We start from the raw sequence: 55,146 nt of genomic DNA on the forward strand, positions 1-55,146 counted from the left end.
TCGACCGTTGGAAGTCCTGCCTCCTGTTCCTTGATCATCCCGATGATCTGCGCCTCGGTGAAACGGCTCTTCCTCATGCGTCTGCTCCTTCTCGTGGGCAGACTCTACATCAGAATGAGGGACCTTTCGGGGGGCAGGTCAGTGTCATTACCTGTCGAAAAGAGCGCGCCCCCCGATTCGGTTCGGAGGCCAGCTTCAGTTTCAGAGAGGGATTTACGCTTCGGCACCAGATTTCCCAGTTCGTCCTTTGGACCTGATTCCCTTTGCTCGCAGTGTCATGATCTAGAACATGTCGCTGCTATCATCTGGCCGCCGACGTAATTTGCCGCGGCGGGCGCCAGAGGAGACTTGAGCCGTCCAGTGAGCGCAATTCCAGATTCTGCTCAAATACAGAGCTTGAAGCGTTTATATGGGTCGGAGGAAGCCACTTAGCGGGTCAACGGCGCGACTTAGTGGGTCTGGTTAGTCGGGGGAGAAATGGTGCTGCCGGCGAGGATTGAACTCGCGACCTCAGCCTTACCAAGGATGCGCTCTACCACTGAGCTACGGCAGCACTCTATTTCGTCTCCGTCGCGCCGTGCGCTTCGGAGGTCGCGCCTATGGCCGCCCCATTGCCTCCTGTCAAGGCGGGTTGCGGCAGATAATGCATTTTGCTTATGCGCTTCGTCATGAGCGAGACCCAGGACGAAAAGAAAGCAAGGCTGGCGCAGGCGCTGCGCGACAATTTGCGGCGGCGCAAGGCCCAGAGCCGCGATGTGGCGCGGGAAGGGGCTGAGCCCACCCCCGCGCCGGAATCGTCCAAGGACTGATTCGGATTAGAGCGGCGCGCAGGCCGACTGGAGCCAGGCCAGCGCCTCGCCTTCGAGCTGCGGGCCGACCACGGCCAGCACCTGCGCATGATAGGCGTCGACCCAGGCGCGCTCACCGGCATCCAGCAGGTCGGTGGCGATGGCGTTGCGGTCGATCGGCGCGAAGGTCAGGGTCTCGAAACCCAGCATCGGCTTTTCTCCGCCGGAGATCGCCCGTTCCTCGACCAGCACCAGATTCTCGATCCGGATGCCATATTCGCCGGTCTTGTAATAGCCCGGCTCGTTCGAGAGGATCATGCCCGCCACCAGCGGCTCGTCGCCGCCGCCGAAGGTCGCGATCCGCTGCGGCCCTTCATGCACCGACAGGAAGCTGCCGACGCCATGGCCGGTGCCATGGGCATAATCCAGACCCTGCGCCCAGAGATATTGGCGCGCCAGCACGTCGAGCTGGCCGCCGCGCGTGCCAAGCGGGAAGACGGCGCGGGCCAGCGCGATATGGCCCTTCAGCACCAGGGTGAAGCGCTGCTTCATCTCTTCGCTAGGGCTGCCGATGGCGATGGTGCGGGTGACGTCGGTGGTGCCGTCGCGATACTGGCCGCCCGAATCGACCAGGTAGAAGCTGCCGGCCTCGATCGGCCGGTTGGTCTTTTCCTCGACGCGATAATGCACTACCGCGCCATTGGGGCCGGCGCCGCTGATCGTGTCGAAGGACAGATCCTCCAGCAGGCCGGTATCCTTGCGGAACGCCTCCAGCCGGTCCGAGGCGGAAAGTTCGGTGAGACCGCCCTTGGGCGCTTCCACCGCGATCCAGTGGAGGAAACGGCTCAAGGCGGCGCCATCGCGCTCCTGCGCTGCCTTGTGGCCGGCAATTTCGGTGTCGTTCTTGATCGCCTTGGGCAGCACGGCGGGGTCGCGCAGGCTGAGTATCTGGGCGCCGCCGGCGTCGAGCGCCTCGAAGATGGCGGCAACGGCTCGCTCGGGGTCGGCGACGACGGTCTTGCCCTGGAGGTCGGCGAGCGCATCGGCAAAGGCGGCGCGGTCATGGATGCGCACCGCATTGCCCAGATGCTTGGCAACCGCCTCGTCCATCTTTTCCGGCGCGACATAGAGGTCGGCGGTGGCATCGGCATGGACGATGGCATAGGCCAGCGCGACCGGGGTGCGCTCGACATCCTTGCCGCGGATGTTGAAAGCCCAGGCGATCGAATCGAGCGCGGAGAGGACGGCGGCATCCGCCTTCTTCGACACCAGCCAGTCGGCGATGTCGGCGCGCTTCTCGGCCGCATTCTTGCCAGCATAGCGATCCTCATGGACCACCAGCTTGGCGTCGCTGGGCGCCGGGCGATCGGGCCAGACGGCGTCGACCGGATTGGTGTCGACTGCCACCAGCTCCGCGCCCTTCTGGGCCAGCGCTTCGGTGGCCTGCTTCACCCAGGCGCGGGTGTGCAGCCAGGAATCATAGCCGATGCGCGCGCCTTCGATCGCATGGTCCTTCAACCAGGCGGCGATCGAAGTCTGCGGCACGCTTTCATATTGCCAATGGGCGCCGTCCACCTGCTCGCGCACCTGCAGCGTGTAGCGACCGTCGACGAAGATCGCGGCCTCCTCCGGCAGGACCACGGCGCTGCCGGCCGAACCCTGGAAACCGGTCAGCCAGGCGAGCCGCTGGGCATAGGCGCCGACATATTCGCTCATATGCTCGTCGGTCAGGGGGACCACGAAACCATCGAGCTTCTGGCGTACCAGCTGGGCACGCAGGGCCTTCAGGCGATCTTCATAACTGGACATCGAACTTCCCTTGGATCATTCCGGCCTCTTGCGTTGGCCATAATGCCGACAACATAGAGGGGCCGGCGCGCTTATTCCAGCGCAGCCCCCGTCTGGACCATGGATAGTTAATGACCGATCAAATGCAGCCGCCCCTGTCCCCGCCGATCGCCGAACGCCGCCCGCACAGTTTCGCGCATCATGGCATCACGGTGGACGATCCTTACGCATGGCTGCGCGACCCCGGCTATCCCGACGTCAAGGACAAGGATGTGCTGGCCTATCTGGAGGCGGAGAACGCCTGGTTCGAGGGCGCGATGGCGCCGCACAAGCCGCTGCTCGACACGCTGTTCCACGAGATGAAGGGGCGCATCAAGGAAGATGACCAGTCGGTCCCGCAAAAGGATGGCGACTATATCTACTGGCGCGCTTTCGAGACCGGGGCGCAATATCGCAAATGGTATCGCAAGCCCGCAGCTGGCGGTGACGACCAGCTGATCCTGGACGAACCGGCGCTGGCGCAGGGCCATGACTATTTTCGTCTCGGCGCCATGTCGGTCAGCCCGGATGGCCGCTATCTGGCCTATGCCATCGACACCAATGGCTCCGAACGGTTCGAGGCGCGGATCAAGGATCTGTTTTCGGGTAAAATCCTGCCCGAAGTCATTCCCGACACATTGTCGTCGCTGGTGTGGACCAGCGATTCAAAGGGGCTGCTCTACGGCCTCGCCAATGAAAATTGGCGGACCGACAATGCGCGGCTGCACTGGCTGGGCCAGAGCGTCGAGAGCGATGTCGAGCTGTTCCATGAGGATGATGAGGGCTTCCGCGTCTCGATCGGCCTCACCTCATCGGAAAAATGGATCGTCATCGCGACCGGCGACCATGTCACCAGCGAAGCCTGGCTGATCCCGGCCGACAATCCGACCGCGACGCCGCTGCTCGTCTCCGCGCGCAAGGCCGGCCGCGAATATGATGTCGATGAGCATGAGGGCACGCTCTACATCAAGACCAACGACACCCATCCCAATTTCCGGCTGGTGAAGGCATCGCTCGACGCGCCCGACCAGTGGGATGAAGTGATCGGCGCCGACGCCCATTTCTACCTGACCGATTTCACCCTGTTCAAGACCTTCTACGTCACCGAAGGGCGGCAGGACGGGCTCGACCAGATCGAACTGCGCGATTATGCGACCCATGCGGCAAAGCGCATTCCGTTCCCGGAAGCCAGCTATTCGGCGAGTCTCGACGACAATCCCGAATATGAGGTGACGAAGCTGCGCATCGGCTATGAATCGATGGTCACGCCCGACACCATCCATGATTATCATCTGGCAACGGGTGAGTTGGAGATACTCAAGGTCCAGGAAATTCCCTCGGGCTATGACGCCAGCCGCTACGCCACCGAGCGGCTGATGATCCCGGCGCGCGACGGCACGCAGATTCCGGTGTCGATCGTCTATCCCGCGGATTTCCCCCGCGATGGCAGCGCGCCGCTGCACCTTTATGGCTATGGCGCCTATGGGCTGGCGATGGAGCCGGGTTTCTCGACCAGCCGCCTGTCGCTGCTGGATCGCGGCTTTGCCTTTGCCATCGCCCATATTCGCGGCGGCGACGATATGGGCCAGCAATGGTATCTGGACGGCAAGCTCGACAAGCGCACCAACACCTTCACCGATTTCGTCGATGTTGCGAAGGGGCTGATCGATCTTGGCTATTCGGCCAAGGGCAGGATCAGCATTTCGGGCGGATCGGCCGGCGGCGAGCTGATGGGCGCGGTCATCAACAGCGATCCCGACCTGTGGGGCGCGGTGGTGGCACATGTGCCGTTCGTCGACGTGCTCAACACCATGCTGGACGAAACGCTGCCATTGACGCCGGGCGAATGGCCCGAATGGGGCAATCCGATCGAGGATGAGGCCGCATTCCGCACCATACAGTCCTATGATCCCTACACCCATGTTAGCGCCCAGGATTATCCGCCGCTGATGGTGACCGCCGGGCTGAACGACCCGCGCGTCACCTATTGGGAGCCGGCCAAATGGGTGGCGAAGCTGCGCGCGACCAAGACCGATAGCAATATCCTGCTGCTCAAGACCAATATGGGCGCGGGCCATGGTGGCAAGTCGGGCCGGTTCGAGAGCCTGCACGAGACCGCGGAGGAATTTGCGTTCATCCTGTGGCAGCTGGGAGTGGAAGGCTGATGGCGTCGAGCTTCACCAAGCAATTCACCGCGCGGCCCGAGGATATCGATGTGCTGGGCCATGTGAACAATGCGGTGTGGGTGCAGTGGATGGAGCAATTGTCGGTCGAACATTGGATGACCGATGCCGACCCGGCCCATGTCGATGCCTATATCTGGGTCGTGACCCGGCATGAGGTCGATTATCGCGGCAACGTGACCGAGGGCGATGTCGTGTCGGGCCGCACCTGGATTCCGGAAGGACCGCGCGGCGCGCGGTTCGACCGGCTGATCGAGTTCACCGGGCCGGACGGCAAGGTGAAGGTGTCGGCCAAATCCACCTGGGCGATGATCGACAAGGAAAGCGGCCGATTGATGCGGGTGCCGGCCGAAGTCGCCGCCAACTTCATCGAGGGCTGAGCCGGCCCAGCTTCAGCGGGCGCTGACGGCCTGGGAGAGGGCGCGGGCTGCCTGCACATAGGCCGGTCCGCCGCACACGGTCCAGGCCTGGGGCAGGCTGATGCGCGCTATGTCGCGCAGCACTGGATGATGCAGCATTTCGGTGCCCTGGTCGGTGATGCGGTCGGTGGCGCTCTCGACGATCAGATAGTCGGGCCGGGCGGCGACCATCTCCTCCAGGCTGACCTGCGCGATCGCTGGCTTGCCAAGGTCGGCGGCCAGGTTGCGCAGCCCCGCCCTCGTCATCAGGTCGTCGACCAGCGTGCCGGTGCCGGTCATGTAGCCGCGCCGCTGATAATAGGCCGCGACTTTGGGCTTCGGCGCGCGGGGCAGGGCGGCGAGTTCCCGGTCCATCCGCGCGATCATCGCTTCGCCGCGGTCGGCATGGCCGATCGCCTGCGCCACGGTGCGGATCGACGCGACGATATCGGCATAGCTGTCCGCGCTTTGCAGATCGACGGCGGGATAATGCTGGGCCTTGAGGATGGCGATCGCCGGATTGCGCCGCGCCGGCATGCCGATCACCAGATCGGGATTGGTCGCCAAAATCTGTTCGGCCGATCCGTCGAGGATGGGCAGGCCCTTCGTTACGGCAGCCACCGCCGACATCTGCCGATCGGCGGCATTATGGGTCAGGCCGGCAATCTGGTCGCGATCGGCCAGCGCGACCAGCAACTGGTCGGCGCACAGGTTGAGCGACACGATCCGTTGCGGACGTTTGCTGGCACTGGCAGGCTGGCGCGCGGTGGCTGCCCATAATGTGGCGCCACCGACCAGGGCGATCATCAGGGCGATCATCCCCTTGCCGGGGCCGATGGGCGCAAATATCCGCATGGCCACCTCCCTTAGCCGGCGCGCTCCGCCAGGCAAGGAAGATTGACGCTCCAGTCGGGCTCGCCTATCGCCCGGACTGCGACAGGTTCCCCGGCAACGGGGATGAAAAGGGAATGGGGTTCAAGACCCCGGCTGCCCCTGCAACTGTGAGCGGCGAGCCTTTGTGCCACATGCCATTGGGACCGCAAGGTTCTGAGAAGGCGGCATGAATCAGCGATGACCCGTGAGCCAGGAGACCTGCCCGTCGCGGTCGTCCTTCGCGCGGACAGGGTGTGCCGAGCGGACGGGGGTGAACCCGCGTGGCGACAGGTGGACCGCAAATTGCGGGGATCATGTCGCGCCCGGCCGGGCACCGATATCGTCCCTGGGATGCGGTCCCTCGTCCGGGGGCTTATGTGTTCAAATATCTGACTTTCTGTTCTGTCCTTCTTTCCACCACCGCTTTCGCCGAAGAGGCGCAGCAGGCACCACCGCCCGATGCCGCTGCCGATGCCGGCGCATCCTCTATCCTCGTCACCGCGACCCGCCTCGCTACGCCGGTCGATCAGGTGCCGGCCTCCGTTACCGTGCTCGACAAGGCCGCGATCGATCGGGCGCAGGATCTGGGCGTCACCGAATTGCTGTTGCGCACGCCCGGTGTCAGCATCTCGCGCAATGGCGGCTATGGCACGGCGACGTCGCTGCGCATCCGCGGCGCGGAATCCGACCAGACCGTGGTCGTGATCGACGGCGTGAAGCTCAACGATCCCTCCTCGGCCGGCGGCGGCTATAATTTCGCAAACCTGCTGGTCGGCGATGCCTCGCGGATCGAAGTGCTGCGCGGCCCCCAGTCGACCCTGTGGGGCAGCCAGGCGATCGGCGGCGTCGTCAATGTCGTCACCGCCATGCCCGAAAAGGCGCTGGAGGGGAGCTTCGATATCGAGGCGGGGTCGCGCGACACGGTCAGCGCCCGCGCGGCGCTGGGCGGGAAGACCGGCCCGGTCAGCTGGCGGATCGGCGGCCAGAGTTTTACCACCGACGGCATCTCGGCGATCAGCCCGGCCTTTGGTGGCAAGGAGAAGGACGGCTATACCAACCGCAGCGTCACCGGCCGGGTCGAGGTCGCGCTGGCGGACGGGATCAGCGCCGATCTGCGCGGCTATTATTCCGATGGCCGGGTCGATTTCGACGCCACCAGCGCGGACAGCCCCGCCTATGGCACCAATCGTGAATTTGTCGGCTATGCCGGCCTTAACGTCGCACTGCTCGACGGTCGCTTCCGCAACCGCTTCGGCTATGGCTATACCGACACCGATCGCGAAAATTATGATCCGCGTAACCAGCGCCAGCAGACGTTCGACGCGGCGGGGCGCAACCAGCGGCTGGAATATCAGGGCAGCTTCGCGATCGCCGATGGCTGGACCGCGCTGTTCGGGGTGGAGAATGAGAATAGCCGCTTCCGCAGCGTGTCGCCTTCGGCGTCGCTTTCGGTGCCGATTCCCGACCCGGCCCGCGGCAAGGCGGAGATCACCAGCGTCTATGGCCAGCTCAATGCCCAGCCGATTACGGGCCTGACCCTGACCGGCGGGCTGCGCTATGACGATCATAACCGCTATGGCGGCCGGACCCTTTTTTCCGCCGGGGGCGTCTGGGCGCTGCCGACCGGGACGGTGCTGCGCGCCAGCTATGGTGAGGGGTTCAAGGCGCCGACCCTCTATCAGCTCTTTTCCGAATATGGGAATCAGGCGCTCGATCCCGAACGCGCCCATGGCTGGGAAGCGGGCGCGGAGCAGCGTTTCTTTGGCGAGAAACTGCGACTGGGCGCGACCTGGTTCGACCGGACGACGACCGACCAGATCATTTATAATAGCTGTTCCACAAGCTCGACCGATCCGCTCTGCTTTACGCCCGGCACCACCACCCGCCGCTATGGCTATTATCTCAATGTCGCGCGCGCCAAGGCGCATGGCATAGAGGCGCAGGTGGCGATCGAGTCGGTCAAGGGGCTGACCATCGACGGCAATTATAGCTGGACCGTGGCGGAGGATCGTTCGGACGGCACTGCGAACGAAGGCAATTGGCTGCCGCGCCGGCCGCGCAACAGCGCCAATGGTTCGATCAGCTATGCCTGGCCGTTCGGCCTTACCACCGGCGCGGCGGTGCGCTGGTCCGGCCACAGCTATGACAATGCGGCCAACACGACGCGGCTGGACGATTATACGCTGGTCGACCTGCGCGCCGAATATGCGCTCACCCCGGCGTTGCGCCTGTTCGCCCGCGTCGAAAATCTCTTCGACGAGAATTATATGACGGCCTATCGCTATGGCACGCTTGGGCGCAGCATCTATGCCGGCTTCCGGGGGCGCTTCTGATGCTGCGCCCCGTCGAACCCGGCCCCGCCATCGTCGCCTGCAGCACCTGCCGCCATTCGGCCGAAGCGCGGGAGGACGGGGAGGGCGTGCGCGGCGGGGCACGGCTGGCGGAGGCGCTGCGCAGCGTGCAGGCCTCCGACCCGCGCTATGCCGCCGTCGCGGTGCAGGACATGCCCTGCCTGTTCGCCTGCCAGGATCATTGCACCGTCCATCTGCGCGCGCCGGGCAAGGTCGGCTATGTCATGGGGCGGTTCACACCGGATGCCGATGCGGCGCGCGCGATCCTCGATTACGCTATCGCCTATGCCGCCAGCGAGCATGGCCGCGTCGCCTTTCGCGAATGGCCCGAAGGCGTGAAGGGCCATTTCATCACCCGTACCCCGCCGGAAGGATTTGTCGTCGAATGAGCTTCGCCTCGGTCACCGATTTCGAAAATGCCCTGGCCAACCTGCCGCCGGCCGAGGAACTGGCGAGCGCGGCGGCACGCGCGCGGCAGGCCGAACTGACCAAGCCATTGGGGGCGCTCGGCCGGCTGGAGGATGTCGCGATCTTCATGGCAAGCTGGCAGGGGCGCGCGGTGCCGCGCCTGAAGCGGGCGCGTGCCGCGATCTTTGCCGGCAATCACGGCTTCACCGTCCATGGCGTCAGCGCCTATCCCGCCGCCGTGACCGCGCAGATGGTCGCCAATTTCGCCGCCGGCGGCGCGGCGATCAATGCGCTCGCCGGTGTCGCCGGGCTGGAACTGGCGGTGCGATCGATCGATCTGGACCGGCCAACGGCGGACTTCACCATTGCCCCCGCCATGACCGAGGAGGAGTGCCTGACCGCGCTGTCGATCGGCGCGGCGGCGGCCGAAGAGGATCTGGACCTGCTGGTCGTGGGCGAGATGGGGATCGGCAATTCGACCGCCGCCGCAGCCCTGAGCGCCCGCAGCTTTGGCGGTGCGGTCCGCGACTGGGTTGGTCCCGGCACGGGCGTCGATGGCGAGGGGATCGCGCGCAAGATCGCGACGATCGATCGCGCGCTCGCCTTCCATGCCGATGCGCCGGACAGCGCCTTCGAAACGCTGCGCCGGCTGGGCGGACGCGAACTGGCGGCGATTGCCGGCGCGGTGCTGCGCGCCCGCCAGCTGGGCGTGCCGGTGCTGCTCGACGGCTTCATCAGTTGCGCCGCGATCGCGCCGCTGGTGGCGCAGGTGCCGGTCTTTGCCGACCATTGCCTGGCCGGCCATTGCTCGGCCGAGCCGGGCCATGGCCTGCTGCTGGAGCGGATGGGCCTTGAACCGCTGCTGCGCCTCGACATGCGATTGGGCGAAGGCAGCGGCGCGGCGGTGGCGGCCAATATCGTCCGTGCGGCCGTAGCCGCGCATAGCGGCATGGCGACCTTTGCCGAGGCGGCGGTGTCGACCGCGACATGATGGGCATGCCGCTCCACCTGCTGCGGCATGGCGCGCCCGAGACGCCCGGCCTGTTGCTGGGGCGGACCGACAGCGTGCCGACGCGCGCGGGCATCGATGCCTGCCTGGCGCAGGCGGAGGGGCTGGAGATCGAGATGATCGTGACGTCCGACCTGCAGCGCGCCCGGCAGGCGGCAACCGCGATCGGCGAGCGCGCCGGCTTGCCGGTTTGGGTCGATCCGCGCTGGCGGGAACTGGATTTCGGCATCTGGGATGGCCTGGCCCCGGCCGATGTCGATCCCGAGGCGCTCGCCCGTTTCTGGCAGGATCCCGATGGCTTCGCGCCGCCGGGCAGCGAGGGATGGACGGCATTGCTGGGGCGGATCGCCGATGCGGTCGAGGATCTGCCGCGCGTGCCCACATTGGTGCTGACCCATGGCGGGGCGATGCGCGCGGCGCTGGCCCATCTGTGCGGGTTCAGCGTGCAGCAGAGCTGGAGCTTCGGCCTGCCCTATGCCGCCTTGCTGTCGCTGGAACGCTGGACCGGGGAGCCGCCACTCGCCCGCATCACGGGCCTGCGCCCATGAAGGGGCTGGTCCTTGCTATCCAGTTTCTGACCCGCCTGCCGATGCCGAAGGTGACAGCGAACGAGACAGACTTCGCACGGTCCATTCGATGGTTTCCGGCGGTCGGCGCGATTGTCGGTCTATCTGTCATGTTCGCTGTCAATCTTGGCGTTCACATCGATCCCTGGATCGGGGCGCTGGCCGGGCTGCTCTGCTGGGTCGGCGTGACCGGGGCGCTGCATCTCGACGGCTTGGGTGACATCGCCGACGCCTGCGGCGCGGTGCATAAGGGGCGCGACCGGCTGCTGGCGGTGCTGGCCGACCCGCATGTCGGCAGTTTCGGTGTGGTGGCGATCGGGCTGCAACTGATCGCCAAGCTGCTGCTGCTCCACGCGTTGGTCGAACGGGGCATGATGCTGCCGCTGCTGCTCATTCCCTTTGCCGCGCGGATCGGGCCGCTGCTGTGGGCACGCATGCTGCCGCCGCTGCATGCCGGGCTGGGCGCGCGCTTTGCCGATGCCGTCAAAACGATCCACATCGCCCTGTGGATAAGTCTGTTGATAATCGCCGCCTGGTGGCTGCCGGCCCTGCTCGCGGCGCCGCTGCTGATGCTGGTCTGGGGCCTGTGGCTGAAGCGCAGGCTGGGCGGCATTTCCGGCGATGGCCATGGCGCGGGCATTGAACTGGTTGAAAGCGGGCTGCTTTTCGTCGTCCTGATCGCGGGCGGCACGACATGACGACGCGCTGGACCTGGCATGGCGGCGGCGTGGCGGCGGCGAGCGCGCATTTCGGTGGCGCGCCCGAAAGCTGGCTCGACTTATCCACAGGCATCAATCCCCATGCCTGGCCCGGCGCGGCCGAGCAGGCGATCGACTGGCGCGCCTTGCCCGACGAGCAGGGACTGCGCGCGCTCGAACAGGGGGCGGCCGATCATTTCGGCGTCGCGGCCGATCATGTCTGCGCGCTGCCGGGGACGGAGGTTGGCCTGCGCCTCGTTGGCGCATTGCTCGACGGTTCGGTCCGCCATGCCAGCCCGGCCTATCGCACCCATGGCGCGATGGTGCAGGGCGCCGCGCCGGTCGATCTCGGCCATCTGGACGAAGCTGACGGGCAGACGCTGATCCTCGCCAATCCCAATAATCCCGACGGGCGCATCCATGGCGTGGCCGATCTGCTGGCCCTGCTCGACCGGCGCGGGCCGGACGGCTGGCTGGTGGTGGATGAGGCCTTTGCCGATGGCCATCCGGGCATCAGCCTGGCGCCCTTTGTGGCCGACGATCGCCGCCTCATGCTGTTGCGCTCTTTCGGCAAGTTTTTCGGGCTTGCCGGCCTGCGCCTCGGCTTTCTGGTGGCGCCGCGCGCGATCATCGCGCGGGTGCAGGATAGGCTGGGTGCCTGGCCGGTGTCGGCCGCCGCCATTGCCATCGGCATGGCGGCCTATCGCGATAGAGCTTGGATAGAAGCGATGCGCGACCAGCTCCAGCGGGAGGCGCAGGCGCTCGACACGCTGCTGTTGCGCTGCGGCTATCAGCCGATCGGCCAAAGCCCGCTCTTTCGCCTGATCGAAACGCCCCATGCCACGGCCCTGTTCGAGCGGCTGGCAGGGCAGGCGATTTTGACCCGGCCCTTCGATAGTCAGCCGCATTGGCTGCGCATCGGCCTGCCGGCAGACGCGATGGGTCTGGCCCGACTGAAACGGGCGCTGCGCCATGGCTGATCCGGTTGCGTTGCTGGCGCTCGCGCTGGATGCGGTGGTCGGCTGGCCGGCGGCGCTCTATCGCCGGGTCGGCCATCCGGTCGGCGGATTTGCGCGGCTCATCGATCATTGTGCTGCGCGCTGGAATGATCCGGCGCGTAGCGCTCTCGCCCGGAAAATGGGCGGAATGGCGACGGTGCTGGTCCTGCTGTCGGTGGCGGGCGGTGGCGGATGGCTGGTCCAGCATCAGCTCCGCCTCTGGTTGCCGCAACCGTGGAGCTGGCTGCTGATCGGTGTGCTGGCCTATCCGGCGCTGGCGCTGAGTAGCCTCTATAGCCATGTCCGCGCGGTCCATCGCGCGCTGGCGGCCGAAGACCTGCCGGCAGCGCGGGAGGTGGTCGGCATGATTGTCGGCCGCGACACGCAATCGCTCGATGAAAGCGGCGTGACCCGCGCCGCGATCGAGAGCCTGGCGGAAAGCTTCTGCGACGGTGTCGTCGCGCCCTTCTTCTGGTTGCTGCTGTTGGGGCTGCCGGGTGTCTGGGCCTATAAGGCGGTGAACACGGCCGACAGCATGATCGGCCATCGCGAAGCCCCCTGGGGGCCGTTCGGCTGGGCGGCGGCGCGCACCGATGACCTGATGAACCTGATCCCGGCGCGGCTGGCCGGCTGCCTGCTCTGTCTGGCCGGGGGGGGCGGCTGGCGGGTGATGTGGCGCGACGCGCGCAATCATGCCTCGCCCAATGCCGGCTGGCCCGAAGCAGCGATAGCGGGCGCGCTCGACCTGCGGCTGGCCGGGCCGATCCGCTATGATGGCGTGCGCCATGACAAGCCCTGGATCGGCAGCGGGCGAAGCGAGGCCGATCCGCTCGACCTACGCTGGGCGCTGGCCATCTATGTTCAGGCCTGCCTGCTGCTCTGGCTGGTGGCCGGGTTGCAGGCGCTGTTTGCTGGAGACATGATATGACAAGCAGCCTGCTAGTGCTGGGCGGCGCGCGATCGGGCAAGAGCCGCCATGCCCAGGCAGCGGCGGAAGCGCTGCCCGGCGCGCACGTCTTCATCGCCACGGCCGAGATTTGGGACGCGGAAATGGCCGACCGGATCGCCCGACACCGGGGCGATCGCGGGCCGGAATGGGAAACGGTGGAGGCGCCGATCGAGCTGCCGGGCGCGATCGCGGCGGCGCGGGGCAAGACCGTGCTGGTCGATTGCCTGACCTTGTGGGCCAGCAACCTGCTGCTGGCGGATCGGGATGGCGAGGCCGCGGCCGACGCGCTCTGTGCCGCGATCCTGGCCCATGACGGGGCGATCATCCTGGTCGCCAATGAAGTGGGGCTGGGCATCGTGCCCGACAATGCGCTGGCGCGGCGCTTTCGCGATCTGGCCGGGACATTGAACCAGCGGATCGCGGCGGTGGCGGATCGGGTCGTTTTCGTCGCGGCGGGCCTGCCGCTCGCGCTCAAGGGGTGAAGGGGCGGCGGACCGCCCCTTCCCTTATCAGTCGCGCAGCAGTTCGTTGATGCCGGTCTTCGACCGGGTCTGGGCGTCGACGCGCTTGACGATCACGGCGCAGTATAGGCTGGGGCCGGGGGTGCCGTCGGGCAGCGGCTTGCCGGGCAGCGAGCCGGGGACGACGACCGAATAGGGCGGCACTTCGCCCATGAACACTTCGCCGGTGGCGCGGTCGATGATCTTGGTCGACTGGCCGATGAATACGCCCATCGACAGCACCGAGCCCTTGCCAATGCGCACGCCCTCGACCACTTCCGAACGGGCGCCGATGAAGCAGTCATCCTCGATGATGACCGGGTCGGCCTGCAGCGGTTCCAGCACGCCGCCAATGCCGACGCCGCCCGACAGATGGACATTCTTGCCGATCTGGGCGCAGCTGCCGACCGTCACCCAGGTGTCGACCATCGTGCCTTCATCGACGAAGGCGCCGATGTTGACGAAGCTGGGCATCAGGATGACATTCTTAGCGATATGGCTGCCAGCGCGGGCGAAGCTGCCCGGCACGGCGCGGAAACCGGCGGCGCGGAAGGCGGCCTCGTCCCAGCCGGCGAACTTGCTCGGCACCTTGTCCCACCAGTGGCCGGCGCCCGGACCATTGTCGATCATGACATTGTCGTTGAGGCGGAAAGAGAGCAGCACGGCCTTCTTCGCCCACTGGTTGACCTGCCAGCCAGCCTCGGTCGGCTCGGCGACGCGCAGTTCGCCCTTGTCGAGCAGGGCCAGTGCCTTGTCTACCGCCTGGCGGACGTCGCCCTGGGTCGACAGGTTGATATTGGCCCGGTCCTCCCAGGCGGCGTCGATGATCGCGATCAGGTCTTGGCTCATGGTCTTTCCCCAAAAATATCCGCCAGGAACGGCGTCAGATGGTCGGTTTCAAAATCGATGAAATCGGGATGATGGTCGTGATTGCCCGCTTCCGACCCGTTATTGACCCAGATGGTGGTCATGCCGATCGCTTTGGCGGGCTTCAGATTGCGGGCCATGTCCTCGAAAAAGGCAGCGCGGGTCGGGTCGATGGCGTGGACGCTGCACAGCTCCGCATAGCCCGACGGATCGGGCTTGGGCACATAGCGGCAGGCATGGATGTCGTGGATCAGCTCGAACGCGCCGGTCAGGCCCAGTCGATCGAGCACGCGGCCCGCATAGGTCGCGTCGCCATTGGTGAAGATCAGCCGGCGGCCGGGCAGGGCGGCGATATGGGCGTTGAGGACGGCATCGACCGCCAGCCGCTCCATTGAGATGTCATGGACATAGTCGAGAAATTCGCGCGGCTCGATGCCATGATGGTGCATCAGCCCCGACAGGGTCGTGCCATGTTCCATGAAATAGCGTTTCTGGACGATCCGCGCCTCGGCCGGGTCGCAGCCCAACAGGCCCTGGATATATTCGCCCATCTTCACGTCGATCAGCGCGAACAGGTCCGCCTTCGCCGGATAGAGCGTATTGTCCAGATCGAAGATCCAGGTGTCGACATGGGCCAGGTCCGCGCGCATGGCCGCGCCCTAATCCCCGGCGGGGATTAGGGCAAGGGCGCAAAGGTCCCATGGATCGGCCGCATCAGCCGCAGCCGGGCGCTTCGCTGTCGTGATAGAAGTCCTGCACTGCGGCCCAGGCATCCTCGGCCGTCTCGACCCAGGTCAGCAGGTTGAGGTCATTGTGCGAAATCACGCCCTCATCGGCCAGCGCCTCGAAATCGACGACCTTGTTCCAGAAATCCTTGCCGAACAGCAGGATCGGGATCGGCTTCATCTTGCCGGTCTGGATCAGGGTCAGCAGCTCGAACATCTCGTCGAACGTGCCGAAGCCGCCGGGGAAGACCGCGAGCGCGCGGGCGCGCAGCAGGAAATGCATCTTGCGCAGCGCGAAATAGTGGAACTGGAAGCTCAGCTCCGGCGTGACGAACAGATTGGGCGCCTGTTCATGCGGCAGCACGATGTTCATGCCGATCGTCGTCTGGCCGACATCGACCGCGCCGCGATTGGCCGCTTCCATGATCGAGGGACCGCCGCCCGAGCAGACGACGAAGTGGCGGCAACCCGCGGCGTTCACCGGATATTGCGCCGCGATCCGCGCCAGCTTGCGCGCTTCCTCATAATAGCGGGCCTTCTTGCCCAGATTTTCGGCAATCTTCTTCTGTTCGGGCGTGGTGGCCGCGTCGATGCGCGCCTGGACCTGATCGGGTTCGGGAATGCGGGCGGAGCCGTAGAAGACGAAGGTGGATTCGATCCGCGCCTCGTCCATCAGCAACTGGGGTTTCAGCAGTTCGAGCTGGAAGCGCACCGGCCGCAGATCCTCGCGCAGCAGGAACTCATTGTCCTGGAAGGCGAGCTTGTAGGCGGCGCTGCTGGTCTGGGGGGTTTCGATCGCCTTCCTGGCGTCGTCCGCTTCCTGGCGTGCGGGGCGGAATTTGCGTTCTTCAATTTCTTTCTTGGTCATTCCCAACAAGCTAGGCGCGGCAGGTGACAATGCCAAGACCGTTCAATGGCAAAATTGGCCAAGTTGGCTATTTCCGCTCAGCGGCAAAAGCCGCCGCGGCCGCCCATGTCGAAATGGAAATGGTCATGATGGGCGGCGTTATAGTCGGGCGACAGCACCGTGTTGAACCGCTTGCAGGCGCTGGCATGGACCACTTCCAGAAACTGGCGGGTGCGCTTGTCGCCATGCCAGTCCTTCTCGACGCTGATCCGCCGCCCGTCGCTCAGGACGAAGGCGGATACATCGATCGCATTGCTGTGGGCATGTTCGCTGAGCTTGCCGCTGCCCGCGATCGGCCGGCAATTATAGGTGCCGAATGTCTCGATCTTTTCGATCTCCGCGCCCAGGATCAGCCGGGCGGCGGGCTGCACGGCATAGCGCGACCAGGCCGCGAAATTGGCGGCAAGGTTGCAGGTCATGGCGCCCAGGCCCGAGGTCGGCACACCGATGTCGAGCAGTTTGACGCTGCCGATCGCGCTGCATCCGCCACCGAAATTCTGATCGGGCAGGGGGGTGAAGGCGACCGACTGGGATTGCAGCTTGGCGAAGCATTGCCGGGTTTCGAGCGGCGGCGGCGCGGGCGGGGTGGTTGGGCGCGCGCTCTTCACCGGTTTGGATGCACGCGCGACTCGACCCTTGGGCACCAGGTCGCCGCTGCAGGCGGCCAGCATGCTCGCCATCGTCGCGGCCAGGGCCGCGCTGCGCCATACCGAATTTTTCGTCGCCCGCTCTACCATCAATCCCGCATTTACCACGGCTTTCCGGGCCTATGGGTTAACGGCGCTGTCATTTCGTCGCATTTTGCTGCGGCTTGACTCTTTTTCCGAAATCTTTAGGGCGGCCGACGGGCCACGCGGTCCCAACGCCGCGCGTGCTCTCTGTAAGGAGACGCATTACATGACTGATCTGACTGCCGTTGACGCCACCATTGCGCCTGCCGCAAAGCCCGCAACCCGTCCGGCTCGCCCCTTTTTCTCTTCCGGTCCCTGCGCCAAGCCTCCGGGCTGGGATGCCGCCAAGCTGGCCACCGAGTCGCTCGGCCGTTCGCACCGCGCCAAGATCGGCAAGACCCGCCTCGCCTACAGCATCGACCTGATGCGCGAGCTGCTGAACCTGCCCGACACCCACCGCATCGGCATCGTGCCGGGTAGCGACACCGGCGCCTTTGAAATGGCGATGTGGACGATGCTGGGTGCCCGCCCGGTGACGACGCTGGCCTGGGAAAGCTTCGGCGAAGGCTGGGTGACGGACGCCGCCAAGCAGCTGAAGCTCGATCCGACCGTGATCCGCGCCGACTATGGCCAGTTGCCCGACCTTTCCACCGTCGACTTCTCGAACGATGTGCTCTTCACCTGGAACGGCACCACATCGGGCGTGCGCGTGCCGAACGCCGACTGGATCCCGGCCGATCGTGAAGGCCTGACCTTCGCCGACGCCACCAGCGCGGTCTTCGCCTATGAGATCGACTGGACCAAGATCGACGTCGCCACCTTCTCCTGGCAGAAGGTGCTGGGCGGCGAGGGCGGCCATGGCGTGCTGATCCTCGGCCCCCGTGCCGTCGAGCGTCTGGAAAACCACACCCCCGCCTGGCCGCTGCCCAAGGTGTTCCGCCTGATGGCCAAGGGCAAGCTGGCTGAAGGCGTGTTCAAGGGCGAAACCATCAACACCCCGTCGATGCTGGCCGTGGAAGACGCGATCTTCGCGCTGGAATGGGGCAAGTCGCTGGGCGGCCTCAATGGCCTGATCGCACGCAGCAACGCCAATGCGGCGGCGCTGGGCAAGATCGTCGCCGAACGCGACTGGCTCGGCCATCTCGCCGTCGACGAAGCCTCGCGCTCGACCACCAGCGTCTGCCTGACCGTCGAGGGCGCCGACGAAGCCTTCATCAAGGCCTTCGCCGGCCTGCTCGAAAAGGAAGGCGCCGCCTATGACGTGGCGGGCTATCGCGACGCCCCGGCAGGCCTGCGCATCTGGTGCGGCGCGACCGTCGAGACCGCCGATATCGAGGCGCTCGGCCCGTGGCTCGACTGGGCCTACGCTCAGACCAAGGCTGCCTAACTTCATTTAAATTCCGATCGCCCTGAGCGAAGTCGAAGGGCTCGGCCGACCGATAGGGAGGCCACTTCGCTTCGCTCAGTGGAGGGCTTCGACTTCGCTCAGCCCGAACGGTTACAGATATTCCAGAAGGATATTCCCATGCCCAAGGTTCTCATTTCCGACAAGATGGACCCCCGCGCCGCCGCGATCTTCCGCGAGCGTGGTGTCGAGGTTGACGTCATCACCGGCCAGACGCCGGAAGAACTGGCCGCGATGATCGGCGCCTATGACGGCCTCGCCATCCGCAGCTCGACCAAGGTCACCAAGGCGATTCTCGACGCCGCGACCAACCTCAAGGTCATCGGCCGCGCCGGTATCGGCGTCGACAATGTCGATATCCCGGCCGCATCGGCCCAGGGCGTGATCGTGATGAACACGCCGTTCGGCAACTCGATCACCACCGCCGAACATGCCATCGCGCTGATGTTCGCGCTGGCCCGCCAGATCCCCGAAGCCAATGCCCAGACGCAGCAGGGCCTGTGGCCCAAGAACGGCTTCATGGGCGTGGAAGTCACCGGCAAGACGCTGGGCCTGATCGGCGCCGGCAATATCGGCTCGATCGTTGCCAGCCGCGCGCTCGGCCTCAAGATGAAGGTCGTTGCCTTCGATCCGTTCCTGACGCCCGAGCGCGCCGTGGAAATGGGCGTGGAAAAGGCCGATCTCGACACGCTGCTGGCGAAGGCCGACTTCATCACGCTGCACACGCCGCTGACCGACCAGACCCGCAACATCCTGTCGAAGGAAAATCTGGCCAAGACCAAGAAGGGCGTACGTATCGTCAACTGTGCCCGTGGCGGCCTGATCGACGAAGCGGCGCTGAAGGAGGCGCTGGATTCGGGCCATGTCGCCGGCGCCGCGCTCGACGTGTTCCAGACCGAGCCCGCCAAGGAATCGCCGCTGTTCGGCACGCCGAACTTCATCTGCACCCCGCATCTGGGCGCATCGACCGACGAAGCACAGGTCAATGTCGCGCTGCAGGTGGCCGAACAGCTCAGCGACTATCTGCTCGACGGCGGCATCACCAATGCACTGAACGTCCCCAGCCTGTCGGCCGAGGAAGCGCCCAAGCTCAAGCCCTATATGGCGCTGGCGGAAAAGCTGGGCAGCCTGATCGGCCAGCTGGAAGGCGATGCCATCACCGGCGTTGCGGTCGAGGTCGAGGGCCATGCCGCCGAGCTGAACCAGAAGCCGATCACCGCCGCGGTGCTGGCCGGCCTGATGCGCGTCTATTCGGACACGGTGAACATGGTCAACGCGCCCTTCCTGGCGAAGGAGCGTGGCCTGGACGTGCGTGAAGTGCGCCATGACCGCGAGGGCGACTATCAGACGCTGGTGCGCGTCACCGTTTCGACCGAAGCAGGCGACAAGTCGGTGGCCGGCACGCTGTTCGGCCATGCCCAGCCGCGTCTGGTCGAGCTGTTCGGCATCAAGGTCGAAGCCGATCTCGACGGCCACATGCTCTACATCGTCAACCAGGATGCGCCGGGCTTCATCGGTCGCCTGGGCTCGAAGCTGGGCGAGTCGGACGTCAATATCGGCACCTTCCATCTGGGTCGTCGCAATCAGGGCGGCGAAGCCGTGCTGCTGCTGTCGGTCGACGGCACCGTCACCGAACCGCTGCGCTGGGCGATCTGCAACCTCGCCGGCGTGAAGCAGGTGAAGCTGCTGCGCTTCGCCTAAGCTGACCTAAATATCTGCCGTTCGGTTCGAGCAGCCCTTCGACTGCCTGCAAGGCAGGCGCTCAGGACAGGCTTCAAGCTTGTCGAGAAGCGTTGTCGAGAACAGTTCTCGACAAGCTCGAACCGAACGGGGGTAGGGGATGGCCTAACCCCAAAATTCCGCTAAAGGGCCTGTCCCATGACCATGATCCCGCCAAGCCTGCTCCCGGAGGGGCTATCCGATCGCCTGCCGCCGCAGGCCGAAGCTTCCGCGCGCCTGGCGCGCCGCGTGCTCGATACGGTCGCGACCCATGGTTATGAACGGGTCATGCCGCCGCTGGCGGAGTTCGAGGACACACTGACCCAGCGGCTCAAGTCGATGCGCGCGCAGGATCTGGTCCGTGCCGTCGACCCGGTGTCGCAGCGCACTTTGGCCTTCCGCCCCGACATGACCGCGCAGGTCGGTCGCATCGCCGCCACCCGCCTGCGCAGCGCGCCGCGTCCGTTGCGCCTGTCCTATGCCGGGCCGGTGATCCGCCAGAAGGCGAGCCAGCTGCGCCCCGAGCGCGAGAAGATGCAGCTGGGCGCCGAACTGATCGGCAGCGACAGCGCCGCCGCCGCGGTCGAGATCGTCAACATCGCGATCGAGGCGCTGACTGCCGCCGGCGTCACCGGCATCACCATCGATTTCACCTTGCCCGACCTGATCGACGCGCTGGCTGCTGGTCCGTTGCCGCTGGGGGCGGAGGAACTGGAAGCCGTGCGCGCCGAACTGGACGCCAAGGATGCCGGCGCGCTGGTGGCGATCAGCCCGGCCGCCGCCGCCTATCTGCCGCTGATCGAGGCGACTGGCCCGTTCCACGCCGCGATGGAACGGCTGGAGGCGTTCAGCGCCAGCCTGGGTGGCGCCATAGACAGCCGCATCGCGGGCCTGCGCGCGATCGCCAAGCCGATCGGCTGGGACATCACCCTGACCCTCGACCCGACCGAACGGCACGGTTTCGAATTCCAGAACTGGTTCGGCTTCTCCATCTTTGCCGAGGGCTTCATCGGCGAGATCGGCCGTGGCGGCAGCTATGCCATTGCCCGTGCCGGCGAAACGGACGAGCCCGCCATGGGCTTTTCGCTCTATCCCGATCCGCTGATCGACGCGGGCTTTGGCGACGAACGGCCCCGGCGCCTGTTCCTGCCGGTCGGCCATGATGCCGTGCGCGCGGCCGCGCTGCGGGCCGAGGGCTGGCACACGGTTGCGGCCCTGGCTGACGGCGAAGATGGCGCGGCCCAGCGCTGTTCCCACTGGCTGGATGGCAGCGAGCCCCGCGCCTACTGACCGAACAGCCGGCGCAGCCAGGCGTCCACGATGCCGGTGCCGGCATAGTCGGCATCGCCCATCTCGCGGTTGATCTGCATATGGCCGCGCAGCCCGCGTCCGGGTAGGGCATGAATCTCTACTGGTGCGCCCGCCTTGCGCAGCGCGGCGGCGAGCGCATTGGACTGGGCGGTGCCGTCGACCCGATCGACATGCAGCAGCAGGAAATCGGGGGCATTGGGCTTTGCCGCCTGCAAGGTGGGCGATAGCGCCTTCTGCCGCGCCGGATCGGTGCCGAACGCCTGTTCATAGGTTTTCGCCATGAATCGGCCGCCCTGCGCCATCTGCGTTGGCACGTCATAAGCCGCGCCATCCAGTGCGATGATGCCGCGCACGGCATCGGGCTTCAGCGCGGCCTTGGCGAAATAGCGCATATCGGTGCCGACCAGCGCGACGAGGTGCGCGCCGGCGCTATGGCCCATCAGAATGATACGGCCGGGGTCGATGCCCAGCGTCACCGCCTGGCTGCGCAGATGGGCGGCCGCGTCTGCGACGTCCTGTGCCTGCTGCTCAACCGTGGCATCGGGAACCAGCCGGTAATTGATCGAGGCGAAGGCATAGCCCAGGCCGGTATAATGGGGCGCCTTGGCCGCGCCGGTGGCATTGTCCTTGCTGCCGCGCTTCCAGCCGCCGCCATGGACGAAGATGACAAGGGGTGCCTTCGTGCCCTTGCCCGGCCAGAAATCGAGCGCCTGCAGCGGATCGCGGCCATAGGTCATGGTGTGCGGCACGGCGGCGGCGGGCTGGGCCTGCGCGGCCAGCGGCATGCCCGCGAGCAGGGAGAGAATCAGGATGGGAGTCAGCCGTCTGCGCATCTGGTCGTCCTTTGCTGCCCCTGTGCCGGCATGATCGCGAGGGCGCATCCTGTCGTAAAGTCGGCACCTGGTATCAAAGTGTAATGGCGCTCCAACCTTGACGCATCGGCCATGCCCGGCTAACGCGCGCCCCGCACAGGGCGTACCCTGCCCAACCTATTCCACCGGCATGCCGAGTCCCGTCGAAGGGCATGGCCGGTCCGCGCGGCGGGCGGAGGAGTGTATCCATGGCAAATGTTACCGTGATCGGCGCCCAATGGGGTGACGAAGGCAAGGGCAAGATCGTCGACTGGCTGTCGGAGCGCGCCGATGTCGTCGCCCGTTTCCAGGGCGGACATAATGCCGGCCACACGCTGGTCGTCGGCGAAAAGGTCTACAAGCTCTCGCTGCTGCCGTCGGGCATCGTGCGTGGCACGCTGTCGGTGATCGGCAATGGCGTGGTGCTGGATCCCTGGCATTTCCGTGACGAGGTCGCCAAGCTCAAGGGGCAGGGCGTCGAGATCACCCCGGCAAACTTGCAGATCGCCGAGACCTGCCCGCTGATCCTGCCTTTCCACCGCGACCTCGACGGCCTGCGTGAGGACGCGTCGGGCGCCGGCAAGATCGGCACCACCCGTCGCGGCATCGGCCCGGCCTATGAGGACAAGGTCGGCCGCCGCGCCATCCGCGTCTGCGACCTGGCCCATCTCGACGATCTCGACCTGCAGATTGATCGCCTGACCGCGCATCATGACGCGCTGCGCGCTGGTTTCGGTGAAGCGCCGATCGACCGCGCCCAGCTGATGGCCGACCTGACCGAAATCGCGGCGTTCATCCTGCCTTTCGTCAAGCCGGTCTGGCTGACGCTCAACAAGGCCAAGTCGGAAGGCAAGCGCATCCTGTTCGAGGGCGCGCAGGGCACTTTGCTCGACATCGACCATGGCACCTATCCCTTCGTCACCTCGTCCAACACGGTGGCGGGCACGGCGGCGAGCGGTACCGGCCTTGGCCCCAATGGCGCCGGCTTCGTGCTGGGCATCGTCAAGGCCTATACCACCCGCGTCGGGTCCGGCCCGTTCCCGACCGAGCAGGAAAATGACGTCGGCCAGCGCCTGGGCGAGCGTGGCCATGAATTCGGCACCGTCACCGGTCGCAAGCGCCGCTGCGGCTGGTTCGACGCAGTGCTGGTGCGCCAGTCGGTCGCGGTTTCGGGCGTGACCGGCATTGCGCTGACCAAGCTGGACGTGCTCGATGGCTTTGAAGAGCTGAAGATCTGCGTCGGCTACAAGATCGGCGACCAGAGCTTCGACTATCTGCCCGCCCATGCGCAGGACCAGGCCAAGGCCGAGCCGATCTATGAAAGCATCGCCGGCTGGAGCGAAACCACCGCCGGCGCGCGCAGCTGGGCGGAGCTTCCGGCACAGGCGATCAAATATATCCGCCGTATCGAGGAACTGATCGGCTGCCCGGTCACGCTCGTGTCGACCAGCCCGGAACGCGACGACACCATCCTCGTCCGCGATCCCTTCGCGGATTAAGGGGCATGGCCGGCGAACGTTTCGAGCGGCACAAGCAGCCCTGGACCCAGGATGAGGTCCAGAAGCTACATACGCTCGCCAAGAAGGGCATGGCGCTCAAGGCAATCGCCAAGGCGCTGACCCGCAGTGAGGAATCGGTGAAGACCCGCGCCAAGCAGGACGGGTTGTCGATCGCCAAGCTGCGCTGAGAGATGAGAAGGCCGGGCGGAAACGTCCGGCCTTTCCTCATTCCGGGGCGTGGCGCTGGACCGGCTGGATGGCCCCGTCCTTGGCATAGGTCAGCGGTGCGATGGTGATCGACCGCCGATGATCGCCGCCGTCGGGCAGCAGCCTGTCATGATAGAAGAGCCAGCTCTTGCCGCCCCGCTCGACGATCGCCTGATGATTGGTCGAGATCGGCAGATAGTCGAGGATCACCCCGCCATAGGCGAAGGGGCCGAGCGGCGAGGCGGCGGTGCCATAGATGATCTGGCCGGGCCAGCCGGTCGAGAAGCTGAAATAATAGCGGCCCTTGTGGGCGTGGAGATAGGGCGCCTCGCCATATTTCTTCTTCGGATCGCGCGCCGGCAGTCCGGTGACGACGACATCCATGATCGAGCCGTCGACATGGATCATGTCGGGCTTCAGCCGCACCACCTTGGGCACGCGGGTGCCGAAATAGAGATAGGCCTGTCCGTCCGTGTCGATGAAGACGGCGGGGTCGATCGGTTCGGCGCCGGCATTGGCGTCGCGCGCCTTGTCGATCAACGCGTCGCCGCGCGCGTCGCGATACGGGCCCTGGGGCTGGTCGGCGACCGCAACGCCGATCCGGTCGCCGCCGATCGGCGCATAGAAATAATAGTGTCCGTTGCGTTGAGCGACTTCGGGTGCCCAGGCCTTGGCATCGGGCCGTGCCCATTGGAAGGTGGTGACGTCGAGAAAGGCGCCGTCATCCTGCCAGCTTTTCATGTCGGTTGAGCTGTAGAGGCGCCAGCTTGTGCTGTCCCAGTAGCGGCCGGAATTGGCCGCGTCGTCGGTGGCATAGAGATACCAGCGGTCGTCGAACCAGTGCGGCGAGGGATCGCCGGCAAAGCGGGGGCTGATCGGCTGGCCCGGCTCGACATCGCCATTGGCCATCAGCAGGCCCATGCAGGCCAGCAGCGCCATCCTCTTCATCCGCATCCTCCCGTGTCGGTCATTGATGTGATGATGGCGTTCCGTCATGTGAAATGCAATTTCGCATCGTGAAATATTGAAAGATTGGAAGGCCGGCTGGACCCGATCGGGGCAGGATGCGACAAGTCTTTCGACATCAAGGCAGGAGGCTCCGCATGGCACTCGACATTCTCGTCCTCTACGGCTCCTATCGACGCGGCCGGCTTGGCATACGGCTGGCGGATTATCTGATCCGCGGCTTTGAGGGGCTGGGCCACAAGGCGGAACTGGTCGATGCCAAGGCGATCGGCCTGCCGATGCTCGACCTGCGATACAGCGATTATCCGGCCGGCGAGGCGCCTGCCGCCATGGCGCTGCTGGCGCAGCGCCTGTCCGCTGCCGATGCCTTCGTCTTCGTCGCGGGCGAATATAATCGCGGCATGCAGCCGGGCCTCAAGAATCTGGTCGACCATTATCTCAAGGAGTTCGACCGTCGCCCCGCCGCGATTGCCAGCTACTCGATGGGGCGTTTTGCCGGGGTGAACAGCCATGCCGACTGGACGGTGACACTGTCCGCCATGGGCATGGCGGTGATGCCGGAGCGGCTGAGCGTCGGCCAGATCGGGCAGGTGCTGGACGAGCAGGCCCGGCCCCAGGGGGAGGGCGGCGCGGCGCTGGATCGGGGCTTTGCCGGTTTCGCCGACACGCTCATCTGGTGGGCGCTGGCGGCGAAGGCGCAGCGCTGATATCCTCGCGCGCCGATATCACCGTCGCGGCCACAAGGTCGCCGGTGACGTTGAGCGCGGTGCGGCACATGTCGAGCAGCCGGTCGACGCCCAGCACCAGCCCAATCCCCTCGGGCGGGATGCCGACCATCGCCAGGATCATCGCCACCACCGGTAGCGACCCGGCGGGCACCCCTGCCGTGCCGACCCCGCCCAATATGCAGACCAGCATCACCATCAACTGCTGGCCAAGGCTGAGGTCGACATGGAAGAATTGGGCGAGGAAGAGGACGGTGATCCCCTCGAACATCGCCGTGCCATTCTGGTTGGCGGTGGCGCCGATGGTGAGGACGAAGCGGGCGATGCGGCGCGGCAGGTGCAGATTCTCCTCCGCAACGCGGATGGCGGTCGGCAGGGTGGCGTTGGAGGAGGCAGTGGCAAAGGCCATGACGCTTGCTTCCTGCACGGCGGCGAAGAAGCGTAGCGGCGACCGGTGCGCCAGCAAGGCGATCAGCAGCGAATAGATGCCGAACATCTGAATCGCGAGCGCCAGCAGCACGACCCCGACATAGGCGGACAGGCGCAGCAGCAAGTCCCAGCCGAACTGCGCGGCGAGGTTGAACATGAAGCAGGCGATGGCGATCGGCGCCAAGCGGATGACGATCGATATGAGGCGCATCGTCACCGCGAACAGTCCCTCCATCGCGTCGAGCAGCAGCTTCGTTTCCTTCGTCTGCACCAGCATCAGCCCGATGCCGAAGAAGAGGGCGAAGACCATCACCGCCAATATGTCATTGTCGGCCATCGCCGCGATCACATTGTCGGGGACGATCGCGATCAGCGCCTGCATGCCGGTGGGCGTGTCGGCGCCGCGGTCGAGGATCGCCTGCGCCCCCTGGCCCGCATCGGCCAGCAGTGCGCGCGCCTGTGCCGGATCGACGCCGCTGCCCGGTTGCAGCAGGTTGACTAGCGCCAGGCTGATGACGACGGCGATTCCCGACACGATCAGCGTATAGAGGAGAGTGCGCAGCCCCACCCGGCGCAGCGAGCGCATCTCGCCCATTTCGGCGATGCCGACGATCAGCGCGGAGACCAGCAGCGGGATCACCAGCATGAACAGCAGCCGCAGGAAGATTTGGCCGATCGGGCCGGTGAGATAGCGGGTGACCGCATCGATCCAGGGCGCGCCGGGGTTCACGGCATAGGCGACCAGTCCGGCAGTGAGGCCGATCAGGAAGCCGACCAGCATCTGCCATTGTAGCGAGAAGGCCGCGCGCCGGCCCGCCTGTTCCTCTGTGCCCGGATCACTCATGGCCTCTCCTCTTCCTCCCGACCAACGAGCCATGCGGAAGCGGGTTGCGCGGCCGGCAATATTTCGTTTCGTTAGGGCATCGACGGAGCATAGCTACATGCTCGGGCGTTGGGCCGGTTCACCAGAAGGAGTCTTGCATGATCGTTGATGCCGTCCCCAGCATGCGCCGGATCGCATCGGAAGTGTGGAAACCGCTGACCGCGCTGTTCGTGTGGGACTGTGCGGTCACGGCCGCTTATTATCTGTTGCCGTTCAAGGCCCCTTCGCTGCCGCTCACCATCTTTGGTTCGGCCCTCGCCCTGTTCCTGGGCTTCCGGTCGAACAGCAGTTACCAGCGCTGGTGGGAAGGGCGCACATTGTGGGGGGCGATGATCAACGCATCGCGCAGCCTGGCGCGGTCTGCGCGCAATTTCCTGCCCGACCCGGAGGCACGCGACCTCAAGCGCGAAATCGTCAAGCGCCAGATTGCCTATGTGAATGCGCTGCGCTGCCAGTTGCGGCGCCAGACGATCGGCGAGGATGTGACCAAATTCCTGCGCGAGGAGGACAAGGGCAAGGCGCTGGCGCGCGCCAATCCGGCCAATGGTCTGCTCGACAGCACCGGCCGGCGGATCGACATGGCGCGGCGGGAAGGCTGGATCGATACCATCCAGCAGACCCAGATGGAAAAGGTGCTGGTCGACATCGCCAATGCCCAGGGCGGGATGGAGCGGCTGAAGAACACGCCGCTGCCCTTCCAATATCGACTGCTGCCGGTCGTGTTCACCCATCTCTTCTGTATCCTGCTGCCGATCGGGCTGGTCGAGACGCTGGGTTTCGCCACGCCGCTCGGTTCGACGGTGGCGGGCCTGATGTTCATGGCGGTGCTGCGGATCGGCGACGATCTGACCGATCCCTTTGCCGACAGCGTGCATGACGTGCCGCTGACCGCGATGTGCCGGACGATCGAGATCGACCTGCTCCAGTCGATCGGCGATCCGGCGCCAGATCCTGTCACGCCGGTGCGTGGTGTCCTGTGGTAAGGTAACAAAAAGCCCCGCCGGCATGATGCAGGCGGGGCTTTTTCTTTGGCATTGAAGCGCGGGCTTATCCCTTGCGGTCTTCGTCGACCATGTCGGAGGCCAGTTCCAGCCCGGCCCGGCCATGGGACGGGGTATGGGCCGGCGCCTTGGGATGGGGCACGTCGACCGGCTCCTCCACCTCCAGCATACCTTCCCACTTGGTGATGACCGAGGTGGCGATGGCATTGCCCAGCACGTTGGTCGCGGTGCGGCCCATGTCCATGAAATGGTCGACCGCCAGGATGAAGGCGACGCCCTCGACCGGCAGGTCGAACTGGCCGAGCGTGGCGGCGACCACGACCAGCGAGGCGCGCGGCACGGCGGCGATGCCCTTGCTGGTGACCATCAGGACGAGCAGGATCGTGATCTGGGTCGCGATCGGCAGGTCGATGCCATAGGCCTGGGCGATGAAGATGGTCGCGAAGGTCGCATACATCATCGAGCCGTCGAGGTTGAAGCTGTAGCCCAGCGGCAGCACGAAGCTGTAGATGCGGCGCGGCACGCCGAACCGGTCGAGCTGTTCCAGCATCTTGGGATAGGCGGCTTCCGACGAGGCGGTCGAGAAGGCGATCAGGATCGGCTCGCGGACATAGCGGATCAGCTTGAACATCCGCTTGCCGAGGAAAATCGCACCCGCGCCGAACAGCAGCACCCACAGGCAGATGAGGGCGATGTAGAATTCGCCGACCAGCGCGCCATAGGTCTTGAGCACGCCCAGGCCCTGCACCGTCACCGACGAGGCGAGCGCGCCGAACACGGCGAGCGGCGCGACCCGCATGACATAGCCGGTGACCTGCAGCATCAGTTCGACCAGCGCCTCGATCACGGTGATGATCGGCTTGCCCTTTTCGCCGATGGCGGTCAGCGCGACGCCGACGAACAGCGAGAAGACGACGATCTGCAGGATCTGGTTGTCCGCCATCGCGCCGATCATCGACGTCGGGAAGACGTGCAGGATGAAGTCGCGGAAATTGAGCGCTTCGGTGTTGACGCCTGCATCCGCGCCCGACCGGACGAGGTTGAGGCCGGCGCCCGGCTCGAAGAAATTGACGAAGATCAGGCCCAAGGTCAGCGAGATCAGGCTGGCGATGATGAACCAGGCGAGCGCGCGCCCGCCGATCCGCCCCAGCGCCGCGCTGTCGCCCATATGGGCGATGCCCGCGACCAGCGTGGAAAAGACCAGCGGCGCGATGATCATCTTGATCAGATGAAGGAAGATGTCGGCCAGAAGGTGAAAATAGCCCGCCACATCCTTGGCCAGCGCTTCATCCCCGCCGACCCAGAGATTGGCCACGAAGCCCACGATCACGCCCAGGACCATGCCTGTCAGGATGTAGGCCGTCAGTCGATTTCGCATTATATTCCTCTAGCCAGCGAGCGGTCCGCCCGCGCATTCATTCTGTTCTGCTGGGTGGTGACACCTAACAGGCGCCCGGCCAGCCCGCAATCGGGCAGGCTTGGACTGTGCGGGGATAGACGAATGAGCCACCATATTCCGCGCCCTGTTTTACGGCAGGACAATGGCATGGTGCTCGCTCAGGGGTAGAGAAGCCCTTCGTTCCAGCCATTTTCCCGGCGGGAGAAGACGCGCCGTTCATGCAGGCGATGCTCGCGATCCTGCCAGAACTCGATCCGTTCCGGGGTCAGGCGGAAGCCCGACCAGTGGGGTGGACGCGGCACCGGGCCACCTTCGAACCGGGCGCGCACCTCTTCATAGCGATCCATGAAGACGGCGCGCGAGGGCAGCGGGCGGGACTGGTCGGAGGCCCAGGCGCCCAGCTGGCTGTCGCGGCTGCGGGTGGCGAAATAGGCGTCGGCGGTGGCGTCGTCGACCGGGCCGACGCTGCCCTCGATCCGGATCTGGCGGCGCACCGACTTCCAGTGGAACAGCAGGGCGGCATGCGGATTGGCGAGCAGGTCGCCGGCCTTGCGCCCCTCGAAATTGGTGTAGAAGATGAAGCCGTCGGGGCCATGGCCCTTGAGCAGCACCATGCGGACCGACGGGCGGCCCTGTGCATCGGCCGTGGCCAACGCCATGGCGTTGCTGTCATTGAGTTCGGTCTCGCGCGCCTGCGCATACCACTCGTCGAAAAGGGCGAAGGGATCGGTCATGCCCCTGCCTTAGATTCCCGGCACCGCACTGTCGATACGGATGCGCCGCAGCTTGAACGATGCCCGGCCTTCGGCCACATAGGGGCGATATGGCCGTGATGCGGCAGATACCGGTTTCAGCATAACAGGATGATAGATGGCGGATCCCTATTCCACTCTGGGTGTGGCGCGCAGCGCGAGCGAAGCGGAGATTAAGTCCGCCTATCGCAAGCTGGCCAAGCAATATCACCCCGACAAGAATCAGGACAATCCGAAGGCGGCGGAGAAATTCTCGGCCGTGACCAACGCCTATGACCTGCTGTCGGACAAGGACAAGCGGGCCCGTTTCGACCGGGGCGAGATCGATGCCGACGGCAATCCGACCGCGCCCTTCGGCTTTGGCGGCGGTGGCGGCGGGCGTGGCCGTCCCGGCGGGTTCGAGTTCAACGAGGGCGGCGCCGATTTCGGCGATATTTTCGAAGGCCTGTTCGGCGGCGCGGGCCGTCGCGCCGGGGGTGGCGGCGGCTTTGGCGGCTTTGGTCGCGGCGCGCCGCCGGCCAAGGGGGCCAATGTCGCCTATCGACTGGCGGTGCAGTTCGTCGACGCTGCGACGCTGGCGCCGCAGCGCATCACCCTGCAGGATGGCAAGACGATCGACCTGAAGATGCCCGCCGGGGTCGAAACCGGCACGCAGATGCGCCTGACCGGCAAGGGGCAGGCGGGCGCTGGCGGTGCGGGCGACGCGATCGTCACCATCGAGGTGAAGTCGCATCCCTTCTTCAAGCGCGATGGCGACAATGTGTTGCTCGATTTGCCGATCACCATCAACGAGGCGGTGAAGGGCGGCAAGGTGAAGGTGCCGACCGTCGATGGCCCGGTGATGCTGGGCGTGCCTGCCGGCACCACATCGGGCAAGACGCTGCGGCTGCGCGGCAAGGGCTTTACCGGCAAGGATGGCCAGCGCGGCGACCAGCTTGTGACCTTGCTGATCGACGTGCCTGCCGATGATCCGGTGATCCTTCAGCTGGTCGAGGATTGGCAGGATGGTCGCGCGGTGCGGACCCATCTGGGCGTCTAGGACGTTCGGCAAGGGTGCCGCTGCCTTCCCCTTATAGTCCGGAGTCGCGCCGCCACATGGCGGCGCAGGCGCAGGAGAAATTCCATCGCCAGATCGATCGGGTCCGGCCGGGATCGCGCAGCTTCGAGATCGCCAAGCGGGTGATGGTGGGCGTCTATAGTGACGGGTTCATCCATGCGGGGAACCTGGCCTATCTCTCGCTGATGACGCTGTTTCCCTTCTTCATCGTCGCGGCCGCCGTCGCCAGCGTCTTCGGCCGCACGTCGGACGGGCTGTCGGCGGTGAATGCCTTTCTCTATACCGTGCCGCGCGGCGTTGCCGATGTCGTGCGCCAGCCGATCAGCGATGTGTTGCAGGCGCGTTCCGGCAATCTGCTCTGGTTCGGCGGTCTGGTGGGGCTCTGGACCGTGGGCAGCCTGATCGAGACGATCCGCGACATATTGCGCCGCGCCTATGGGACGAAGAGCACCAAGCCCTTCTGGCGTTACCGGCTGGCGTCGGTCGGGATCACGCTGGTCAGCGTGCTGGCGGTGATGTTCGCCTTTTCCATGCAGGTGATGATTACCGCGGTGGACCAGCTGCTCCACCGGCTGCTGCCCTTCGCGGATGAGGCGATCGCCTGGGTTTCCTCGGCCAAGCTGGTGCCGATGGCGATATTATGCGTGGCGCTCCACTCGCTCTATGTCTCGCTGACCCCGTCGCTCTACCGCGACAAGCGCTTTCCCAAATGGCCCGGCGCCGTCGCCACCGCGCTGTGGTGGTATGCCGTCACTCTGCTATTGCCGGTCACATTGTCGATGCTGGGCGGCTATGACCGGACCTATGGCAGTCTGGCCGGTGTCATGATCACCCTCATTTTTTTCTTTCTCGTGGGGCTTGGCGTGGTAATTGGCGCCGAATTGAATGCGGCACTGGCGGAATTTCCGGAAGACGAAGCAGCCGGCACCGTGCAGGACAAAGGGAACGGAACGACGATATGACAGGCTTGATGGCGGGAAAGCGCGGGCTCATCATGGGGCTGGCGAACGACAAGTCGCTGGCTTGGGGTATTTCGCAGCAACTGCATGCGCAGGGCGCGGAACTAGCCTTCTCCTACCAGGGCGAGGCGCTGGCCAAGCGCGTCAAGCCGCTGGCGGAACAGCTGGGCTCGGACTTCCTGATCGACTGCGACGTATCCGACATGGCGAAGCTGGACGAGGCCTTTGCCGAGATCGAGGCGCGCTGGGGCAAGCTGGACTTCGTCGTCCATGCGATCGGCTTTTCCGACAAGAATGAGCTGCGCGGCCTCTATGCCGACACCAGCCTCGACAATTTCCTGATGACCATGAACATCTCGGTCTACAGCTTCGTCGCCGTCGCGGCCCGCGCGCGCAAGCTGATGAAGGAAGGCGGCAGCCTGCTGACGCTGAGCTATTATGGCGCGGAAAAGGTCATCCCCCATTACAACGTCATGGGCGTGGCCAAGGCGGCGCTGGAAACCAGCGTCAAATATCTGGCGATGGACCTGGGCCCGGAAAATATCCGCGTCAACGCGATCTCGGCCGGCCCGATCAAGACGCTGGCCGCCAGCGGCATCGGTGATTTCCGCTACATCATGAAGTGGAACGAGCTGAACTCGCCGCTGCGTCGCAACGTGACGATCGACGATGTCGGCGGTGCCGGCCTTTACCTGCTGTCGGACCTCGCTTCGGGCGTGACGGGTGAGATCCACCATGTCGATGCGGGCTATAATGTCATCGGCATGAAGGCCGAAGACGCGCCCGACATCGCGCTGGACAAGTAAGAACGACGCGACCGGATTGGAACGGATATGAGCTTCAACACATTCGGTCGCGTCTTCCGCTTCTCGACCTGGGGCGAGAGCCATGGTCCGGCGATCGGCGCGATGGTCGATGGCTGCCCTCCGGGCCTGGCATTGAGCGAGGCGGACATCCAGCCCTGGCTCGACCTGCGCAAGCCGGGGATGTCGAAGTTCACGACCCAGCGGCGCGAACCCGATGAGGTGCGCATCCTGTCGGGCGTGTTCGAGGGCAAAACCACCGGCACGCCGATCAGCCTGATGATCGAGAATACCGACCAGCGGTCGAAGGATTATTCGGAAGTCGCCAAGGCCTATCGCCCCGGCCATGCCGACTATGCCTATGACGCCAAATATGGCTTTCGCGACTATCGTGGCGGCGGGCGCTCCTCGGCGCGCGAAACCGCCAGCCGGGTTGCGGCCGGTGCGGTGGCGCGGCTGGTCATCCCCGAAGTCGATATCTTCGCTTATGTAAGCGAGATCGGCGGCGACGCGATCGACTATGGCAATTTCGACGCGGCGCAGATCGGGCAGAATCCCTTCTTCTGTCCTGACGCCGAAGCCGCGGTGCGCTGGGAAGCGCTGGTCGATGGCGCGCGCAAGGACGGTTCCTCGCTCGGCGCAGTGGTCGAATGCGTGGCCAGTGGCGTGCCGGCCGGCTGGGGCGCGCCGCTCTATGCCAAGCTCGACAGCGAACTGGCGAGTGCGATGATGAGCATCAACGCGGTCAAGGGCGTTGAGATTGGCGACGGCTTCGCGGCCGCCCGGCTGCGCGGCGAGCAGAATGCCGATCCGATGCGGCCCGGCGCCGATGGCCCGGTCTTCCTGGCCAATCATGCCGGCGGCATCGCCGGCGGCATTTCGACCGGCCAGCCGGTCAAGGTGCGGATCGCCTTCAAGCCGACCAGTTCGATCCTGATTCCGGTCGAGACGGTGACGCGCGAAGGCGATGCGTCGGACATCATCACCAAGGGCCGTCATGACCCGTGCGTCGGCATTCGCGGCGTGCCTGTGGTCGAAGCGATGATGGCGCTGGTGCTGGCCGACCAGAAGCTGCTGCACCGCGCCCAGTGCGGGGCCGACTGACGCGCCGAACCGCGCCAATCGCGCGTCGAATGTGCAAAAGATGCGAGACGACTCACCCATGTTACGCTAGGATGACATGGTCACCCGCGGGAGGGTGAGCGGCAGAGCGTAAGCCTGGGGAGCGTCAGCACGCCAAGCGTGGATTGACGGTCAAAACGTCCCCTGAAGCCGCGACACGGGCCAGCCATGCAACCATGGCTGGCCCATTTCGTTTCACCTCCGTTAGAGACGCGATCACGCGATCGAACGGGGGCAAGACGAGATGCATTTCATCACCGCGCTATTGGGCATTTACCGCGCGGAAATCGGCCTGGTCATTCTCGCCTGCATGTTCGTCGCCTTCGTGCGCGAACGCTATTCCCCGACCGTCGTGTCGGTGCTGGGTGCCTGTGCCTTCGCGCTGCTCGGCTTGCTCGACGAGAAATCGCTCTTCTCCGTCTTTTCGAACAGCGCGCCGCTGACCGTGGGCGCGATGTTCGTGCTGTCGGGGGCGCTCATTCGCACCGGTACGATCAACCGCATCGCCGATCTGGTCATGGTCCGGGCGCAGAAGCATCCGCGGCTGGCGCTGGTGGAGGTTGCGGTGGGCACGGTGCTGCTGTCCGCCTTTCTCAACAACACGCCGGTCGTCGTGCTGCTGATCCCGATCATGTTCCGGCTGGCACAGGCGACCGCCTATCCGGTCAAGAAGCTGCTGATCCCGATGAATGCGGTGGCGGTGATGGGCGGCTGCGTCACCCTGATCGGCACGTCGACCAACCTGATCGTCGCGGGCATCGCGGCCGAACAGGGCATGCAGCCCTTCGGTATTTTCGATATCACCCCCTATGGCCTGGCCGGCACCATTGCCGGCGTCATCGGCCTGGCCTGCCTCAGTTTCCTGCTGCCCAGCGACCCGCCCTCGATCGCGGGGGAGAATGGCGGCAATGTGCAGGAATATCTGACCGAACTGGTCGTGACGCCGGACAGCGAGGTGGTCGGGCGGGAGATTGGCGAATTGTCCGTGCTCGGCCGCTCGGTCACCCTGATCGGGCTCAAGCGGGCCGGCGAGATACGACGCCACGAGCTGGAGCAGGAGGAACTGCATGTCGGCGACCGGCTGATCGTCCGCGCCGATGGCACGGCGATCATGACGCTGCGCGAATCGGGCGATTTCGAACTGGGCATCGCTGCCGATTCCGAAACCTCCGCCCGCGAGGGTACGGTGATCGAGGCGATGGTCGCGCCCAGTCATCCCTCGATCGGCGAGCGGCTGATCGACATTCCCTTCCTCCATGCCCTGCGCGTCCGCCTGATCGGCATCCATCGCGCCCGCCATCTGCCCGGCCCGGACCTGGCCGATACGCGGGTGCGCGGCGCCGACCGGCTGCTGGTGGCGGGCAGCGATGACGCGATGCGTTCGCTGAAAGACAATCCCAATCTGATCGGCGTCGACATCAGCCGCACCCGCGCCTTCCGCCCGCGCAAGGCATGGATCGCGATCCTGGCGATGGCGGCGGTGGTGATCTTGTCGGCGCTCGACGTGATCGGCATCGGCCTGGCCGCCTTCATCGCCGTCGGCGTGATCCTGGTCACCCGTTGCATCGATGCGGAGGAAGCCTGGGCGGCGATCGACGGCGATGTGCTGATCCTGATCTTTGCCATGCTGGCGGTCGGTCTGGCGCTGGAACAGGCGGGCAGCGTCGCGCTGATGGTGGGCTGGATCACGCCGCTGATGCAGGTCGCGCCGCAATGGAGCCTGGTCTTCATCGTCTATTTCGCGGCGCTAATCCTGTCCGAACTGCTCAGCAACAATGCGGTCGCGGCGCTGTTGACGCCGCTCACCATCGCGCTGGCGCATCAGCTGGGCACAGATCCGCGCCCGCTGGTGATTGCGCTGATGATCGGGGCATCGGCCTGTTTCGCGACGCCGATCGGTTATCAGACCAATGCGCTTGTCTATGCTGCGGGCGATTATCGCTTCGCCGATTTCGTGCGCATCGGCGTGCCGCTCAACCTGATCGTCGGCACCGCGGTGTGCGCGGCACTCGTGATTCTGGGCTAGGGACCAATTGCCCGCATCCGGCCCTGTCGGCACGGGTGCGGGCCCGGCATGAAGGCGGCGATCCATCAGGAGTATCGCCATGACCCGTCTTCGCTTCACTCAGGTCGACGCCTTTGCCGACGCGCCCTTCACCGGCAATCCGGCGGCGGTGATGCCGCTCGATGCCTGGCTCGACGATGCGGTGCTGCAGGTGATCGCCGCGGAAAATAACCTGTCGGAAACCGCCTTCACCGTGCCGACGCCGGACGATGCGGAGGCCGATTATGCGCTGCGCTGGTTCACCCCGGCGGTCGAGGTGAAGCTGTGCGGCCATGCCACGCTGGCGAGCGGCCATGTGCTGATGCGGGGCGATGCCATACGCTTCCGCACCCGTCATGCCGGGGTGTTGACCGTGACCCGTGCGGGCGATGGCTATGAACTGTCGTTGCCGGCCTGGACCAGCGCGCCGAAGGCGCTGCCGGAGCTGGCGGCGGGGATGGGCGGGGACATCGTCGAGACACGCTGGCGCGATGGCGGCTATGCGATCTTCGTCTATCGCGACGCTGCCGCGATCCGCGCGCTGGAGCCTGATTTCGCGACCCTGCGCAAGTTGGGCGATAATCTGCTGATGGCGACCGCGCCGGGCGACGACAGCGACATCATCAGCCGCGTCTTCGTGCCGGGCGGCGGGATCGACGAGGATCCGGTGACCGGATCGGCCCATGGCCTGCTGACGCCCTATTGGGCGGAGCGGCTCGGCAAGGATGCGATCAGCGCCTATCAGGCGTCGGCGCGGGGGGGGCGGCTCGGCTGCCGGCTGGAGGGCGACCGGGTGGTGATGACCGGCGCCTGTCGCACCGTTATCGAGGGCATATTCACCCTTTAACCGGGGAAGAGGCCGATCAGCCGGGCCAGCTGCGCCTTCACGGCGGCGCGCTGTTCCTTCTTGGGCGACATGCCGATCCGCACGATCGTCAGCCGCTGGCCGGGCGCGACCAATATATATTGGCCATTATGGCCGACGCAGCCGAACAGGCTGGCCGATGCGAGGCCCGGCATCAGCGCACTCTCGCTGCTGTCGCGGTTGAGCCAGAGATGGGCGCCATAGGCCGCGTTCCGGGGCGAGGGCGCGCGCATATAGTCGACCCATTTTTCCGGCACGATCTGATGGCCGTTGGGCGAGCGGCCATGGTTGCGCAGCAATTCGCCGAAGCGGCCATAGTCGCGCGCAGTCATGTGCATGATCGACCCGCCGATCAGCGTGCCATTGGCGTCATATTCCGGGGTCAGGCTGGACAGCTTGCCCGGCGCCTTCAGCCGGCCATCGATGAACATCTGCATCGCCCGGCGACGCACGTCGGGATGGGGGCTGTTGGTCAGCATCCGCGTCATCAGGTCCGACAGGATCATCGTGCTGCCGGTGGAGTAGGAGAAGACCTCGCCGGGAACATGCGCGAGCGGCTTGGATTCGGCATAGGCCGCCATGTCCTGCGCGCCGTCCATGAACAGCATGCGCACGGTGTCGCCGTCAGTGATCGGCTCGCCATCCTCGGCATGGTCGAGGCCCGAGGTCATCGACAGCAACTGGCGCAGGGTGATGCGGCCGCGCGGATCGCCCGGCTGGCTCCAGGCCGCGACCGGCACCGGCGAATCGAGCGCCAGCCGCCCGTCCGACACCATCAGGCCGACCAGCACCGCGGTCACGCTCTTGGCCATCGACCAGGACAGCAATTTCGTGTCGGGGGTGATGCCGGGGGCATAGCGTTCGGCGATCACCTTGCCGTCGCGCATGACCAGCAGGGCGCGGGTTTCGCCCATCTCCTTGTCGTCGAACAGCGGATCGATCGCGCCGCGCAGCGCGCTGGCGCTGACCACGGCGTCGGTGTCGACACTATAGACGGGCTCGGGCGCATGGGCCGCGCGCCCCGCCAGCGTGCCGGCCAGGACGAGCGCCACCAGTCCGGCACCCATGGCAAGGCGCTTTACGATTCGCTTCTCGATCTGCATAAGCCGGCGCCCTTAGCATGGAGGCGGGAAGAAGGACCATGGCGGTTCGTGGTAAATGGTGGATCGTCGCGGCGGTGATCGTCGTCGCGCTGCTGGCCGCGCTGGCGTGGAACTGGTCGACCCTGCGCGCCCGCGCGCAGCTCGGATCGGCCTATGGCGCGCGGCTGACCTGTTCCTGCCGCTATGTCGAGGGCCGCGCCATGGGCAGCTGCCAGGGGGACAAGGAGCCGGGCATGGCGATGGTGCGGCTGACCGACAAGCCGGAGGAGCGGGCGGTCGAGGCGCATGTCCCGCTGCTGGCGTCGCGCACCGCGCGCTTCAAGCCGGGCTGGGGTTGTCTGCTCGATCCGGCAGGCTAAGCGCGTGTTTGAGAAATCGCGAAAGAGCGATTTCTGATACGGCACCAGCCCGCTCCCCCACCCGGCCACCCAACGGCAGTATTCTATGGGTGGCCGGGTGGGGGGAGCGGGCTGGTGCCGGAATGCGCCATCTGTCGCATCTCAAACAGACACTCCGCGCTACTGGCACCTGTGGCCCTGACTCGCTAAGGCCGGTCCATGCCTCGCGACATTCCCACGCTGCTCCACGATATTTTCGGCTTCACGACGTTCCGCGGGGTGCAGGAACAGGTGGTCGGCCGGGTCATGGCGGGGCAGCCGACCCTGGCGATCATGCCGACCGGCGCGGGCAAGTCGCTTTGCTATCAGCTGCCCGCCGTTGCGCTCGATGGCTGCTGCGTCGTCGTCTCGCCGCTGATCGCGCTGATGCATGACCAGCTGCGTGCAGCGACCGCTGTCGGCATCCGCGCCGCCAGCCTGACCAGCGTCGATGCCGACTGGCGCGAGACGCAGGACCGGCTGCGCAATGGCGAACTGGACCTGCTCTATGTCGCGCCGGAACGGGCGAGCGGCGAGGGGTTCCGCAATCTGCTGCGCTCGGCGAAGGTCGCGCTGTTCGCGATCGATGAGGCGCATTGCGTGTCCGAATGGGGGCATGATTTCCGCCCCGACTATCGGTTGCTGCGGCCGCTGCTCGATGAGTTTCCCGATGTCCCGCGGCTGGCGCTGACGGCGACGGCGGATGCGCATACGCGCAAGGATATCCTCGTCCAGCTCGGCATTCCCGAGGATGGCCTTATCATTTCGGGCTTCGACCGGCCCAATATCCGCTATGCCGTCCATCCGCGCGACGGGCTGACCCGGCAGCTTGCCGATCTGCTCGCCGCTAATCCGGGGCCGGGTGTCGTCTATGCGCCGACCCGCGCCGCGACCGAGAAGCTGGCCGAGACGCTGGGGCGCAACGGCCGGGCGGTGCGCGCCTATCATGCCGGCATGGACCCGGCCCAGCGCGCCGCCAACCAGGCCGCCTTCATCGCCAGCGAGGATATGGTGATGGTCGCCACCGTCGCCTTCGGCATGGGGATCGACAAGCCCGACGTGCGCTTCGTCGCCCATGCCGGCCTGCCCAAGTCGATCGAGGGCTATTATCAGGAATCGGGCCGCGCCGGCCGCGATGGCGAACCGGCGGTCGCGCATCTCTTCTGGGGGGCGGAGGATTTCGCCCGTGCCCGCCAGCGCATCATGGAGCTGGAGCCCGCGCGCCAGCAGGGCGAGCGGGCGCGGATCGCGGCGCTGGGGGCGCTGGTGGAAACGGCGACCTGCCGCCGGGCGATCCTGTTGCGGCATTTTGGCGAGAATCCGCCCGCGACCTGCGGCAATTGCGACAATTGCCTGACCCCGCCGGCCAGCGTCGACGCGACCGAGACCGCGCGCAAATATCTGTCGGCGGTCTATCGCACCGGCCAGAGCTTTGGCGCGGGCCATATCGAGGCGGTGCTGAGCGGCGCCGTCACCGACAAGATTCGCGAGCGCGGGCATGACAAAATCTCCGTCTATGCGATCGTCGATGGCGACGAGACGGCGCTGCTGCGGCCGGTGTCGCGCGCGCTGCTGGTGCGGGACGCGTTGGAGACGACCGAGCATGGCGGGCTGATGCTCGGCCCCAATGCCCGGCCGATCCTGCGCGGGGAGGAGGAAGTGCGCATCCTGGTGCCGCCGCGGCGCGAGCGGAAGAAGCGCAATGCCCGCAATGGCAGCGATGCCAATCCGGTCGGCGATCCGCTGTTCGATGCGCTGCGCACCTGTCGCCGCGAACTGGCGCAGGATGCCGGGGTACCGCCCTATGTCATCTTCCATGATTCGACGCTGCGCGAGATGGCCGAGCAGCGGCCGGCGACCATCCATGAACTGGGCATGGTGAGCGGCGTCGGGCAGAAGAAGCTGGATGCCTATGGCGATGCCTTCCTGGCGGCGATCCGGCCCTATCTGTAGCGGATGATGCCACGCTATCCTACTGACGCTTGAATCCTGTGGCGGGCGGGCGCATGGCGGGGGCGAAGGAGATTTGCCCATGTTCCGCCAGCTGACCGACCGCCTCTATGTCTCGCCCCAGATCAGTGTCGATCAGGTGGAGACCGCCAAGGCGCTGGGCGTGACCATGATCATCAACAACCGTCCCGATGACGAGGAGCCGGGCCAGACCAACGGCGCTGCAGTCGAGGCGGCGGCGATCGACGCCGGTGTCGCCTATGCCGCCGTGCCGGTCGCTCATGGCGGCTTTGCCCCCTGGCAGCTCGACGGCATGGCCGCCGCGATGGAGCAGGCGGGCGAGGGCAAGATCCTGGCCTATTGCCGGTCGGGCACGCGTAGCACCCTGCTGTGGGCGTTGACCCGCGCGCGGGCCGGCGACAATGCCGATGCGCTGTCGGCGCAGGCGACGGCTGCGGGCTATGATCTTGGCCCGGTGCGCCAGATCATGGATGCGCTGAAGCCCGCCTGAAAATAGGATTTCGTCCGCTTAACTTCGCATATTTCCCGCACATTTCGACATTTCCTTGCTCAAGTAGGAAATCATGTTGCGAGGAGGATGGGGACGCCGGACGATGGGAAGGAGCCGGGCGCAGCCTAACATGGGCCCGGCTCTGTAGGACAGGGCGGGGGAGCGGGCCGGAACCGGCTTTCTCAAGCGGATGCTCAGCCGCACTCCACCGTGACATGTTCCATGCGCGGCAGGCTGCGCACCCGTTCGCGGACACGGGCGCCGTCGGCGCCGGGCGCCAGGCTGATGATCGCGGCATGGGCGTGCGGGCCGATGCGCCAGACATGGAGGTCGCGGATGGTAGCGCCTTCGGCTTCGACCAGGCCGCGCACCTTGGCCATCAATGCGGGTTCGGCGGTGTCGAGCAGGATGGCGGCGGTGTCCTTCATCAGGCCCCAGGCCCAGCGGGCGATGACCACCGCGCCGAGCAGGCCGACCGCCGGATCGAGCCACCACCAGCCGAGATAGCGGCCGGCCAGCAGCGCGGCGATCGCCAGCACCGACGTCAATGCGTCGGTCAGTACATGGACATAGGCGGCGCGCAGGTTGTTGTCGGCATGGCCCCCCTTATGGTCGTGATCATGGTCGTCATGCGCGTGGCTATGCCCATGATCATGGCTATGGTCGTGGCCGAGCAGCAGGGCGCTGACCAGATTGATGACCAGGCCGATGATGGCGACCAGGGTCGCCTCGCCAAAGGCGACCTTCACCGGCTCGAACAAGCGCATGCCGGATTCGATCGCGATGAACAGCGCGGTGAGCAGCAGCAGCAGCGCGGAGGCGAAGCCGGACAGGTCGCCGACCTTGCCGGTGCCGAAGGTGTAGCGCGGATTGCGGGCATGCCGCTTTGCGTAGCTGTAGGCGGCGGCGGCCACCGCCAGCGCGCCGGCATGGGTCGCCATGTGGAAGCCGTCGGCCAGCAGCGCCATCGACCCGGTGATCCAGCCAAAGGCGATTTCCACCACCATCGTCGCGGCGGTCAGCCAGACGACCCACAGGGTGCGCCTGGCATTCTTGTCATGCCCGGCGCTCAGATAGATATGGTCGAAATAATGGCGTTCCGCGCCATCCTTGTCGGTCGGCGGCGGGGCGGCCGGGGCGGGATGATGCGCATGGTCATGGTTGCAGCCGGCGCCATGATGATGGTGCGCATGGGCGTGATCGTCGTGCATGGTCATTTCCCGTAGCGGCGGATCAGCGCCAGCATTTCTTCGGTGGCGGCCGTGCGCGCTTCGTCGGTCAGGCCGGGGCGGGCGACATGTTCGCGCATATGCTGTTCGATCAGCTCCTCCATCAGGCTGCCGACCGCGCCGCGCACCGAGGCGACCAGTTGGAGTGTCTCCGAGCAGCCGGCATCGCCCGCCAACTGGCGTTCGACGGCGTTGACCTGCCCCGCGATGCGGCGCACCCGCGCCAGCAATTTGTCCCGATCCGCGATGATGTGCATAGGATACCCCCCTATACTATGTGGATAAGTTGAGCAAGGCGTGGGGGGATGGAGCGGGGGCGCCAGTTGGAGCCGAGAATCGACGCGACAGTCGAAGTTCACAGTGTCGTGCGGGTAAATTCGGGCCAATGCGCCGGCCAAGCGCCTGCCGCGCGCCGGTGAAGCGACAGGCGCGCGACAACCGGGTCAGGATGACGCGCCTTCGACGCGACAGGGAGAGGGCAACGAGGCGACAGGAAAACGACACTTGCGCGCCGGTCGGGCGACAGCGGCTTGGCGGCGAGGGCTGGAAAGTGGAGCGGGTGTCCATCGCCCACGGTAGATCAGAGAAAGGCCGAGTAGGAAAGCGGGATGCCGGGTCAAGCCCGGCATGACGGACGGGGGGATGGCAACTGATGACCATAAGCCACCCTCACCATCATCGTCACCCTGAACTTGTTTCAGGGTCCATTCCTCCCATAAGACCAATAGTTTGTGGGGCCTGATGGATGCTGAAACAAGTTCAGCATGACGTCGGTGGGATGGCCGCAACCTACCCAAATCAGTCATCCCAGCGTAGGCTGGGATTTCTATTTTCTTTGAGAATGGGGGGCAAGAAATAGTGGGATGTCGTTGAGAGTCACGTGCCTCGCAACAACCTTCGCTGGCATGACGGGATAGGGGACCGCCTGTTCTCCACCCATCCCTGCCTGCCCGTCCCGCTTTGCCTTTGGCGTTGGCGTCGCTAACAGGAGTGAGTGGCTGATCTGGAATGCGATCTTGCGATTATCGGCGGGGGCCTTGCCGGCGGGCTGATCGCGCTTGCCTTTGCCGAGCGGCGGCCGGGTACGCGCATCCTGTTGATCGAGCAGGCCGATCATGTCGGCGGCAATCATATCTGGTCCTTCTTCGATGGGGATGTCGATGCGCGCGACCGCTGGCTGGTCGATCCGCTGGTCAGCAGCCGCTGGTCGCAGGGTCATGAAGTGCGCTTTCCCGGCTATCGGCGGCTGCTCAACACCCCCTATAACAGCATCGCCTCCCCCCGTTTCGACGCGCATGTGCGGGCGGCGCTGGGCGATCGCCTGCTGACCGGCGCGCAGGTGGCGACGATCGGCCGGCAATTTCTGGTGCTGGAGGACGGGCGGCGGATCAGCGCGCCTGCGATGATCGATGCGCGGGGCGCGGGCGACCTGTCGGCGCTGCGCTGTGGCTGGCAGAAATTCGTCGGGCAGACGCTGCGACTGGCACAGCCGCATGGGATCGCGCGGCCGGTGATCATGGACGCGACGGTGGCGCAGATCGACGGCTATCGCTTCGTCTATCTGCTGCCGCGCGACGCCCGGACGATCTTTGTCGAGGATACTTATTATAGCGACGGGCCGGCGCTGGACGAGGCAGGGATCGCTGAGCGGATCGCCGCCTATGCGCAGGCGCAGGGCTGGCAGGTGGAAGAGGTTATCCACAGCGAGAGCGGGGTGCTGCCGGTGGTGCATGGCGGCGATTTCGACGGTTACTGGCCGGCCGATGACCCGGTTGCGCGGGCCGGGGTGAAGGCCGGGCTGTTCCAGCCGATGACCGGCTATTCGCTGCCCGATGCGGTACGATTCGCGACCTGGCTGGTGGAGCAGCCGCTGAAGGGCCTGCCGGTGGCGACGCGGACCTATGCTGCGGCGCACTGGAAGAAGGGACTTTATTATCGGCTGCTTGGCCGGATGCTCTTCGGCGCTGCGGTGCCGGACCAGCGCTGGCGCATCTTTGCCCGCTTCTATCGGCTGCGGCCGGGGCTGATCCAGCGCTTCTATGCCGGTCGATCGACCATAGCCGATCGCATCCGCATCTTGTGCGGGCGTCCCCCGGTGCGCATAAGGGATGCCATGCACGCATTGCTGAACCCACCCGCCTGATGGAGCGGAAAGCGATTGTCATTGGCGCGGGCTTTGGCGGCCTGGCGCTGGCCATCCGTCTGCAGTCGGCCGGGGTGACAACCACCCTGATCGAGGCGCGCGACCGCCCCGGTGGCCGCGCCTATATGTGGGAGAAGGACGGCTTCACCTTCGACGCGGGGCCGACGGTCATCACCGATCCGGCCTGCCTGGCCGAATTGTGGCGCCTGTCGGGGAACGACATGGCGCAGGATGTCAGCCTGGTGCCGGTGTCGCCCTTCTACCGGCTCAACTGGCGCGACGGCACCAATTTCGACTATTCCAACGACGAGGTGGCGCTGCGCGCGCAGATCGCCAAGCTCAATCCCGAGGATGTCGCGGGCTATGAGCGGTTCCTGGACTATGCCGACGGCGTCTATGAGGAGGGCTATCGCAAGCTCGGCTCGGTCGCCTTCCTCGACTTCGCCTCGATGGTGCGGGCGGGGCCGAGTCTTGCCAAATATCAGGCCTGGCGATCGGTCTATTCGATCGTGTCGAGCCATGTGAAGGACGAGAAGCTGCGCCAGGCGCTGTCCTTCCACAGCCTGCTGGTCGGCGGCAATCCGATGACCACCAGCGGCATCTATGCACTGATCCACAAGCTGGAGAAGGATGGCGGCGTGTGGTTCGCCAAGGGCGGGACCAACCGGCTGGTGCAGGGGATGGCGACCCATTTCGAGCGGCTGGGCGGGGTGCTGCGGCTGGGCGACGCGGTGGTCGAGATCGAGACCCATGGCGACCGGGCGGTGGCAGTGCGCACCGCGTCGGGCTGGCGCGGGGAGGCGGACGCGATCGCCAGCAATGGTGACCTGATGCACAGCTATCGCGATCTTCTGGGCCATCACCCGCGCGGGCAGAAGCAAGCGGAAAAGCTGCAACACAAGAAATGGTCGCCCAGCCTGTTCGTGCTGCATTTCGGCATCAAGGGCAGCTGGCCGGGCATTCCCCACCATATGATCCTGTTCGGCCCGCGCTATGAGGGGCTGCTGACCGATATCTACAGCCATGGCGTGCTGCCGGCGGATTTCTCGCTCTATCTGCATCACCCGACCGTCACCGATCCGTCGATGGCGCCGGAGGGCTATTCGACTTTCTATGCGCTCGCCCCGGTGCCGCACATGGGCAAGCTGCCGATCGACTGGGATCGCTTCGCGCCGGCCTATGCCGAGCGCATCCTGGACGAGATCCAGCATCGGCTGATCCCCGACATACGCTCGCGCATCGTGACCCAGTTCCATTATGCGCCGAGCGACTTCGGCCGCGACCTCAATGCCCATCTGGGCAGCGGTTTCAGTCTGGAGCCGCTCTTGACCCAGAGCGCCTGGTTCCGCGCCCATAATCGCGATGATGTCATTCCCAACCTTTATCTGGTAGGGGCCGGCACCCATCCCGGCGCGGGCATCCCCGGCGTGGTGGGCAGCGCCAAGGCGACCGCGGCGCTGATGCTGCAGGACATGGCTTGAGGAGCGCGCGGCGCTTCGGGACTGGAAGATGATGAAAAGACTGGCTGTTTATTGTGGTTCGGCGACGCCGGCCGACCTCACCTATATCGACGCGGCGCGCCATGTCGGCCGCACCTTGGCACAGCGCGGAATCGGCGTCGTCTATGGCGGCGGGCGGCTGGGCCTGATGGGCGCGGTGGCGGATGCGGCGCTGGAAGCGGGCGGCGAGGTGATCGGCGTGATCCCCGAGGCGCTGGTCGGCGCCGAAGTCGCGCATGGCGGCTGCACCGAACTGCACGTCGTCCAGACCATGCACCAGCGCAAGCAGCTCTTCACCGACCTGTCGGACGGCTTCGTCACGATTCCGGGCGGCGTCGGCACGATGGACGAGCTGTGGGAAGCGATCAGCTGGGCGCAGCTGGGCTATCACAACAAGCCGGTCGGCCTGCTCAATGTCGCGGGCTTCTATGACCAGTTGATCGGCTTCAACCGGCAGATGGTGGAAGCCGGCTTCATCCGGCCGCAGCATGCCGGCATCATGATCCATGACGACAGCATCGAGGGGCTGCTGGACCAGATGGCCGCCTATCAGCCGCATGAGACGATCTTTGCGATGAAGGCCGCACGGCTCTGATCTGATCCTTCATGGTCGGGTGACATTGCCTGCCGGACAGGGCATGTCCCGACCATGGTTTCAGACAGTCTCGATCGCCCAGCCCTGGTCGCCCATGCCCGCGACAGCATCGCGCGGGGTTCCAAGAGCTTTGCCATGGCGTCGAAGCTGTTCGACCCGGTGACGCGCGAGCGGGCCTGGCTGCTCTATGCCTGGTGCCGCAAATGCGACGATATCGCCGATGGGCAGGACCATGGCGGGACGATGAGCGGCGTTACCGACGGGCAGGCGCGGCTGTCGACGCTGCGGGTGCTGACCGATGCGGCGCTGCGTGGCGAGCCGACCGGCGACCCGGCCTTTGACGGCTTTGGCGTCGTCATGCGCGAATGCGCGATCCCGCACCGCTATGCCCATGACCTGCTGGAGGGGTTTGCACTCGATGCGCGCGACTGGCGGCCGCGCAGCGAGGCCGACATGCTGCGCTATTGCTATCATGTCGCGGGCGCCGTGGGCTGCATGATGGCGGTGCTGATGGGGGTCGACCCGGAGGATGAGGCGACGCTGGACCGCGCCTGCGACCTGGGCATCGCGTTCCAGCTCGCCAATATCGCCCGCGACATCAGCGAGGATGAACTGGCCGACCGCTGCTACCTGCCGGTCGAATGGCTGGTGGAAATGGACATGCCACCCGGCGAGCATATGAAGCCCTGGCTGCGGCCGCAGCTGGCGATATTGGGGCAGCGGCTGGCCGACATGGCGGCCGCCTATGAGGATAGTGCGCGCCATGGCACCGGCGCGCTGCCAGCACGGGCGGCCTGGGCGGTGCTGGCGGCGGCGGGCATCTATGGCGACATTGCGCGCGAAGTGGCGCGGCGGGGCGAGCATGCCTGGGACCATCGCGTGGTGACGCCGGGGCGCGAAAAGCTGGGCTGGGTGATCCGCGCGGGACGGCAGGTGCCGGGCCGGGCGCGGCGCTGGCCGGCAGGGGCAGCGCGGTCTGCCAGGTTGTGGACGCGGCCGACTGTCTAACTTTGGGTGGTTTCCTGCCATTCCCCTCCCGCACGCGGGAGGGGTAGCGAGACTTGCGCGCGCAGCGCGTTAGTCGCAGCGGGGTGGGCTATCGCGACGTCCACCCCACCCCCTAACCCCCTCCCGCCTGCGGGAGGGGGACCATGTCCGCACTTGGTCGTTAGCGGATTGCCCGGTTTAACACCTTCCGACCGATCCATGACGCCGCGCCAAAGAGCGCCGAGGCCCAAGCGAAGAGCATCCCGGCCCCGAAGGCAAACCCTGAATACAATTCGTAACCGAACGGAACGGTCACGATGGCAGACAGAACCGCCCAGATCATGATCCATACGCCGAACATGGTTGCTCGGTGCGATTGCCTTTTCGATGTTCGCGGGCTGGGCATGTCGTTATGCTATGCGACAAAATCCAATGTCCGCAACTGGGATCGCAATCTGAACGCCGGAACGACTATCTTGGGTTGTACCCGGCCCATTGAACTCGACCCGTTGCCTGCCCTGTGGATAAAAATAGGGCCGGTACTTTCGTACCGACCCCAAGGCATGTTCGCAGGAGGAACCAGGTGAGGCGGGCGGCCCAGGCCCGTGGGATGGGCCGCCCTGCCAATCTCAGTAATTGTAGGCGCGCTCGCCATGTTCGCCGAGGTCGAGGCCTTCATATTCGACCTCCTGGCTGACCCGCAGGCCGGTAATTGCCTTGGCGATGAAGATGGCGATGGCGGTGCCGATCGAGGCCCAGATGATGGTCACGACGACCGCTTCGATCTGGACGAGCAGCTTGGCGCCGATTTCATAGTCCGCTGCGCCGGGGCCGCCGAGGGCCGGCGAGTAGACGATCGCGGTGCCGATGGCGCCGATCATGCCGCCGATGCCGTGGATGCCGAAGGCGTCCAGGCTGTCGTCATAGCCAAGCTTGGGCTTGAGCACGGTGACGGCATAGAAGCAGATGATCGAGGCAACGGCGCCCAGCACGATCGCACCGAACGGACCCGAGTTGCCGGCGGCCGGGGTGACCGCGACGAGGCCGGCGATGACGCCCGAGCAGAAGCCCAGGGCCGACGCCTTGTGGCCGTTGACGCGTTCAGCCAGCATCCAGAACAGGGCGCCCGATGCGGTGGCGACGAAGGTGTTGATCATCGCGAGGGCGGCCGAGCCATTGGCTTCGAGCGCCGAGCCGGCGTTGAAGCCGAACCAGCCGACCCACAGCAGGCCGGTGCCGACGGCGGTCAGCGTCAGGCTGTGCGGGGCCATCGGTTCCTTGGGGAAGCCGATGCGCTTGCCCAGGATGAGGCAGGCCACCAGCGCCGAGACGCCGGCGTTGATGTGAACGACGGTGCCGCCCGCGAAATCGAGCGCGCCGGCCTTGAAGAAATAGCCCGAAGCGGCCCAGACCATGTGCGCGATCGGGAAATAGACGATCGTCAGCCAGATGGCGGCGAACACCATCACGGCCGAGAATTTGATGCGTTCGACCACCGAACCCAGCACCAGCGCAACGGTGATCGCGGCGAAGGTCATCTGGAAGCAGACGAAGACATATTCCGGAATCTCGACGCCGGCGGTGAAGGTCGCGGCCTGCGAAGCGGGCGTGATGCCCTTCAGGAAGGCCTTGTCGAAGGTCGAGACGAAGTTGGAGAGGCCGCTGGTATAATCGGGACCGAAGGCCATCGAATAGCCGTACATGACCCAGATCAGCATGGCGAGGCAGGCGGCGGCGCCGATCTGCGTCATCACCGACAGCATGTTCTTGCTGCGGGCAAGACCGCCGTAGAACAGGGCGAGGCCGGGCAGGATCATCAGGAAGACGAGGATGGTGGAGGTCATCATCCAGGCAACGTCGCCCTTGTCCACGGTCGCGGCCGGCGCGGCCGCGTCCTGTGCCCAGGCGGGCAGCGCGGCGAACAGCGAGAGGCCGGTGGCCCCCAGCGCGCCGCAAATCTTCTTCGAAAAGGTCATCATTCCCCCCTTCTTACAGCGCGGTTTCGCCGGTCTCGCCGGTGCGGATGCGCACGGCCTGGCCGACATCGAGGACGAAGATCTTGCCATCGCCGATCGCGCCCGAATTGGCGGCGGCCTGCGTCGCTTCCACCACGCGCGGCGCGAGGTCGTCGTCGCAGACCACCTCGATCTTGATCTTGGGAACCATGTTGGTGGAATATTCGGCGCCGCGATAGATTTCGGTCTGGCCCTTCTGGCGACCAAAGCCCTTCACTTCGCTGACCGTCATACCGGCGATGCCAAGCGAGGAAAGAGCCTCGCGGACATCGTCAAGCTTGAACGGCTTGATGATAGCCATGACAAGTTTCATGTCGCCCCCTTATTTGGTGTGCGGCGACATACCAGCAAGAGGCGTGCCAATTTTCTAATGACGCATTAACGCGGGATTTCCACTAGGGGAGATTGTTGCGCCGCCGAAAAAATGTGCAGATGCACAGCCATGCCTAAAAAATAGGCATGTTCCCGCCTACCATTGCGATCCTTCGGCGACCGCTGCCGCTTCGGCGGGCAGGGTGGTGCGACCAAGGGCAGCGTTGCGATGGGGGAAACGGCCGAAGCGCGCGATGGTTGCATGATGCTGGCGGGCGAAATCGAGCGACCGGGCGTCGCCGGTCCCTTCGAACAGGGAGAGCGACAGTTCCTGATCGGCCAGATCCTCGCTGTGCTGGAAGGGCATGTAGAAGAAGAGCCGGCCCGCCCCGCCAATCTGGATGTCATAGCCCAGCGCGATGGCGCCGCGCGCCACCTCACGGGCGATCGGGTCGGTGGCAAAGGCCTGGGCCTGGCCGCGGAACATGTTGCGGGGCAATTGGTCGAACAGCAACACGGCGGCCAGCGCATCGTCGGCGCGGTCGAGGAAGCTTTCTGGCGGAAGCATCCGCTTCTCGCTCCACAACAGGGCGAAGCGGTCGATGCAATGCTGATCGAGCACCGGATCATGGCTGTACCAGCCTTCCTCGCCCACCTGGTTGAACCAGAAGTCGAGCAGGGCCGCCGCCCAGTCGGCGGTCACGGCGTCATGGCTGTCGGTCAGCATGTTCATACGCAAAATACGTATCGATCGTCGCCCGGTTCCTCGGCCCATGGCGGCGGCGGGTCGGGTGACCGCGCCGCCATGGAAGGAATGGGGTCAGGCGGCGGTGCCGCCGACGGTCAGCCCGTCCATCAACAGGGTCGGCTGGCCGACACCGGCCGGCACGCTCTGCCCACCCTTGCCGCACATGCCGATGCCTTCGTCGAGCGCCCAGTCATTGCCGATGCCGATCACCTTGGTCAGCGCGGTCGGGCCGTCGCCGATCAGGGTCGCGCCCTTGATCGGATCGCCGATCTTGCCATTTTCGACCTTATAGGCCTCGGTGCAGGAAAAGACGAACTTGCCCGAAACGATGTCGACCTGGCCGCCGCCGAAGCTCTTGGCGAAGATGCCCGACTTGACGCGCGACAGCAGCTCTTCCGGATTGTCCTGGCCACCCTTGATGAAGGTGTTGGTCATGCGCGGCATCGGCGCATGGGCATAGGATTCGCGGCGGCCATTGCCGGTCGGTGCGACGCCCATCAGCCGGGCGTTGAGGCGGTCCTGCATATAGCCCTTGAGGATGCCGTCCTCGATCAGGATATTTTCCTGGGTCGGCGTGCCTTCGTCGTCGATCGACAGCGAGCCGCGGCGATCGAGGATGCTGCCATCGTCGACCACGGTGACGCCCGGCGCGGCGACGCGCTGGCCGATGCGGCCGGAAAAGGCGCTGGTGCCCTTGCGGTTGAAATCGCCTTCCAGGCCATGGCCGATCGCTTCATGGACCAGCACGCCGGGCCAGCCGGGGCCGAGCAGCACGGTCATTTCGCCGGCGGGGGCGGCGACCGAACGGAGATTGACCTGGGCCTGGGCCAGCGCCTCGTCGATGGCGCGGTTCCAGATGCTGGGGTCCATCACCTGATCGTAGAGATAGCGGCCGCCAATGCCGAACACGCCGGTTTCGCGCCGGCCATTTTCCTCCAGGATGACCGAGACGTTGAGGCGAACGAGCGGGCGGATGTCGCTGGCGGTGAAACCGTCGGCGCGGACGATCTCGATCACCGACCAGCTGCCGGCGAGGCTGACCGAGACCTGGGCGACGCGCGGGTCGCGGGCACGGGCGGCGGCGTCGATCGCGGCGCACAGGGTCACCTTCTCGGCGAAGGGCACCAGCTCCAGCGGATTGGCGTCGGTATAGAGGTGGCGGTTGGTGCGCTGGGGCGGCGGGGCGGGCTGGCTCTTGGCTGGATCGAGCAGGGTCAGTGTCTGCGCTGCCTTGGCGATTGCCGCTTCGCTGAGGTCGTTGGCATGGGCAAAGCCGGTCATCTCGCCCGAGACGCCGCGCAGGCCGAAGCCCGCATCGGTCGAATAATCGGCGGTCTTGAGGCGGCCATCGTCAAAGCCGAAGCTCTCGCTGGCGCGATATTGGAGGTAGAGCTCGCCATCGTCGCAGGCCGCAAGCGCCTGCGCGGTCAGGCGGCGCGCGCCATCGGGATCGAGCAGGCCCAGACGATAGAGCAGGCCGCGGGCATCAGTGAATTGCGAAGCGAGATCGGTCATGCCGCCCGATATAGGCGCGGCATGACGGATGCCCAATGGAAATTTTAAAGGCTGGCGCCCGAAGCGATGTCCGGCTTGCTGCCGATCTCGGCATTGTCGGCGACGCCGCCGGCCAGCACGAAGCGGCGATCGCAATAGCCGCAATCGACATAGCCATGCTCGTCAATTTCCAGGAAGACGCGCGGATGGCCAAGGGCGGCGGGAATGTCACCCGAACCGTCGCAGGAGACGCGGGACTTGGTGACTCGGATGATTTCGGGCGGCTGGATCATGGGAGGCGGAATTAGCAGCGGTGACGCGCCGCCGCAATATCTGGCAGCGCGTGATTACATCAGCGGATAGCGGGGCTGGGTGCAACCGGCGTCGGCGGGGGGCTTTGCCGCGATCCTTGCGCTTGGGGTCTTGGGTTGCCAGTCGGCGCAATTGCCGACCGCCATCACCGCGAAGGGCGACAGCATCAGCAATATCGGCGCGACGGAGCCGCCAAGGAAGAAGCTGATCGGCATGGGCGGGAAGATGCCGGAACCATGCTTGCTGCAGGATGAATGTTACGGGTGCGGATCGGGGCTGGTTTGCGGGGGCCTCGCTGTCGCTCGGGAGTTTTGCGGGAAGCCGTCCCCCGGACGGGCTCTAAAGGCCGCAAAACTGGTGGGCGATGACGGGCTCGAACCGCCGACATTCTCGGTGTAAACGAGACGCTCTACCAACTGAGCTAATCGCCCCCATGGGGTGCGGGCGCTTCTAGGGGATTTTGGTCAGCGGTCAAGCGGCCTTTATCCGATGAGGCAGATCAGTGCGCGCGATAGCGATGGCTGGCGCCGAACCAGCGGATCAACTGGTCAGCCGCGTCGTCGGCGAGCGCGATGAAGATGCGGCGGCCGTCATGCGGATCGGCGCGGCGTTCGACCAGGGCCTTGTCCGTCAATGTGCGAATCCAGCGTAGCGCCGTGGTCGGCGGCACGGCGGAGGCGATGCAGAGGCTGGAGACCGAGACATGGGCCTGTTCCAGCCGGGCGGCGAGCAGGTCGAGCATCATGTCCCAGGCCGGATCGGCGAACAGGTCGCCAGGCAGGAAATCGGCACGCAGCCGGCGGGCGCGCAGCAGGTCGCGGACCTGGGCGGCGGTGACGGAGGCGGTTTCCGCCATGGTGGCCGCGCCGATCGTGGCCATGGCCGGCATGGCGGTATAGCCACCCTGGCGGTCGGCGATGCGCGCGGGCATGTCGAACGCGGGGAGCGTAGGGCGCGGCCGATCGGTCAGGGCCTCGATCGTGCGAGCAAGACGGCTGACTTCCTCGCTCAGCCGCTGCAGCCGGTTGCCGTCGCTTTCATGGGTGGCGTCATGCAGATTATGGGGCATAGCATCGCCGTGCGCGGCGGCGAGCAGGGCGGCGGCGATGTCGCCATTGTTGGGATTGCACAGCAACTGGGTCTGCGGGCTGCGCATGCAGGCATAGGCCATGTCGAGTGTCTCGATCCCGGCGAGCAGGACCACCGCCATGCGATTCTGAATCGCGATCGTCTCGACCTGGACGATCAGCCGTTCGAGCAGCGGATCAGGCTGGTGGCAGTGCAGCAGGACGACATCGCACCCGACCTGCATGTCGAGGCGGGCGGCGGCCTGATCGAGCGGCACGGTGCCGAGCAGGCGCAGGCCGGCGGCATGGGCCAGCATGGCGGCATCGTCGAACCATTCGTCATCGGCAACGATCAGCAGCCCACGCCGGTCATCCGGCGCGGCATAGGGGCTATCATGATCGGTCGAGAAGGGATCGGCCATCACCACGCAATCTCCCGTGCCTGTTATGTTCCGCAGCTTAGCCGCTTGCCCACCGGGCGCAGCCGGCGCTGACTCCATAATGGCGCAAATGCACGGGGCTGTCGTGATGGCCGTCACGCACCCACGATATCGGGGGGAATGCGGAAACGAAAAGGGCGCCGGCTGATGCGGGCGCCCTTTTCTGCCTATTCGATCCGAAATGGACTCATTTCGTCGCAGGTCAGACCGCGGTGCGGCGGGCGAAGTCGATATAGAGTTCGCGCAGCCGGGTCGCGACCGGGCCGGGGGTGCCGTCACCGACCGGCTGGCCGTCGATCCTGACGATCGAGAGGCAGAAGGTCGAGGCGCTGGTCATGAAGGCTTCCTTGGCGGCGAGCGCTTCGGCGAGGGTGAAGGGGCGGCGGATGACGGCGATGCCGCTTTCCTCGGCAAGGGCGGTCAGCGCCGCGCCGGTGCAGCCGGCCAGCACCGACTGGCTGTAGGGGCGGGTGACGATGCCTTCGTCGGTGACGATGAAGGCGGTGGAGGAGGCGCCTTCGGTGATGAAGCCATCCTCGATCATCCAGGCTTCCTGCGCGCCGGCTTCCTTGGCCGCCATCTTGGCCATGGCCTGGGCGAGCAGGCCCACGCTCTTGATGTCGCGCCGCGCCCAGCGCAGGTCGGCCATGGTGGCGACCGCGACGCCGGTCTTCGCGGCGGGCACGTCGAGGAAGGTCTTGTCCTGGACGAACATGAACAGGGTCGGCTGCAGGCCGGCCGGCGGGATGAAGTCGCGGGTGACATCGGCGCCGCGGGTGATCTGCAGATAGACCAGGCCCTCGCCAAGGCCGTTATGGGCGACCAGCGCCTTCTGCGCCGCCTCGATCTCGTCCAGGGTGAGCGGCAGGGCGATGCCGATTTCGCTGCAGGAGCGTTCCAGCCGGGCGAGATGGCTGGCGCTGTCGACCAGCCGGCCATCGATCACGGCCGCCACCTCATAAATGCCGTCGGCGAACAGGAAGCCGCGATCGAGCGGGGAGATGCGGACGTCTTCGAGCGGCAGAAACTGGCCGTTGAGATAGGCGACGGACATGGCGGCGGGCGATCCTTGATCTGGTGATTTACGCCGCCGCTTTTGCCGCCGCGGCGGCCGGGGTCAAGGCAGCGAAATAGGATTTGCGGCGCTTAACTTCGCATATTTCCCGCACATTGTGACATTATCTTGCGCTGCCTTGATCCTATCGGAAAGTCAGGGGATGGCAGCGCCGATGATAGCGGAAGGCGCCGCTGTAGGACAGGTTCAGGCGGCCTTGCCCTTGAGCGCCTTTTGCCGGCGGCGCTGGACCGAGGAGCCGATGCCCATGGATTCGCGATATTTGGCGACGGTGCGGCGGGCGATGTCCATGCCCTTGGCGCGCAGCAGGTCCACCAATGTGTCGTCGGAGAGGATGGCATGGGCCTCCTCCGCGCCGATCAGCGCCTTGATATGGCTCTTCACCGCCTCGGCCGAGACGGCGCCGTCGCCATCCGCCGCCGCGACGCCGCTGGTGAAGAAATATTTGAGTTCGTAGAGGCCGCGCGGGCAGGAGAGATATTTGTTCGAGGTGACGCGGCTGACGGTCGATTCATGCATCTCGATCGCGTCGGCGACCGCGCGCAGGGTCAGCGGCTTCAAATAGGCGACGCCG

General features: G+C 65.8%; 55 protein-coding genes, 2 tRNA genes and 1 riboswitch (1 of these 58 only partly in view). Of the genes, 31 read left to right on the forward strand and 26 right to left on the reverse strand.

Annotation, left to right across the window (positions count from 1 at the left end):
* Window positions 1-478: 478 nt before the first annotated feature.
* Window positions 479-553: transfer RNA gene (locus tag AC13EK_RS10260), tRNA-Thr, on the reverse strand.
* Between the two features lie 115 nt (window positions 554-668).
* Between AC13EK_RS10260 and AC13EK_RS10265 the strand changes: the two genes are divergently transcribed.
* Complete coding sequence (locus tag AC13EK_RS10265; protein ID WP_164522487.1) at window positions 669-809, forward strand: hypothetical protein; 141 nt, start codon at window positions 669-671, stop codon at window positions 807-809.
* A gap of 6 nt (window positions 810-815) precedes the next feature.
* Here the strand turns inward: AC13EK_RS10265 and AC13EK_RS10270 are convergent, their stop codons facing one another.
* Window positions 816-2,597, reverse strand: coding sequence for an aminopeptidase P family protein (locus tag AC13EK_RS10270; RefSeq protein WP_069336577.1), 1,782 nt, complete (start codon window positions 2,595-2,597; stop codon window positions 816-818).
* Between the two features lie 110 nt (window positions 2,598-2,707).
* Between AC13EK_RS10270 and AC13EK_RS10275 the strand changes: the two genes are divergently transcribed.
* Complete coding sequence (locus AC13EK_RS10275) at window positions 2,708-4,780, forward strand: S9 family peptidase (protein ID WP_069336576.1); 2,073 nt, start codon at window positions 2,708-2,710, stop codon at window positions 4,778-4,780.
* Window positions 4,780-5,178, forward strand: a complete 399-nt coding sequence (locus AC13EK_RS10280) for an acyl-CoA thioesterase (protein WP_069336575.1) — start codon at window positions 4,780-4,782, stop codon at window positions 5,176-5,178. The genes AC13EK_RS10275 and AC13EK_RS10280 overlap by 1 nt, the downstream gene beginning before the upstream one ends.
* Window positions 5,179-5,190: 12 nt before the next feature.
* Here AC13EK_RS10280 and AC13EK_RS10285 read toward each other — a convergent pair whose 3' ends face one another.
* On the reverse strand, window positions 5,191-6,051 hold the full coding sequence (locus tag AC13EK_RS10285) for an ABC transporter substrate-binding protein (RefSeq protein ID WP_069336574.1): 861 nt from the start codon (window positions 6,049-6,051) through the stop codon (window positions 5,191-5,193).
* Between the two features lie 66 nt (window positions 6,052-6,117).
* Window positions 6,118-6,310, forward strand: a riboswitch (cobalamin riboswitch).
* A 136-nt stretch (window positions 6,311-6,446) separates the two neighbouring features.
* On the opposite strand from AC13EK_RS10285, the gene AC13EK_RS10290 reads away from it, so the two are divergent.
* From AC13EK_RS10290 to cobU, 8 genes are read left to right on the forward strand one after another with little or no spacing between them, the layout of a single operon-like run.
* Window positions 6,447-8,402 (forward strand): TonB-dependent receptor plug domain-containing protein, encoded by a 1,956-nt coding sequence (locus AC13EK_RS10290; RefSeq protein ID WP_069336597.1) that lies wholly within the window; start codon window positions 6,447-6,449, stop codon window positions 8,400-8,402.
* A complete protein-coding gene (locus AC13EK_RS10295; RefSeq protein ID WP_069336573.1) occupies window positions 8,402-8,809 on the forward strand; it encodes a DUF1636 domain-containing protein in 408 nt (135 codons plus the stop codon). Before AC13EK_RS10290 ends, AC13EK_RS10295 begins: the two co-directional genes overlap by 1 nt.
* Window positions 8,806-9,819, forward strand: coding sequence for a nicotinate-nucleotide--dimethylbenzimidazole phosphoribosyltransferase (gene cobT, locus AC13EK_RS10300; protein ID WP_069336572.1), 1,014 nt, complete (start codon window positions 8,806-8,808; stop codon window positions 9,817-9,819). Before AC13EK_RS10295 ends, cobT begins: the two co-directional genes overlap by 4 nt.
* Window positions 9,816-10,385, forward strand: a complete 570-nt coding sequence (locus AC13EK_RS10305; RefSeq protein WP_004209730.1) for a histidine phosphatase family protein — start codon at window positions 9,816-9,818, stop codon at window positions 10,383-10,385. Before cobT ends, AC13EK_RS10305 begins: the two co-directional genes overlap by 4 nt.
* Complete coding sequence (locus tag AC13EK_RS10310) at window positions 10,382-11,101, forward strand: adenosylcobinamide-GDP ribazoletransferase (protein ID WP_069336571.1); 720 nt, start codon at window positions 10,382-10,384, stop codon at window positions 11,099-11,101. Before AC13EK_RS10305 ends, AC13EK_RS10310 begins: the two co-directional genes overlap by 4 nt.
* The gene (locus AC13EK_RS10315; RefSeq protein WP_069336570.1) at window positions 11,098-12,081 is read left to right on the forward strand and encodes a threonine-phosphate decarboxylase; all 984 of its coding nucleotides are present in this window, start codon (window positions 11,098-11,100) and stop codon (window positions 12,079-12,081) included. The genes AC13EK_RS10310 and AC13EK_RS10315 overlap by 4 nt, the downstream gene beginning before the upstream one ends.
* Complete coding sequence (cbiB, locus tag AC13EK_RS10320; protein ID WP_069336569.1) at window positions 12,074-13,027, forward strand: adenosylcobinamide-phosphate synthase CbiB; 954 nt, start codon at window positions 12,074-12,076, stop codon at window positions 13,025-13,027. The genes AC13EK_RS10315 and cbiB overlap by 8 nt, the downstream gene beginning before the upstream one ends.
* On the forward strand, window positions 13,024-13,530 hold the full coding sequence (gene cobU, locus AC13EK_RS10325) for a bifunctional adenosylcobinamide kinase/adenosylcobinamide-phosphate guanylyltransferase (protein WP_069336568.1): 507 nt from the start codon (window positions 13,024-13,026) through the stop codon (window positions 13,528-13,530). Before cbiB ends, cobU begins: the two co-directional genes overlap by 4 nt.
* Before the next feature lie 27 nt (window positions 13,531-13,557).
* On the opposite strand, the gene dapD is transcribed toward cobU, so the two are convergent.
* The 4 genes from dapD to AC13EK_RS10345 form a co-directional block, all read right to left on the reverse strand.
* Entirely contained in the window at window positions 13,558-14,397 is an 840-nt protein-coding gene (gene dapD / locus AC13EK_RS10330; RefSeq protein ID WP_017502548.1) for a 2,3,4,5-tetrahydropyridine-2,6-dicarboxylate N-succinyltransferase, read from the reverse strand.
* The gene (locus AC13EK_RS10335; RefSeq protein ID WP_069336567.1) at window positions 14,394-15,065 is read right to left on the reverse strand and encodes a pyrimidine 5'-nucleotidase; all 672 of its coding nucleotides are present in this window, start codon (window positions 15,063-15,065) and stop codon (window positions 14,394-14,396) included. The genes dapD and AC13EK_RS10335 overlap by 4 nt, the downstream gene beginning before the upstream one ends.
* A 64-nt stretch (window positions 15,066-15,129) precedes the next feature.
* Window positions 15,130-16,008: an LOG family protein gene (locus tag AC13EK_RS10340; RefSeq protein WP_004209740.1), complete on the reverse strand. Its 879-nt coding sequence runs from the start codon at window positions 16,006-16,008 to the stop codon at window positions 15,130-15,132.
* Between the two features lie 77 nt (window positions 16,009-16,085).
* Window positions 16,086-16,784, reverse strand: a complete 699-nt coding sequence (locus AC13EK_RS10345; protein WP_037521923.1) for an extensin family protein — start codon at window positions 16,782-16,784, stop codon at window positions 16,086-16,088.
* Between the two features lie 160 nt (window positions 16,785-16,944).
* On the opposite strand from AC13EK_RS10345, the gene AC13EK_RS10350 reads away from it, so the two are divergent.
* From AC13EK_RS10350 to AC13EK_RS10360, 3 genes are all read left to right on the forward strand, one after another.
* Window positions 16,945-18,105, forward strand: a complete 1,161-nt coding sequence (locus AC13EK_RS10350; RefSeq protein ID WP_069336566.1) for a phosphoserine transaminase — start codon at window positions 16,945-16,947, stop codon at window positions 18,103-18,105.
* Window positions 18,106-18,243: 138 nt separating this feature from the next.
* A complete protein-coding gene (serA, locus tag AC13EK_RS10355) occupies window positions 18,244-19,824 on the forward strand; it encodes a phosphoglycerate dehydrogenase (protein WP_026109465.1) in 1,581 nt (526 codons plus the stop codon).
* Between the two features lie 177 nt (window positions 19,825-20,001).
* Entirely contained in the window at window positions 20,002-21,132 is a 1,131-nt protein-coding gene (locus AC13EK_RS10360; protein ID WP_048936182.1) for an ATP phosphoribosyltransferase regulatory subunit, read from the forward strand.
* Here AC13EK_RS10360 and AC13EK_RS10365 read toward each other — a convergent pair.
* Window positions 21,126-21,986, reverse strand: coding sequence for an alpha/beta hydrolase (locus AC13EK_RS10365; protein ID WP_069336565.1), 861 nt, complete (start codon window positions 21,984-21,986; stop codon window positions 21,126-21,128). The two genes, AC13EK_RS10360 and AC13EK_RS10365, sit on opposite strands and share 7 nt — an antisense overlap.
* A gap of 227 nt (window positions 21,987-22,213) precedes the next feature.
* Between AC13EK_RS10365 and AC13EK_RS10370 the strand changes: the two genes are divergently transcribed.
* Both AC13EK_RS10370 and AC13EK_RS10375 read left to right on the forward strand, forming a co-directional pair.
* Window positions 22,214-23,503, forward strand: a complete 1,290-nt coding sequence (locus AC13EK_RS10370; protein WP_048936184.1) for an adenylosuccinate synthase — start codon at window positions 22,214-22,216, stop codon at window positions 23,501-23,503.
* A gap of 5 nt (window positions 23,504-23,508) precedes the next feature.
* A complete protein-coding gene (locus tag AC13EK_RS10375) occupies window positions 23,509-23,691 on the forward strand; it encodes a hypothetical protein (RefSeq protein ID WP_004209747.1) in 183 nt (60 codons plus the stop codon).
* 37 nt (window positions 23,692-23,728) lie between these two features.
* On the opposite strand, the gene AC13EK_RS10380 is transcribed toward AC13EK_RS10375, so the two are convergent.
* On the reverse strand, window positions 23,729-24,658 hold the full coding sequence (locus tag AC13EK_RS10380) for a family 43 glycosylhydrolase (RefSeq protein WP_069336564.1): 930 nt from the start codon (window positions 24,656-24,658) through the stop codon (window positions 23,729-23,731).
* Between the two features lie 155 nt (window positions 24,659-24,813).
* On the opposite strand from AC13EK_RS10380, the gene AC13EK_RS10385 reads away from it, so the two are divergent.
* Window positions 24,814-25,383, forward strand: coding sequence for an NADPH-dependent FMN reductase (locus tag AC13EK_RS10385; RefSeq protein ID WP_069336563.1), 570 nt, complete (start codon window positions 24,814-24,816; stop codon window positions 25,381-25,383).
* Here the strand turns inward: AC13EK_RS10385 and AC13EK_RS10390 are convergent.
* Window positions 25,346-26,674 (reverse strand): dicarboxylate/amino acid:cation symporter, encoded by a 1,329-nt coding sequence (locus AC13EK_RS10390; protein ID WP_069336562.1) that lies wholly within the window; start codon window positions 26,672-26,674, stop codon window positions 25,346-25,348. The genes AC13EK_RS10385 and AC13EK_RS10390 overlap by 38 nt on opposite strands.
* A 137-nt stretch (window positions 26,675-26,811) precedes the next feature.
* Here AC13EK_RS10390 and AC13EK_RS10395 point away from each other — a divergent pair, with 137 nt between their 5' ends.
* On the forward strand, window positions 26,812-27,696 hold the full coding sequence (locus AC13EK_RS10395) for a bestrophin family protein (protein ID WP_010335581.1): 885 nt from the start codon (window positions 26,812-26,814) through the stop codon (window positions 27,694-27,696).
* Window positions 27,697-27,760: 64 nt separating this feature from the next.
* Here the strand turns inward: AC13EK_RS10395 and AC13EK_RS10400 are convergent, their stop codons facing one another.
* Together AC13EK_RS10400 and pdxH are read right to left on the reverse strand one after the other, a co-directional pair.
* Complete coding sequence (locus AC13EK_RS10400) at window positions 27,761-29,092, reverse strand: dicarboxylate/amino acid:cation symporter (RefSeq protein ID WP_004209753.1); 1,332 nt, start codon at window positions 29,090-29,092, stop codon at window positions 27,761-27,763.
* A 179-nt stretch (window positions 29,093-29,271) separates the two neighbouring features.
* Window positions 29,272-29,847 (reverse strand): pyridoxamine 5'-phosphate oxidase, encoded by a 576-nt coding sequence (gene pdxH, locus AC13EK_RS10405; RefSeq protein ID WP_069336561.1) that lies wholly within the window; start codon window positions 29,845-29,847, stop codon window positions 29,272-29,274.
* Between the two features lie 136 nt (window positions 29,848-29,983).
* On the opposite strand from pdxH, the gene AC13EK_RS10410 reads away from it, so the two are divergent.
* The 6 genes from AC13EK_RS10410 (at window position 29,984) to AC13EK_RS10435 (ending at window position 36,697) form a co-directional block, all read left to right on the forward strand.
* Entirely contained in the window at window positions 29,984-30,904 is a 921-nt protein-coding gene (locus tag AC13EK_RS10410; protein ID WP_069336560.1) for a DnaJ C-terminal domain-containing protein, read from the forward strand.
* 56 nt (window positions 30,905-30,960) lie between these two features.
* Window positions 30,961-31,884 (forward strand): YihY/virulence factor BrkB family protein, encoded by a 924-nt coding sequence (locus AC13EK_RS10415; RefSeq protein WP_004209756.1) that lies wholly within the window; start codon window positions 30,961-30,963, stop codon window positions 31,882-31,884.
* Window positions 31,881-32,687: an enoyl-ACP reductase FabI gene (gene fabI / locus AC13EK_RS10420; protein WP_004209757.1), complete on the forward strand. Its 807-nt coding sequence runs from the start codon at window positions 31,881-31,883 to the stop codon at window positions 32,685-32,687. The genes AC13EK_RS10415 and fabI overlap by 4 nt, the downstream gene beginning before the upstream one ends.
* 27 nt (window positions 32,688-32,714) lie before the next feature.
* Window positions 32,715-33,788: a chorismate synthase gene (gene aroC / locus AC13EK_RS10425; protein WP_069336559.1), complete on the forward strand. Its 1,074-nt coding sequence runs from the start codon at window positions 32,715-32,717 to the stop codon at window positions 33,786-33,788.
* A 262-nt stretch (window positions 33,789-34,050) separates the two neighbouring features.
* Window positions 34,051-35,832: an SLC13 family permease gene (locus AC13EK_RS10430; protein WP_069336558.1), complete on the forward strand. Its 1,782-nt coding sequence runs from the start codon at window positions 34,051-34,053 to the stop codon at window positions 35,830-35,832.
* A 79-nt stretch (window positions 35,833-35,911) separates the two neighbouring features.
* On the forward strand, window positions 35,912-36,697 hold the full coding sequence (locus AC13EK_RS10435; protein ID WP_069336557.1) for a PhzF family phenazine biosynthesis protein: 786 nt from the start codon (window positions 35,912-35,914) through the stop codon (window positions 36,695-36,697).
* Here AC13EK_RS10435 and AC13EK_RS10440 read toward each other — a convergent pair.
* Window positions 36,694-37,818 (reverse strand): serine hydrolase domain-containing protein, encoded by a 1,125-nt coding sequence (locus tag AC13EK_RS10440; RefSeq protein WP_069336556.1) that lies wholly within the window; start codon window positions 37,816-37,818, stop codon window positions 36,694-36,696. The genes AC13EK_RS10435 and AC13EK_RS10440 overlap by 4 nt on opposite strands.
* 38 nt (window positions 37,819-37,856) lie before the next feature.
* On the opposite strand from AC13EK_RS10440, the gene AC13EK_RS10445 reads away from it, so the two are divergent.
* The 3 genes from AC13EK_RS10445 to AC13EK_RS10455 all read left to right on the forward strand — a co-directional run bounded on the left by AC13EK_RS10445 (window position 37,857) and on the right by AC13EK_RS10455 (window position 40,656).
* Window positions 37,857-38,177, forward strand: coding sequence for a hypothetical protein (locus AC13EK_RS10445; RefSeq protein WP_017502516.1), 321 nt, complete (start codon window positions 37,857-37,859; stop codon window positions 38,175-38,177).
* A 198-nt stretch (window positions 38,178-38,375) separates the two neighbouring features.
* Entirely contained in the window at window positions 38,376-40,148 is a 1,773-nt protein-coding gene (gene recQ, locus AC13EK_RS10450) for a DNA helicase RecQ (protein WP_069336555.1), read from the forward strand.
* A 79-nt stretch (window positions 40,149-40,227) separates the two neighbouring features.
* Window positions 40,228-40,656, forward strand: a complete 429-nt coding sequence (locus tag AC13EK_RS10455; RefSeq protein ID WP_069336554.1) for a protein tyrosine phosphatase family protein — start codon at window positions 40,228-40,230, stop codon at window positions 40,654-40,656.
* A 194-nt stretch (window positions 40,657-40,850) separates the two neighbouring features.
* On the opposite strand, the gene dmeF is transcribed toward AC13EK_RS10455, so the two are convergent.
* Together dmeF and AC13EK_RS10465 are read right to left on the reverse strand one after the other, a co-directional pair.
* A complete protein-coding gene (gene dmeF / locus AC13EK_RS10460; RefSeq protein ID WP_069336553.1) occupies window positions 40,851-41,873 on the reverse strand; it encodes a CDF family Co(II)/Ni(II) efflux transporter DmeF in 1,023 nt (340 codons plus the stop codon).
* Window positions 41,870-42,142: a metal/formaldehyde-sensitive transcriptional repressor gene (locus AC13EK_RS10465; RefSeq protein WP_010335593.1), complete on the reverse strand. Its 273-nt coding sequence runs from the start codon at window positions 42,140-42,142 to the stop codon at window positions 41,870-41,872. The genes dmeF and AC13EK_RS10465 overlap by 4 nt, the downstream gene beginning before the upstream one ends.
* A 737-nt stretch (window positions 42,143-42,879) precedes the next feature.
* Between AC13EK_RS10465 and crtY the strand changes: the two genes are divergently transcribed.
* From crtY to AC13EK_RS10485, 4 genes are read left to right on the forward strand one after another with little or no spacing between them, the layout of a single operon-like run.
* Entirely contained in the window at window positions 42,880-44,028 is a 1,149-nt protein-coding gene (gene crtY / locus AC13EK_RS10470; protein ID WP_069336552.1) for a lycopene beta-cyclase CrtY, read from the forward strand.
* Complete coding sequence (locus AC13EK_RS10475) at window positions 44,028-45,509, forward strand: phytoene desaturase (protein ID WP_069336551.1); 1,482 nt, start codon at window positions 44,028-44,030, stop codon at window positions 45,507-45,509. Before crtY ends, AC13EK_RS10475 begins: the two co-directional genes overlap by 1 nt.
* Before the next feature lie 31 nt (window positions 45,510-45,540).
* On the forward strand, window positions 45,541-46,122 hold the full coding sequence (locus tag AC13EK_RS10480; RefSeq protein WP_069336550.1) for an LOG family protein: 582 nt from the start codon (window positions 45,541-45,543) through the stop codon (window positions 46,120-46,122).
* A gap of 54 nt (window positions 46,123-46,176) precedes the next feature.
* Complete coding sequence (locus AC13EK_RS10485) at window positions 46,177-47,130, forward strand: phytoene/squalene synthase family protein (protein WP_069336549.1); 954 nt, start codon at window positions 46,177-46,179, stop codon at window positions 47,128-47,130.
* Window positions 47,131-47,290: 160 nt separating this feature from the next.
* On the opposite strand, the gene AC13EK_RS10490 is transcribed toward AC13EK_RS10485, so the two are convergent.
* The 11 genes from AC13EK_RS10490 to rpoN form a co-directional block, all read right to left on the reverse strand.
* Window positions 47,291-47,470 (reverse strand): hypothetical protein, encoded by a 180-nt coding sequence (locus AC13EK_RS10490; RefSeq protein WP_063140774.1) that lies wholly within the window; start codon window positions 47,468-47,470, stop codon window positions 47,291-47,293.
* Between the two features lie 268 nt (window positions 47,471-47,738).
* Window positions 47,739-49,085, reverse strand: a complete 1,347-nt coding sequence (locus AC13EK_RS10495; protein WP_277788073.1) for an ammonium transporter — start codon at window positions 49,083-49,085, stop codon at window positions 47,739-47,741.
* A gap of 13 nt (window positions 49,086-49,098) precedes the next feature.
* The gene (locus AC13EK_RS10500; protein ID WP_004209785.1) at window positions 49,099-49,437 is read right to left on the reverse strand and encodes a P-II family nitrogen regulator; all 339 of its coding nucleotides are present in this window, start codon (window positions 49,435-49,437) and stop codon (window positions 49,099-49,101) included.
* Between the two features lie 156 nt (window positions 49,438-49,593).
* Window positions 49,594-50,169, reverse strand: coding sequence for a DUF924 family protein (locus AC13EK_RS10505; RefSeq protein WP_069337530.1), 576 nt, complete (start codon window positions 50,167-50,169; stop codon window positions 49,594-49,596).
* A gap of 87 nt (window positions 50,170-50,256) precedes the next feature.
* The gene (gene tldD / locus AC13EK_RS10510; RefSeq protein WP_069337531.1) at window positions 50,257-51,699 is read right to left on the reverse strand and encodes a metalloprotease TldD; all 1,443 of its coding nucleotides are present in this window, start codon (window positions 51,697-51,699) and stop codon (window positions 50,257-50,259) included.
* A 44-nt stretch (window positions 51,700-51,743) separates the two neighbouring features.
* Window positions 51,744-51,971 (reverse strand): zinc-finger domain-containing protein, encoded by a 228-nt coding sequence (locus AC13EK_RS10515; RefSeq protein WP_010336946.1) that lies wholly within the window; start codon window positions 51,969-51,971, stop codon window positions 51,744-51,746.
* Between the two features lie 54 nt (window positions 51,972-52,025).
* Complete coding sequence (locus AC13EK_RS10520) at window positions 52,026-52,205, reverse strand: hypothetical protein (RefSeq protein ID WP_069337532.1); 180 nt, start codon at window positions 52,203-52,205, stop codon at window positions 52,026-52,028.
* Between the two features lie 140 nt (window positions 52,206-52,345).
* Window positions 52,346-52,421: transfer RNA gene (locus tag AC13EK_RS10525), tRNA-Val, on the reverse strand.
* A 68-nt stretch (window positions 52,422-52,489) separates the two neighbouring features.
* Window positions 52,490-53,479: a helix-turn-helix domain-containing protein gene (locus tag AC13EK_RS10530; RefSeq protein WP_069337533.1), complete on the reverse strand. Its 990-nt coding sequence runs from the start codon at window positions 53,477-53,479 to the stop codon at window positions 52,490-52,492.
* A gap of 220 nt (window positions 53,480-53,699) precedes the next feature.
* The gene (locus AC13EK_RS10535; RefSeq protein WP_069337534.1) at window positions 53,700-54,551 is read right to left on the reverse strand and encodes a D-amino-acid transaminase; all 852 of its coding nucleotides are present in this window, start codon (window positions 54,549-54,551) and stop codon (window positions 53,700-53,702) included.
* Between the two features lie 207 nt (window positions 54,552-54,758).
* Window positions 54,759-55,146 carry the final stretch of an RNA polymerase factor sigma-54 gene (gene rpoN / locus AC13EK_RS10540; RefSeq protein WP_017501512.1) on the reverse strand. The gene runs 1,130 nt beyond the window's last position, so only the last 388 of its 1,518 coding nucleotides appear in the window; its start codon lies off the right edge, out of view — the gene reads right to left on this strand; the stop codon is at window positions 54,759-54,761.

The sequence above is a fragment of the Sphingobium sp. L-44 genome, from assembly GCF_056859495.1.

Excerpts from the sequence above, each read along its gene's own strand:
- AC13EK_RS10265 (WP_164522487.1), top strand. The coding sequence starts at position 669 with ATGAGCGAGACCCAGGACGAAAAGAAAGCAAGGCTGGCGCAGGCGCTG.
- AC13EK_RS10270 (WP_069336577.1), bottom strand. The coding sequence starts at position 2,597 with ATGTCCAGTTATGAAGATCGCCTGAAGGCCCTGCGTGCCCAGCTGGTA.
- AC13EK_RS10275 (WP_069336576.1), top strand. The coding sequence starts at position 2,708 with ATGACCGATCAAATGCAGCCGCCCCTGTCCCCGCCGATCGCCGAACGC.
- AC13EK_RS10280 (WP_069336575.1), top strand. The coding sequence starts at position 4,780 with ATGGCGTCGAGCTTCACCAAGCAATTCACCGCGCGGCCCGAGGATATC.
- AC13EK_RS10285 (WP_069336574.1), bottom strand. The coding sequence starts at position 6,051 with ATGCGGATATTTGCGCCCATCGGCCCCGGCAAGGGGATGATCGCCCTG.
- AC13EK_RS10295 (WP_069336573.1), top strand. The coding sequence starts at position 8,402 with ATGCTGCGCCCCGTCGAACCCGGCCCCGCCATCGTCGCCTGCAGCACC.
- cobT (WP_069336572.1), top strand. The coding sequence starts at position 8,806 with ATGAGCTTCGCCTCGGTCACCGATTTCGAAAATGCCCTGGCCAACCTG.
- AC13EK_RS10305 (WP_004209730.1), top strand. The coding sequence starts at position 9,816 with ATGATGGGCATGCCGCTCCACCTGCTGCGGCATGGCGCGCCCGAGACG.
- AC13EK_RS10310 (WP_069336571.1), top strand. The coding sequence starts at position 10,382 with ATGAAGGGGCTGGTCCTTGCTATCCAGTTTCTGACCCGCCTGCCGATG.
- AC13EK_RS10315 (WP_069336570.1), top strand. The coding sequence starts at position 11,098 with ATGACGACGCGCTGGACCTGGCATGGCGGCGGCGTGGCGGCGGCGAGC.
- cbiB (WP_069336569.1), top strand. The coding sequence starts at position 12,074 with ATGGCTGATCCGGTTGCGTTGCTGGCGCTCGCGCTGGATGCGGTGGTC.
- cobU (WP_069336568.1), top strand. The coding sequence starts at position 13,024 with ATGACAAGCAGCCTGCTAGTGCTGGGCGGCGCGCGATCGGGCAAGAGC.
- dapD (WP_017502548.1), bottom strand. The coding sequence starts at position 14,397 with ATGAGCCAAGACCTGATCGCGATCATCGACGCCGCCTGGGAGGACCGG.
- AC13EK_RS10335 (WP_069336567.1), bottom strand. The coding sequence starts at position 15,065 with ATGCGCGCGGACCTGGCCCATGTCGACACCTGGATCTTCGATCTGGAC.
- AC13EK_RS10340 (WP_004209740.1), bottom strand. The coding sequence starts at position 16,008 with ATGACCAAGAAAGAAATTGAAGAACGCAAATTCCGCCCCGCACGCCAG.
- AC13EK_RS10345 (WP_037521923.1), bottom strand. The coding sequence starts at position 16,784 with ATGGTAGAGCGGGCGACGAAAAATTCGGTATGGCGCAGCGCGGCCCTG.
- AC13EK_RS10350 (WP_069336566.1), top strand. The coding sequence starts at position 16,945 with ATGACTGATCTGACTGCCGTTGACGCCACCATTGCGCCTGCCGCAAAG.
- serA (WP_026109465.1), top strand. The coding sequence starts at position 18,244 with ATGCCCAAGGTTCTCATTTCCGACAAGATGGACCCCCGCGCCGCCGCG.
- AC13EK_RS10360 (WP_048936182.1), top strand. The coding sequence starts at position 20,002 with ATGACCATGATCCCGCCAAGCCTGCTCCCGGAGGGGCTATCCGATCGC.
- AC13EK_RS10365 (WP_069336565.1), bottom strand. The coding sequence starts at position 21,986 with ATGCGCAGACGGCTGACTCCCATCCTGATTCTCTCCCTGCTCGCGGGC.
- AC13EK_RS10370 (WP_048936184.1), top strand. The coding sequence starts at position 22,214 with ATGGCAAATGTTACCGTGATCGGCGCCCAATGGGGTGACGAAGGCAAG.
- AC13EK_RS10375 (WP_004209747.1), top strand. The coding sequence starts at position 23,509 with ATGGCCGGCGAACGTTTCGAGCGGCACAAGCAGCCCTGGACCCAGGAT.
- AC13EK_RS10380 (WP_069336564.1), bottom strand. The coding sequence starts at position 24,658 with ATGAAGAGGATGGCGCTGCTGGCCTGCATGGGCCTGCTGATGGCCAAT.
- AC13EK_RS10385 (WP_069336563.1), top strand. The coding sequence starts at position 24,814 with ATGGCACTCGACATTCTCGTCCTCTACGGCTCCTATCGACGCGGCCGG.
- AC13EK_RS10390 (WP_069336562.1), bottom strand. The coding sequence starts at position 26,674 with ATGAGTGATCCGGGCACAGAGGAACAGGCGGGCCGGCGCGCGGCCTTC.
- AC13EK_RS10395 (WP_010335581.1), top strand. The coding sequence starts at position 26,812 with ATGATCGTTGATGCCGTCCCCAGCATGCGCCGGATCGCATCGGAAGTG.
- AC13EK_RS10400 (WP_004209753.1), bottom strand. The coding sequence starts at position 29,092 with ATGCGAAATCGACTGACGGCCTACATCCTGACAGGCATGGTCCTGGGC.
- pdxH (WP_069336561.1), bottom strand. The coding sequence starts at position 29,847 with ATGACCGATCCCTTCGCCCTTTTCGACGAGTGGTATGCGCAGGCGCGC.
- AC13EK_RS10410 (WP_069336560.1), top strand. The coding sequence starts at position 29,984 with ATGGCGGATCCCTATTCCACTCTGGGTGTGGCGCGCAGCGCGAGCGAA.
- AC13EK_RS10415 (WP_004209756.1), top strand. The coding sequence starts at position 30,961 with ATGGCGGCGCAGGCGCAGGAGAAATTCCATCGCCAGATCGATCGGGTC.
- fabI (WP_004209757.1), top strand. The coding sequence starts at position 31,881 with ATGACAGGCTTGATGGCGGGAAAGCGCGGGCTCATCATGGGGCTGGCG.
- aroC (WP_069336559.1), top strand. The coding sequence starts at position 32,715 with ATGAGCTTCAACACATTCGGTCGCGTCTTCCGCTTCTCGACCTGGGGC.
- AC13EK_RS10430 (WP_069336558.1), top strand. The coding sequence starts at position 34,051 with ATGCATTTCATCACCGCGCTATTGGGCATTTACCGCGCGGAAATCGGC.
- AC13EK_RS10435 (WP_069336557.1), top strand. The coding sequence starts at position 35,912 with ATGACCCGTCTTCGCTTCACTCAGGTCGACGCCTTTGCCGACGCGCCC.
- AC13EK_RS10440 (WP_069336556.1), bottom strand. The coding sequence starts at position 37,818 with ATGCAGATCGAGAAGCGAATCGTAAAGCGCCTTGCCATGGGTGCCGGA.
- AC13EK_RS10445 (WP_017502516.1), top strand. The coding sequence starts at position 37,857 with ATGGCGGTTCGTGGTAAATGGTGGATCGTCGCGGCGGTGATCGTCGTC.
- recQ (WP_069336555.1), top strand. The coding sequence starts at position 38,376 with ATGCCTCGCGACATTCCCACGCTGCTCCACGATATTTTCGGCTTCACG.
- AC13EK_RS10455 (WP_069336554.1), top strand. The coding sequence starts at position 40,228 with ATGTTCCGCCAGCTGACCGACCGCCTCTATGTCTCGCCCCAGATCAGT.
- dmeF (WP_069336553.1), bottom strand. The coding sequence starts at position 41,873 with ATGACCATGCACGACGATCACGCCCATGCGCACCATCATCATGGCGCC.
- AC13EK_RS10465 (WP_010335593.1), bottom strand. The coding sequence starts at position 42,142 with ATGCACATCATCGCGGATCGGGACAAATTGCTGGCGCGGGTGCGCCGC.
- AC13EK_RS10475 (WP_069336551.1), top strand. The coding sequence starts at position 44,028 with ATGGAGCGGAAAGCGATTGTCATTGGCGCGGGCTTTGGCGGCCTGGCG.
- AC13EK_RS10480 (WP_069336550.1), top strand. The coding sequence starts at position 45,541 with ATGAAAAGACTGGCTGTTTATTGTGGTTCGGCGACGCCGGCCGACCTC.
- AC13EK_RS10485 (WP_069336549.1), top strand. The coding sequence starts at position 46,177 with ATGGTTTCAGACAGTCTCGATCGCCCAGCCCTGGTCGCCCATGCCCGC.
- AC13EK_RS10490 (WP_063140774.1), bottom strand. The coding sequence starts at position 47,470 with ATGTTCGGCGTATGGATCATGATCTGGGCGGTTCTGTCTGCCATCGTG.
- AC13EK_RS10495 (WP_277788073.1), bottom strand. The coding sequence starts at position 49,085 with ATGACCTTTTCGAAGAAGATTTGCGGCGCGCTGGGGGCCACCGGCCTC.
- AC13EK_RS10500 (WP_004209785.1), bottom strand. The coding sequence starts at position 49,437 with ATGAAACTTGTCATGGCTATCATCAAGCCGTTCAAGCTTGACGATGTC.
- AC13EK_RS10505 (WP_069337530.1), bottom strand. The coding sequence starts at position 50,169 with ATGAACATGCTGACCGACAGCCATGACGCCGTGACCGCCGACTGGGCG.
- tldD (WP_069337531.1), bottom strand. The coding sequence starts at position 51,699 with ATGACCGATCTCGCTTCGCAATTCACTGATGCCCGCGGCCTGCTCTAT.
- AC13EK_RS10515 (WP_010336946.1), bottom strand. The coding sequence starts at position 51,971 with ATGATCCAGCCGCCCGAAATCATCCGAGTCACCAAGTCCCGCGTCTCC.
- AC13EK_RS10520 (WP_069337532.1), bottom strand. The coding sequence starts at position 52,205 with ATGCCGATCAGCTTCTTCCTTGGCGGCTCCGTCGCGCCGATATTGCTG.
- AC13EK_RS10530 (WP_069337533.1), bottom strand. The coding sequence starts at position 53,479 with ATGGCCGATCCCTTCTCGACCGATCATGATAGCCCCTATGCCGCGCCG.
- AC13EK_RS10535 (WP_069337534.1), bottom strand. The coding sequence starts at position 54,551 with ATGTCCGTCGCCTATCTCAACGGCCAGTTTCTGCCGCTCGAAGACGTC.